The following is a 57,671-nucleotide window of genomic DNA, read 5'->3' on the forward strand; positions in this document are numbered from 1 at the left end:
CTGACTTCAAAACTAATATTCATCCGAAAGTAAACATGTAATTCTAAAGCTATTACCATTCCAACAGAATGATAATGAATTGACTGTGCCAAATAACCGAGGTTATTTGTATTGGTCACTCAGTTCATTGAAATCAATGTTGATTCCGAAGAATCTGTTTTATCTAACGATAAAACGTTTTGATATTCATCAACGAGTGCCCACACAGATTGATAGGTTTAAATTGTTAAAGAGCTTTACTTGTTGAGCGTTCCTTTTAGTAAGGAGCCTCTCGAAGTGGACGGCCATTCTAGCGAATTGGGTTCCAGTGTCAAACACTTTTTCCAGCTAATTTTTCAAAGCATCTTAAATGCTTATCACCGTCTTGTTACTCAGTTCAAACCGCTTGGTTATCCTTGGCAACGGAGGCGCATTATAGAGAGAATAATCCTTTGCACAAGGCAAAAAACGAAAAAAAACCGCCACCGGCGGCCGTTCGAACACTATTCGCACAAAGCGTTCAAAATAGGTACGATTAAACCTTAATTCTGGCCAATCGCACCTACAGTTCTTACTTCAACTATTGATGAGCAATAATGCGGTCGTTGTTTACTAATAACTGTACTTTCTTATCTGGATTAATTTTTCCTGCCAATATCGCTTTCGCTAATGGGTTCTCGACACTTTGTTGAATTGCTCTTTTCAAAGGTCGTGCACCATATACTGGGTCAAAACCAACTTGAGAAATTAACTTGAGTGCTTTATCCGAAACTTCAAGCTCATAACCATTGTCTTCCATGCGCTTCTTAAGATGCTCTAGCTGAATAGCGGCTATCGATTGAATGTGCTCTTGACCTAACGGGTGGAACACTACGCTTTCATCAACTCGATTCAAAAACTCAGGACGGAAATGCTTACCTACCACTTCCATCACCTCATTCTTTATTCCTTGGTAATCAAGCGTATTGAAGTTCTCTTGAATTCTCGAAGATCCAAGGTTAGATGTCATGATCACAACGGTATTTCTAAAATCGACCGTGCGACCTTGTCCATCAGTTAAACGTCCATCATCAAGAACCTGTAATAGAATATTGAAGACATCAGGATGTGCTTTCTCTACCTCATCTAGCAAAATTACCGAGTAAGGCTTGCGACGAACTGCCTCTGTTAAGTAGCCACCTTCTTCATATCCAACATAACCAGGAGGAGCACCGACCAAACGAGCAACAGAGTGTTTCTCCATAAACTCAGACATATCGATACGCACCATTGCATCATCACTATCAAACATGAAGTTCGCGAGTGTTTTACACAACTCAGTTTTACCAACGCCGGTTGGACCAAGGAATAAGAAGGAGCCAATCGGCTTGTTCGGATCAGATAAACCAGCACGGCTACGACGAATCGCGTTCGATACAACTTCGACTGCTTCCGCTTGGCCAATAACGCGCTTGTGCAGAACACCTTCCATTTTAAGAAGCTTCTCTTTCTCAGCTTCTAGCATTTTAGAAACAGGGATGCCTGTTTGCTTCGATAGCACATCTGCAATTTCTGCATCCGTGACCTTATTACGCAGCAGCGTCATCTCTTGCATCTCAGCTTGAGTGGCAAGGTCTAGTTGTTTCTCTAACTCCGGGATTCGACCGTACTGCAATTCAGACATTCGGTTAAGATCACCGGCTCGTCTTGCAAAGTCCATATCCATACGAGCTTGTTCTAACTCTGACTTGATGTGTTGTGTGCCAGAAAGCGCGGCCTTCTCTGCATTCCACACTTCTTCAAGCTCAGCGAAATCGCGCTCTTTATCGGAAAGCTCTTCTTGTAATGTTCGAAGGCGTTTTTCACTGGCTTCGTCATTTTCATTTGTAAGAGCTTGCTGCTCGATCTTCAACTGAATGATCTTACGCTCGAGCTTATCTAGCGACTCTGGTTTTGAGTCGATCTGCATACGAATACTCGAAGCCGCTTCATCAATCAGATCAATCGCCTTATCTGGCAGTTGACGGTCAGAAACGTATCGATGAGATAAGGTTGCCGCCGCAACAATCGCTGGATCGGTAATTTCTACATGATGGTGAAGTTCATAACGCTCTTTCAAACCACGAAGGATTGCGACTGTGTCTTCCACGGTTGGCTCATCGACTATCACTTTTTGGAATCGACGCTCTAACGCGGGGTCTTTCTCTATATACTGGCGATATTCATCGAGTGTTGTGGCGCCTACACAGTGAAGTTCACCACGAGCCAATGCTGGTTTCAGCATATTACCCGCATCCATAGAACCTTCACCCTTGCCCGCACCTACCATGGTGTGAATTTCATCGATGAAGAGAATGATGTTGCCCTCTTCTTTCGACAATTCGTTAAGAACGGATTTCAAACGCTCTTCAAATTCACCACGATACTTAGCACCGGCAATCAAAGAGCCCATATCTAATGAAAGGACACGTCGGCCTCTTAAACCTTCGGGTACTTCATTATTGATAATACGCTGCGCTAAACCTTCGACTATCGCCGTTTTACCAACACCAGGTTCACCGATAATGACAGGGTTATTCTTGGTACGACGTTGAAGTACTTGAATAGTGCGACGGATTTCGTCGTCTCGGCCAATCACAGGATCCAGTTTGCCTTGCTCTGCTCTTTCCGTCAGATCAATAGTGAACTTCTCTAATGCTTGGCGTCGATCTTCGGCATTTGGGTCATCAACTTTTTGACCACCACGAACTTGTTCAATAGCTTGAGATAATTTTTGCTCAGTAAGACCTAGCTCTTTAAGTAGATTTCCTAAAGGACCTTTGTCTTCAATCGCAGCAAGTAGGAATACTTCTGAAGATATGTAACTGTCTTGACGTTTTTGCGCGACCTTGTCACATAGATTGAACAGCGTTCCCATCGCATTCGATAGCTGAACGTCGCCACCAATACCACTGACTTTAGGGACTCGGTCTAATATTTCGCTCAATTTAGAACGCAATTGAACCACGTCAATATTCAGCATGGTTAGCAATGGACGAATTGCACTACCATCTTGATTAAGCAAAGACACCATTAGGTGTACAGGTTCTATATATTGGTGATCACGACCTAATGCGAGCGACTGAGCATCAGATATCGCAATTTGGAATTTACTAGTGAATCGATCGAGACGCATGCCAACCTTCCTACTCTTAGATATGTTTATCTTATGGTTAGAAGATGGATACGGTAACGCGGAATTTCAAGGGATAATAATGAAGAATAGAGTTTATATAAAAATATAATTGAGCTGGATAAAAGCGGATACTTACTAGACGTTACTCTAGCCAAACAAAGGTAGCCTGGCGGCCAGTAATACCATCACGACGATAAGAATAGAACGCATCGGCATCAGCGAAAGTACATAGATTAGAGTCTGTCACTTCCGACACACCCACTTTCGCAAGTCGTTGCGTTGCAAGCTGAGACATATTCGCTAGCCATTTACCCGGTTCAGCTTTCGCTTTGAATGCGAGTTTAGCTTGAGGGTCAAAACTAACGAAAGCTTCCAACACATCATAGCCAACTTCAAAGGCTTGTTTACCAATAGTAGGACCAAGCCAAGCGATGATCTTATTCTCTGAATCTAGGTTTGAAAACTTTGCAACTGCATTTTCAAGAATGCCACCCGCAAGACCACGCCAACCAGCATGAACTGCAGCAACTTGAGTACCTTTAGTATCAGTAAAGATTACAGGTAAGCAATCGGCTGTCATCGCAGAACAAACAACACCGTTAGTAGTGGTAAATGCACCATCAGCATCAAGAATATCTGCCGTAGGTTGTAAAACCGTGACGACATCTGTTGAGTGAGTTTGATTTAGCCATACCGGAGCTGCAGGCATATTAGCGTGTTGCTTGAGCCAAGCTCTATTGTTTTCAACAAGCGAAGCATCATCCCCAACATGCGTACCTAGGTTTAATCCTTGATACACACCAGTAGAACAACCATTAAAACGTGTCGAAGAAAATGCTTTCACGTTGTTTGGTGCGTTCCAATTAGGGATGATCATCGACATATTAAATGTCTTCTTCTTTATTCTCGCGAGCATCAACACGTAATGCTTCAGCCATCACAACCATGTCATTTGGCACAGGGGCGTGGAACTCAACTTCTTCACCTGTAATTGGGTGAACAAATTTAAGCATAACTGCGTGCAGTGCTTGGCGATCAAAAGAACGAATCATTGTCGTTAATTCTTCCGATGCACCTTTTGGAATACGAGCGCGACCACCGTATGCAACGTCACCTAGCAGCGGGTGCTGAAGGTATGACATATGAACACGGATTTGGTGAGTACGACCCGTTTCTAGGCGCAGACGAATACGAGTATGCTCGCGGAAATGCTCAGCAACACGATAGTGAGTTACCGCTGGCTTTCCTAATTCATTTACGTCCATTAAGGTACGCTTAGTTGCATGACGACTAATGCCTTTCTCTACCACACCACCAGCGGTCATTTTGCCGATTGCAATTGCTTCATACTCACGAGTAATACGACGCTTAGCAAGAGCACGCACAAGACGAGTTTGAGCTGGAACCGTTTTAGCCACAACCATAAGACCAGTTGTGTCTTTATCAAGACGGTGCACAATACCTGCACGAGGCACTTCTGCAATCTGTGGGTAATGGAAAAGCAATGCGTTTAGTATGGTTCCATCCGGCGTACCTGCTCCTGGGTGTACAACCAGGTCGCGAGGCTTATTGATAACCAATAAGTCATCATCTTCGTAGACAATATCTAGAGGAATATCTTGTGCTTCCCAGCGCTCTTCATCTGCAAGTTCAGCTTGCAAGATGATCTCTTCACCGCCCAAAACCTTAACGCGCGGCTTAGTAATGACTTCGCCATCCACTTGGATTTTGCCGTCAAGAAGCCACTCTTTAATACGAGAGCGAGAAAAATCGGTAAATAGTTCAGCGACAGCTTGGTCTAAACGTTGACCTAACTGGCTGCTTTTTACTGTGTCTGTTAATGTGATCTGCTGAGCCATATCGAACTTTTTTAAAAACCGTGAGACTAATACCCATTAGTATGGATAAAATAGAATAATTGCATCATTGTATCTGTTACTGGTTAGAAAGTAACGGAAGCTTACGAAATATTTAATTCAAGGAATCGACGCCTGACATGAAACACCTTACTTTATCGGGTCTATTAGCCGTATCACTCTTGGTTGGTTGTTCAAGTAGTGAAGAGATAGTGCCAGATGTACCACCATCGGTTCTCTACTCTGACGCTCAAGAATCACTGCAGAGCGGTAGCTGGCTTTCAGCAATCGAAAAGCTAGAAGCCCTAGACTCACGTTACCCATTCGGCGCCTATTCTGAGCAAGTGCAGCTCGATCTGATTTACGCTTACTATAAAAATGATGACTTGGCACTTGGCCTCGCTACCATTTCACGTTTCCTACGTTTGAACCCAACTCATGAGAAACAAGACTGGGTTCTTTATATGCGCGGCTTAACGCACATGGCGCAAGACAGAAACTTCATGCACGATATTTTTAATATCGACCGTAGTGACCGAGATCCTGAACCGGTGAAGCTCGCTTTTGCTGACTTTAAGCGACTACTCGAGCGTTTTCCAAGTAGCCCTTATGCTGAAGATGCACAAAAACGCATGTTCGCACTTAAAAACCGTTTGGCGGATTACGACCTAGCAACGGCAGATTTCTATCTACGCCGTGAAGCTTGGATTGCAGCAATCAATAGAACGCAAGAGCTACAAAAGACTTACCCAGATACAATTGCAGCACGCAAATCCTTAAAAATTCAGCTAGAGGCCTACAAACAACTTGGCCTTGAGGATGCGATTCAAAGAACAGAACAGTTGATTGAATTAAACCCACTCCCTTAATCAAGGTTTACACCTCAACACCAAAAGCGCGCTAATTTACTAGCGCGTTTTTTTTTGACCATATATCGCAAACTTGATGAATCGCATAATACACGGTATCTTCAAAAGATAACTTTTAACAAAACATCAACATGGAGTGTGGATGTGAGTAGGTTGTTATTATTTATCTGGATATCGCTATTTAGCCAATTATCCTACGCATTAGAACTGTCCCCATTAAGCAATAAGCCTTACATGGGCGACTTGGATGTGCTCAAAACCAAAGGAACGGTTAGAGTGCTAGTTTCTGCCGATCTTGGTTTCTATTACATCGAGGATGGTAAGCCAAAAGGCATCGTGGCAGAAATGCTCTACCACTTTGAAAAAAGTCTTCGTAAAAAACACCCCTACCTCAATGTTCAAATCATCCCCGTACAACGAGATGATCTACTTCCCTCTTTAGAATCTGGCTATGGTGATGTCGCTGTCGCGAACCTAACGATCACCGACAAACGATTACGAACCATCGATTTTTCAGATCCCATGATTAAAGATGGTAAAGAACTCATTATCACAGGGAAAAAGGCCAACCCTATCACCGAAATCAAGCAATTGAGCGGCAAAGAGGTGTGGATACGTGCAAGCTCGAGTTACTTCGAGAGTGTACAAAGAGTCAATAAAGAGCTTAACGAATTAGGTTTACCACCACTGCATGTCCACTTCATTGAAGAATCACTGCAAGACTACGAGCTGATAGAGTTGGTTAACCAAGGTTATATTCAGGGCACAATTCTGGACAGCCATAAAGCAAAGCTGTGGACTGACGTAATGGAAAACATTCAAGTTCATCATGATTTTCCCTTACGTGAAAATGGCCAAATAGCATGGGCATTGAGAAAAAACAGCCCTCAGTTAAAGAAAGAGATAAACAAATACGTCAAGACTGCACGAACAGGTACCCTACTTGGAAATGTTATCTATCAGAAATACATCGACAACACTCGCTGGTTAGGTAGAGCACTCAACCCAAATAAAATAGACCGAGTAGCTAAGCTTTCAGATGTCTTTGAAAAGTATTCAAGTAAATACGAATTCGACCCTTTGATGATGTCTGCACAAGGCTTCCAAGAGTCTGGATTAGATCAAAGCAGAGTTTCTCATCGTGGAGCTATTGGTGTGATGCAGGTGCTGCCAAGTACCGCCAGAGACAAAAACGTCAATATCAAAAACATACACAAGGTGGATAACAACATCCATGCGGGTGTGAAATACATGCGTTTCATTAAGGACAGATATTTTGACGACCCAGCCATTACACCAGACAATCAAATCTACTTCACTTTGGCTTCTTACAACGCTGGTCCAGCTAAGATCAGAAAGATGAGGCGCATTGCCAAGCAGAAAGGTTACAACCCAAACATCTGGTTCAAAAACGTAGAGATCATCACTCGTAAATACGTGAGCAAAGAACCGGTAACCTATGTCGCCAACATCAACCGTTACTTTGTAATCTATAAGCAGTTACAAGCTATCAATGCCATCCGAGAGGATGGTACAGCGAGATTACTAAAAACCAACGATTAGTTTGTCTTCAATCCCAAAACCTGGGGGAACAAAGGCACTAGGGGAAGATAAAAACACAAAAGCCGCATAAGCAAAATTATGCGGCTTTTGTTTATCTAATTCTGAGGAAGCTTACATAGCGATCTATATCACGAGAGCAACATCACAAAACACTATTGAGTAAATTTTCATCAAGCACTTTCAATAGGCTGTAGGATGCCCCTAAAAACTGGTTTAGTTTTTAGTGAAGCCTTGCCTCCAAGTTATCGTTTTCCATAAGGATAACAAGCATTTTCCACCAAAAAGATACTAAGACTTGCGTAAGATCACATTTGATTTTAATGCTTATCCTGCCCAACCAAAACAAGATCCAGATCACATTCTTTATTCCTAAAAGTCGTAATCTGAAGTTAACCCATGAGGGATACAACAGAGGAAAACTTCTATGAAAATGAACATCACTGGTAAAAACATCGACATTACCTCTGCAATCCGTGATCACATAGAAAGCAAATTTAAAAAGCTGGATAAATGGCAAGTAGACATCATTGGCTGCCAAGCGAGCTTTAGTGAAGAACCAAACAAGAAGAAGAAATTTGAAGCGGTACTCACCGTACCAAAAGGCCAACTTGTTGCTTCATCAATCCATGACGACCTCTACGTAGCTATCAACGAAGTAGAACAAAAACTAGAGCGTCAACTCAACAAGCTACGCCATAAACCAGAGGCGCGCCGCGCTGAAAAGCCTGAAATCGAAGAGCTAGAAGCTGAAGTAGAATAAGGAAAGATAACAGATTAAAAAATAGCGCCTCAGGGCGCTATTTTTTTGCTTGACGCTTGTAGCTCGCTTGCTTATTGTGTTTAAACATTCATAAAACAATCACTTTTTATGCACTCTCAATCTTTGTTTATTTTTGACTTCTTTTTTCTTCCGTAAATCGGAGGCTAAGTCGTTTTAGAAAAACAAGTCAAAAACGAACAAGAAGCCTCCCACACTAGGGAGGCTTTTTTATAAGGACACATTTATGACTGACCGCTCAATTTCACTGGATGATATCCGCCTTCGCCTTAACGATTTAGACGACGAACTCCTGAAGTTACTTTCGGAGCGTCGCAAGCTAAGTATCGAAGTTGCTAAAAGCAAGGTAGAGACATCAAAACCAGTTCGTGATGCCGTACGAGAGCAACAACTATTAGTTAAGCTGATCAACAACGGCAAAGATAAATACGAATTGGATGCGCAGTACATTACCAAGTTGTTTCACACCATCATTGAAGATTCCGTTTTACTGCAACAGTCATACCTACAAAACCTAGCGAACCCGCAAAGCCGTAAACCATTGGCTCGCGTTGCGTTCTTAGGTTCTAAGGGATCGTACTCTCATCTAGCGAGCCGCGAATACTTCAGCCGCAAGAATATGGAGTTGATTGAGCTAAACTGTAATCACTTCAAAGAAGTCGCATCAACAGTAGAATCTGGCCACGCTGATTACGGTGTGTTACCGATTGAGAACACTAGCTCAGGGTCAATTAACGAGGTCTACGACCTGCTACAGCATACGACTCTGTACATTGTTGGCGAACTTTCTCAACCGATTGAGCACTGCCTAGTGGCTAAGAGTGATATTCGTTTAGAAGACATCAAAACGCTCTATTCACACCCACAACCTCATCAACAATGCAGTGAATTCTTGAGCCGCCTTAAGGGTGTCACCCTAGAATCTTGCGCAAGCACCGCTGATGCAATGAAAAAAGTCAAAGAGTTGGGTGGTAATGATGTAGCTGCTATTGGTAACGCATCGAGCGGCAAGCTTTATGGACTTCAGCCAATCCAAGGCAACATTGCAAACCAAACAGAGAACCACACTCGTTTCATTGTTGTAGCGCGCAAGCCTGTTGAAGTATCGGCTCAAATACCAGCGAAAACGACACTCATCATGTCAACTTCTCAGGAGGCGGGTTCTTTGGTAGAGACACTACTGATTCTCCAACGTTTGGGGATCAACATGACCAAACTGGAATCTCGCCCTATCATGGGTAACCCTTGGGAAGAGATGTTCTATGTCGATTTAGAAGCACATCTGGATTCAGATAATATGCAGCAAGCGATAACAGAACTCACCGCTATTACTCGTCATCTGAAAGTACTAGGCTGCTACCCAAGTGAGAACATCAAAGCGACTCAAGTTAAATTGTCATAACTGAGAGCGAGTACCCGCTTTTAGCTAACATAAGTATTTGGCCTACAGTAGGCCAAATACTTAAATCACCCTCTAGCCGATTACTGTTCTCGCGAAGAAAACTCCCCCTAGCATGCCTGAGACACAATTAACTTACTTTCACACATTAGGTACGCCTACTCCCTCCACTGCTTCAGCCTTTCTAACTAAAAACTCATTAGTAGCTTTTTAATCAATAAAGACAAAACCTTACCCCCTTCACAGGAAATCATCGAACTAAGTGTAATAAATAGCGAGTAAGCATTAAGTAACATAAACTTATGCGCTTAATTTATAAATAGTGTTGTCATTAACTATGAAGCTAAGTACGAAAATCTTACTACTGATAACCCCCGTGATACTGATCAGTACCGTGGCTTCTAGCTATATTATTTATTCGACGCAGAAAAGCAGCTTCATCAAACGCGAAGACAACGCACTTCAGTTGAGCATGGAGAAACTAGCTGGATACTTTCGTCAATCTCGTTCGTTTCTCAATAGCTACTCTTACACCTTGACCCAAAGTGACATGGTGAAACGCTATTTTCTCACTGACCAAAATCTATCTCGCGATCTTGAACTGGTCAGTAACCTTCGAGAAGCCATACATTTCCTACAAGATGACGATGAAAGCTATACGGGTTTAGCCCTTCTTAATGGTGACCGAAAACTGCGTTATTACGTGGATAATAGTAACGATTCACGCACTCAAATTGACCGTAAAATATTGGAGTATGTTGACCAGCATTATCAAGACACCTTAGCCACATCAAGTACTAACTATATTCAAAATTCCCAAGGCGAAGGGATGCTGGTGCACTATGAAAAAGTAGACAGAAAAGCGATTTTCCCAACCATTAGCAATCAACCCGACGATGTGTTCTTTGTTGTTGTCTCTGTTTCTCTCGACAAGTTTAATGCGCTAAGAAAGCAGATAGAGTTCGACTACCAAACCAGCTTGTTCTTCACATCAATAGCGGTTTCTCTAGAAAATGGTGTCACCCACTCAGTTAAGCTTGCACCAGAACTTTACGCCACGGTCGATCCGGCACAATTCCTGTTGGAAAACAAGCTCGACTCCATTTGGAACAAGCTGAGTTTGTCGTTTGTACTGTCTGCTTTTGTGACTGTCGCTCTGCTACTCATGCTTCTGTCTCGCACTGTAATTTCTCCAATAACACGGCTCGATCGACAGCTACAACAAGTAGAAAAAAAACAGCGTAAGAATATCGAGCGCTTGGGCACTCGTGATGAACTTGGCCGCCTATCACAGCGGTTTTATGACATGTACCAAGAGCTAGATAACACTTACCAGCAAACCAAACTTTTGGCTGAGAATGATCAGTTGACCCAAATAGCCAATAGGCATCAGTTTCAAACTTTCGTTCAACAATCGTTGCCAAAACCGAGTTCGAATACCGAAACCTGGGTTCTCTATTTTGACTTAGATAACTTCAAGTTTGTGAATGACAAGTACGGACATCAAATCGGCGACTCGATTTTGGTCTCTTTTGCTCAGCGTATTTCAGATATTTGTCGTCACTATAAAACGGAATTCGACGCTCATTGTATGCCTGCACGGCTTTCTGGTGACGAGTTCGTTGTCTACATTAATGCTTCTAGTCGTCGAGGAAACATTGCGCATCGATTCTCGAATGATTTACTCACTCCACTACAAAAAGGCTTTGTGACCGAGTCAGGAAGTTTTCCGATCACGGTTAGTATTGGTATTGCGACCTACCCAAATGATGGTGATTCGATCGAGAAGCTACTGTCGAACGCCGACACCGCGATGTACCAAGCTAAGCGTGCCGGTAAAAACCAATTCGCCGACTATTCACGAGATTTAGACAAAGCCATACAGCGACAGGCAGACATTGAACGTGCGCTTAGAGACAAGAACTTTGATGATGAATTCAAACTCGTTTATATGCCCTACATGGATTCAACTGGGGCTGATGTTATTGGCGTTGAGGTGTTATTACGTTGGAATTCCAAGCAACTTGGTTTGGTTCCACCCGATGAATTCATTCCCATTGCAGAACAAACCGGGCTGTTCGAGCATGTTGACCGCTGGGTAATACAGAGTGCGTTTGCTTCATTCCACCGACTTCAGGCTCAATTTGATCACTCAATTCAATTGTCGATCAACTTATCCTCTGCTGGTATTGAAACGACTCATCTTGCCGATTTCATCAAAGAACACGCGGAGTTAAATCGAATCCCACCAAGCCTGATCGATTTTGAAATCACTGAAACCTTTTATTCAAATTCAGAAGGCTTCCCACTGCTAAACGAACTGTCATGCATGGGCTACCGTCTAGCAATTGATGATTTTGGTTCTGGTTACACCTCTATCACTCAACTGGTGCAGTATCCAACTCAGAAAATTAAATTGGATAAAGCATTTTTGGATACCTTGATTGAAACCAATAACCAGAACATCGTAAAACCGGTTATCGGGTTATGTCATGCTCAGGGGAAAAAGGTCACTGCCGAAGGGATCGAAACTCAAGGCATGCACCAGTGGTTACAGGATGCACAGTGCGATATGCTGCAAGGCTATTACTTTGGTAAACCTATGCCATTAGAAGAGCTGAGTGAATGGTACCGACAACATAAACTCAACCTAATCGACAACAAAAAGAATCCGACACATGAAATCTGTAATCATCGCATCGCTGAACCCAGCTAAAATTAACGCCGTTAAAAGTGCGTTCTTATCTGCTTTTCCTGATACTGAATTTAATTTCAAAGGCATCAGCGTCCCGAGTGGTGTTGCAGACCAACCAATGAGCAATAATGAAACCTATCAAGGTGCCGTAAATCGTGTTTACAACGCAGCTCAGGCTCAGCCCGGTGCAGACTTCTATGTTGGTCTAGAAGCGGGAATAGAAACAAACGTCACTTTTGCTTGGATGGTGATCGAAGCGAATGGTCAACGTGGAGAGTCTCGTTCTGCAAGCCTGATGCTGCCACCAGCCGTGCTTGAGAAGTTAGAGCATGCAAACGAGCTAGGCGATGTAATGGATGAGGTGTTTGGTACCGACAATATCAAACAAAAAGGTGGGGCAATTGGCCTACTGACACATAATCAACTGTCACGCAGTTCTGTCTACCATCAGGCTTTAATTTTAGCGCTGATCCCATTTGTGAATCCTGAGCACTTTCCTGTTTAATACTTGGTTAACCTTCGAAAGATTCAGAGAACAATCCTCAGAAACAAAAAACGCTAACATTCCGTTAGCGTTTTTTATCGAGTTCGTATTCGCACTATTCAGTGATAGTTTAACTTGTTATTACTTTAGCAATAGGTCGGCAATCACGGCTTTCTCTTGTTCCGATTTGGCTTTTAGCTCATTTGAGCCTCGAGTTATCGTCGCGACACCTACTCCTAGCATTTGACTCACCTGTCGTTGAGACATATCGCCTTTCATCAACTCACAGAAAATATTAATTCGAGCAACCAGAGCATCTCGCTCATCGGGTGTCATCATCATAGTCAACAACAGTTCGTGCTGATCTTTTTCGACAGCCGTCTTTACCAAGTCCATCAGTTGTTGCCAATTATCATATTCAGGTTGTGGTGCCATATCTCTACACTTACTTTTAAATTCTGACTTTAAAGAATCGCTTAACGATTGAAAGCGTTGAACACTTTATACCGAAACACTTGATGTGATCCAATGTAAAAAGGCAGTAAGTGGAAATGGTTCGCACTCACTGCCTTTCATATTACTCAGCTTAGGGCAAAATGCCGAAACTTTAGTATTTCATTTTTGCCTCATGGGGAGCTAAAAACGTTTCCTGCTCACCCAAGATATCTCGATAGTAAGTCTCAAACATCAAGATATTCTGAACGTAGCCACGAGTCTCTTTGAATGGGATCATTTCGATAAAAGCATACGCGTCTAGCTTTTCATCACTGCGTGAACGCCACTGCTTCACACGACTAGGCCCCGCATTATAAGCAGCAAATGCAAAGATACGGTTATCATCATATTGAGCGAGCAAGCCATCTAAATAGTGGCTACCAATTTCAATATTTTTACCAACTTCATAAAGGTCATCGCTGCCTTGATACTTAATCTTGTGTTTTTTAGCAGTATATTGAGCCGTCTTTGGCATGATTTGCATGATGCCTCGCGCACCAACAGGAGAGCGGGCCTCTGAGTCCATTGCACTCTCTTGCCTTGCCAAAGACATTAAGGTGATTGGATCAATATCATGCTTTTCGGCGTAGAAGTTAAACCACCACTTATGAGCAACAGGGAAACGTAAAGCTATGTTGTCCCACATCTTCGCTGAGATACTTGCCGTTACCGTAAAGTGATTCCAACGCTGTGTCGCAGCATAAGCTGCAAGCATCGCTTTTTGGTCTTTGTCTGCATTGGTTAATAACCAACGCCACTCACTCTTCGCGGCTGCAATTTTATCTCGCTCAATCAACTCACTGATTCGAACCAAAGAAGAAGAGAATGGTTTCACAATCTCAGCATTGTACTTCAGTGTCGACGTTGGATAGTGGACAGGCTTACCCAACTGTTTAGCCGCTGCCACACTGTAAAAATTACGCTGCCCCAAAATGTCTGACAGTCTCTTATTGCCTTTGGTAGTATCGCCCAACGCTATCTCAGCTCTGCCCTGCCAATATTGCCAACGCAGTGAGGACTGATGTTTATCATCTAAGCGTGCAATCCACTCTTTCAACCCCGTCCAATCGGCATGCTGAATCGCCAAACGAGCGCGTCGCTCAAGAAGCACTTGCTTTGATGAACTCGCGAGCATTTGGTCTCGCCATACCATCAACTCTTCAGAATCCGTGTTGATCAAACGAAATGTTAGATAATCGGCTAGCTCTTGAGATTTCTCTTTCGAGAATTTCTGAGCCTTGATGACACCATCAAATACCTCTTGAGCACTGCTTGCTGATTTTCTTGCTAGTTTTTTAAAGGCCAATTCAGTTTGGGTTTGGTAAAAATCATTAACCGAATTTTCTTTCGCAAATTCGAGCACGTTTTCAGGCTTGTTATACAACACCTTCATTCGGTTAGCTTTGGCAATTGGCTCATCATGATCTAATTGCTTAATCAGGTAAGCCATCAACTTGCCGTTTCGCTTCTCAAATGCCAATAGCATCCGATCAAGTATGAGTTTATCCGTTCTTAAACCTGCTTCATTCCAACTTTCAAAAAGCGGATCGCAACTATCATCAATTCCATCACCACTTAACCAAAGCTGCTTCGCACCTTTGAATGCGAGATCTTGGTTTCCTTGCTCATAGTTCGCTCGGTAATAAATACATTGGTACTTTTCACCCACAGGCTCTTTGGTCTGAAACTCAAGGATGGTCTTCCACTGTTTTTGAGAAGCTAATGAATCCAAATAAGGCGCACGCATTCGATTAGAAAATGGCAGTGCTTTATTCTCTTCAATGAAAGCATCGACCTCAGCAGGTGTTCGCTCGCCTAAGCCTAATAAGAAGGCGCGATAATCAGTATAAGGTGTTAAAGGGTATGTTTGAATTTTGTTACGTAACGCTGAATAAGCTTCTAGATCACGGTTGTCTAAAACCTCTTGCGCTCTATCATAAACATCACGCTGCATTTCAAGCTCGGAGGCATTGCTAGCCATAGCCATCGGAGCCGGTGAAAATGAAGACAAAATAGCTGATGCAGCCACAGCTATTTTCGTATTACCAATGCGGAAAAACATTCGCTCTTTCCTTAGTGCGTGTATAAATACGTGAAGTCTATTTACGCCCGACATCACAGTAAATGTAAAGGATTTGAGTGTAAATATTATTAATATTTAACACTTCGCCTCAGAAGCCTATTAAATATAGTTTTAATGACCAATGTGACAATAATAGGTAAGGATTAGTTCAAGAGTGGCTTTTCTGTCCTAGGAGTAACATCTTTGAGGATATTGGTATAAAATAGCAGACAATTTTGAACAATAATTAGGATCGATCGGCAATGGCTGAATACGTATATACCATGTCTCGGGTGAGCAAAACTGTTCCACCTAAGCGTCAAATTCTTAAAGACATTTCTCTTAGCTTTTTTCCTGGCGCTAAAATCGGTGTTTTGGGTCTAAATGGTTCAGGTAAATCTACCCTACTACGTATCATGGCTGGTATTGATACTGATATTGATGGTGAAGCACGTGCACAACAAGGTCTTAAAGTAGGTTACCTACCACAAGAACCTGTACTAGACGAATCAAAAACTGTTCGTGAAATCGTAGAAGAAGCGGTTTCTGACGTTGCTGACGCACTTAAGCGTATCGATGCGGTTTACGCCGCGTACGCTGAACCAGATGCAGACTTCGATGCACTTGCAAAAGAGCAAGGTGAACTGGAAGCACTGATTCAAGCAAAAGACGGCCACAACCTAGAAACAGCTCTAGAGCGTGCTGCTGATGCACTTCGTCTTCCTGAATGGGATGCGAAAATTGAATTCCTATCAGGTGGTGAGCGTCGTCGTGTTGCTATCTGTCGTCTACTTCTTGAAAAGCCAGACATGCTGCTTCTTGATGAACCAACCAACCACTTGGATGCAGAATCAGTAGCGTGGCTTGAGCACTTCCTAGTTGATTACAGTGGTACTGTTGTGGCGATTACCCACGACCGTTACTTCCTAGACAACGCAGCTGGCTGGATTCTAGAACTTGACCGTGGTGAAGGTATCCCATGGGAAGGTAACTACACGTCTTGGCTAGAGCAAAAAGACGAGCGTCTTAAGCAAGAAAAAGCAGGCGAAAGCGCACGTCAAAAGACTATCGAGAAAGAACTTGAATGGGTTCGTCAAAATCCTAAAGGCCGTCAAGCTAAGTCTAAAGCTCGTATGGCTCGTTTTGAAGAACTGACGACTGGTCAATACCAGAAGCGTAACGAAACTAACGAACTGTTCATCCCGCCAGGTGAGCGTCTAGGTGACAAAGTTCTTGAAGTGAACAACCTGACTAAATCGTTTGGTGATCGCGTTCTTATCGACAACCTATCGTTCAGCATGCCTAAGGGCGCTATCGTTGGTATCGTCGGTGCCAACGGTGCAGGTAAATCAACACTGTTCAAGATGCTAAGCGGTGCAGAACAGCCAGATTCAGGTTCAGTTGTACTAGGCGAGACTGTTAAGCTTGCTTCTGTTGATCAGTTCCGTGACAGCATGGACGACACTAAGACAGTATTCCAAGAGATCTCTGAAGGCGCTGATATCATTAAGATCAACAACTTCGAAATCCCTGCGCGTGCTTACTGTTCTCGCTTCAACTTTAAAGGCAACGACCAACAGAAGATCATCGGTGAGCTTTCTGGTGGTGAACGTAACCGTGTTCACTTAGCTAAACTGCTAAAAGCGGGCGGCAACGTACTGCTACTCGATGAACCTACCAACGACCTTGACGTTGAAACACTGCGTGCTCTTGAAGAAGCACTGCTTGAATTCCCAGGCTGTGCAATGGTTATCTCGCATGACCGTTGGTTCCTAGACCGCATTGCGACCCATATCTTAGACTACCGTGATGAAGGTCAAGTTAACTTCTACGAAGGTAACTATACTGAGTACACTGAGTGGCTTAAGCAGACTCTAGGCGCACAAGCGGCAGAACCGCACCGTATCAAGTACAAGCGTATCGCTAAGTAAATAAGCTTGTATTTTGAACAAAGGCCGCGATAATAGCGGCCTTTGATATATCTGGCTTACGTGTTATGCATCGATATAGAGAGATTACTTATGGTTGAAAGACGTCAATTTTCACGAGTTATTTATCAAGTCCCGACTGAGATCTCACAAGGACAAGTAAATGTATCAGGCTCAGTGCAAGACTTATCACTCCATGGTTTACTCGTTCAATGCAATGAATCAAAACAACTTAGCCATGATGCCCCTGTTCAGGTGAGCTTTAAGCTCGAAAACAGCGATATCAATATTCAGTTAGAAGCAACGATAGTCTCTACCATCAATACCTCAATGCGTTTACGCATAGAGCATTTAGATATTGATAGTATTAGCCACCTTAAGCGCCTTGTGGAGCTTAACGTTGGCGACGATGAACTGCTTTATAGAGAGATTGAACACCTTACCGATTTAGGTAGTGAGTGATGTCTCCGTTACCCTTTTTTCTATTAGAAGCATTTAGTTAATACAGAACCATGTCTAAAAAACTTTCCATTACTATTCCCTCTAGTCAGGGGGAACAGACGTTTTACTTCGGCCGTAAAGCCGTGCTCATGTGTACTACTGCTATTTTTTCAGTACCGCTACTGATTGGTGGCGCGGCATATATGCACTTCGAGAGCAAACAAGAACTCGCGCTGCAAGCGGGTGATGCCCAACAATTGATTGAAACGCTAATTGTTGAAAAAGAACAAACAGAATTTCTTTACGCTGAGCAGATTGAAACCAATCACTCGCTATCGCAAACTCTGACAGAAAAAGAAGGCACGATTCAACTGCTTGGTAAGCGTGTATTCGATGTGGAATCAGTACTGGGTCTTGCCGATGAAGAACTGCTTACCGATGATATTTCTTTAGAAGATCGCATTGATGCGGCTGCAGTCGATTCAGCAGTAAGAGCCACGATGTTCCGTTTGATTCCAAACGATAGCCCGATGGCTTACCAACGTATCTCTTCTTCTTATGGTAGCCGCACTAACCCTATTTCAGGTAAACGCCATGTACATACTGGTATCGATCTAACGTGTAAGCGTGGTGAAGATATTGTTGCACCTGCAGATGGCGTTATTGAAACAGTACGCCCAAGTAAAAAAGGCTTCGGTAACTTCATTACTATGCGTCACTCGTTTGGTTTCATGAGTTCTTATGCGCACCTACAGAAGTTTAAAGTACGTAGCGGTCAGTTTGTGAGTAAAGGCGATGTCATTGCGAGCTGTGGTAACTCAGGTAACTCAACCGGTCCACACTTGCATTACGAAGTACGTTTCCTTGGTCGTTCACTGAACCCTCAATACTTGATGGATTGGACGCCTGAAAACTTCAACTACGTGTTCGAGAAAGAGAAAAAGGTTAAGTGGGGTCCACTGGTTCAACTGATTGATAACGTGGTTCGCTTGCAGATCAATCTGACTAACGTACCTTACATTAGCTCGACCATCGACACGGTATCGAGTGAAGAGAGCAAAAAGCCCATCACGACTAACTAGTTATTAATCATTAGTTATTCGGACCAATTGGTTTGGCCTATGATGGTCTCATTGCTTTTAGCCTACTGTAGGCCAAATGCTTTCGTAGCGTTCAGCACAAACAAAAAGAGCGACCAAATGGTCGCTCGTTTTTATGATTTCAAATCGGTATTAACCACGATGAATCGAATCATGTGCTTGTTTTAATAGGCTTTGGCTCTCTTGCAAGAATTGTTGTGAGTAGTCACCAAACCAATCGCTCACTTGATTAAAGCTCTCAACAAACTTAGCTTTATCTTTGCCATCTAGGATTTCTAATGCTTCTCCGAAACAGCTGTGGAAGCGTCGAATCATCTCAATATTCTCATCCGAAGAAAGAATAATATCACCGTACAAGTTCGGGTCTTGAGCAAACAAACGACCAACCATCGCAATCTCAAGTCGGTAGATTGGCGAGCTTAGCTTCAGAAGTTGATCAATATTCGGGTTCTCTTTACTCAGGTGCAAACCGTAAGCAAAAGAGGTGAAGTGGCGCAGTGCTTGAATCAATGTCATACCGTGATCGTGTTCAGCAGCATCCATTTGGCACAGGCTCGCGCCCCAAATACCAAATTGATTCAGTAGCCATTGGTAGCTTTCAGCTCCACGACCATCACTGTAAACAATCACCTGCTTAGCAAGGCTTGGAACATCAGGGCCAAACATTGGGTGTAATCCAACTACTGGGCCTTGGTGCATGCTCATCATTGCTTGTAGAGGTTTAGATTTAATCGACGTCAAATCACATAGAATACAATCACTTGGTAGGTTACCTAGCTTCGCAATCACACCTTCAGTTAGGTGAATTGGAACTGTAACAACCACAAGCCCTGCGTTATCTAAGATTTCGTCGGCCTTATCCCAATCTTGGCTGCCAAGGATTTTCACTTCGTAGCCAGAAAGCTTGAACATACGGCCAAACAGACCGCCAAGTTGACCATTACCACCAACGATAACCACTGAACGCAATTCTGGGTTAAGACACTTAAAACCAGAATCTTTTTCGCTGGCATAAGACTCACGCATGGTACGACGCAAAATATCTTCGATTAACTGTGGTGGAACCCCTATTTTCTCGGCTTCTTGACGACGAGATGCCAGCATCGCAGCTTCGCGTTCTGGCACATAAATAGGTAAACCATATTCACTTTTCACTTCGCCAACTTTCTCTACTAGAGCAAGGCGCTGAGCAAGTAAATCCAATATTTGTTTATCGACAGCATCGATTTGGTCGCGTAATTCGTTCAGTTCAACGGCCATTTTATTCCTTACTAATCTATAAGCCCGTACTAACCCAGATTTCGTTAGTAACAGATCTTAAAATGCCCCATTAGATGAGGCACTTAAATTTAAAACTCTGACTAACCTTTTAAGCGGTTCTCTAAGAACGGGACTAATTCCGTATGTGCATGTTTCAATAGTGCCTCAGTTGAATCCCAATTGATACACGCGTCGGTAATAGATACACCGTATTTCATCTCATTGAGAGGTATATCCGAAGATTGGTTTCCTTCGTTAATATGGCTTTCAATCATAAGGCCGATAATCGACTTGTTGCCTTCACGAATTTGGTGAATCACATCTTCTGCAACTAAAGGTTGGCGACGGAAATCTTTACGAGAGTTCGCATGGCTACAGTCGACCATTAGCGCAGCCTCTAAGCCTGATTTACCTAACTCTTGCTCACATTCGTGTACGGAAACTGAATCATAGTTCGTCTGCTTACCGCCACGTAAAATCACGTGACCATTTGGGTTACCTTGCGTTGTTAGTAGTGCAACTTGGCCCTCGCGGCTGATACCCATGAAACGGTGGCTAGAAGAAGCTGCCTGCATTGCATTGATTGCTGTGCCTAGGTTGCCATCAGTACCATTTTTAAAACCGATTGGCATTGAGAGCCCACTTGCCATCTCACGGTGAGTTTGTGATTCGGTCGTACGAGCACCAATCGCAGCCCAGCTAAAGGTATCTGCTAGGTATTGTGGGCTGATTGGGTCTAGTGCTTCTGTTGCCAGTGGAATTTCCATCTCAGCGAGTTCAACCAGTAGCTCACGACCAACATGCAGACCATGTTCAATATCGAACGTACCATCTAGATGAGGGTCATTGATCAAGCCTTTCCAACCCACAGTGGTACGAGGCTTCTCAAAGTAAACACGCATTACAATATACAGCTGGTCGCTCAGTTCTTCAGAAAGTGCTTTTAGGCGTTTCGCGTATTCTTTCGCTGCTTCAATGTCATGGATAGAACATGGGCCACATACAACAAGCATGCGATGATCTTTCTTGTGAATGATGTTTGCGATAGTTTGACGAGACTCTTGAATGAAACGACGAGCATTATCACTCAAAGGCAGTTTTGCTTTTAACTCCTCAGGAGTAATCAGTACCTGTTCGTCGATAATATTGACATTGCTTAATTCACTTTTCTGCATAACTCAACCTGTATATTTATTTTTACACCCAATATTTCCATTTGGGCTAACAATCTTTAAAAACACAATAACAGCTACAAAAACGATTGCAAATGTAAACAATGAAAAACATTTACTGTAAATTAAAATTTACACCATCAATTTAACTCGTTCAGACCACCAAATGAGTCTAAACCACGTTCTACACATACAAAAAAGGCGATATTTATCATATCGCCTTCTTAAAACTTAAAGAGTGTTTATTTATCACCCAGCGTTCAACATTCGCTTAATTTGCTCTGAAGCCTCTTTCCATCGGCTATCTGAGTGAAGCGTTGGTAAATCAAAGCTGTGTTTTTTAAGCAATGAGTTGGCTAAAGGCACCTCTTGGATAGCTAAGTGATCAAGAGCCTCTATTTGTGCATCTCGTTTATTACACATCAACACCATGTCACAACCCGCATTCAAGGCCGCTTTCGCTCTATCGGCTGGCCCGCCCATGATAGCAGCGCCTTCCATGGTTAAATCGTCAGAGAAAACTAAGCCTTTAAACCCAAGCTGCTGCTTCAATACTGTCTGCAGCCAATACTGTGAACCACTCGCAGGCTGATCATTGTAATGAGAGAAAACTACATGAGCTGGCATCATCGCATCCAATATTCCCGCTTCAATTTGCGCCTTGAAGATTGCCATGTCTGTTTCAAAGATGTTATCTCTAGGGTCATATGGAGTTTCTAAATGTGAATCTGCAATTACACCGCCGTGTCCGGGGAAGTGCTTTCCGGTTGTCGCCATACCAACCGACTTCATGCCTTTGATGAACGCGCTGCTATGACGAACGATGGTATCAATATCTTCACCAAACGCTCGGCTACCAATCGCTTTACAGTTGTGGCCTTTGTCTAATACTGGCGCAAAACTCAGATCAATATCATGGGCAATCAATTCTGCCGCCATCAACCAACCCGCTTGTTCTGCTAATTCTTCGCCATTACTCTTGGTCGCAAACTCCTGAGCAGCTGGGATAATTGAAAAGCCGTCACGAAAACGCTGAACTCGGCCGCCTTCTTGGTCAACGCCGATTAGAATAGGACGCTTAGCTACCTTGCGGATCTCTTTATTTAAAGCCGATAGCTGTTTGCTATCATGGTAGTTTCTAGCAAATAAGATGAGACCACCAACAGTTGGGTGCTCTAAAATTTCTCTGTCTTCAGCGGTCAGTTCGTAGCCTGCAACGTCAACCCACAACGGTCCCATATTTATCCCTTATTAAACCTAATTTCATAAACTTCCCGAGGTTATTCTCTTTAAATTTGCTTTACAATGTTTTTAAACCAATCTGTGGAAGACTTTAAGAATGCAGTACAAGAGCTTAGGAATGGATCATAAAGAACTGTATATCGGTGTGATGTCGGGGACGAGTATGGACGGTGTTGATACGGCCTTAGTTTCGATTGAAGATACGCGTATCACATTACTTGCTCATGATGAATTCCCAATGCCTGATGCTCTCAAAGCGCGCCTGCTTGAGGTTTGTATTGGTCAGAAAACCGATTTGATTGCCATTGGTGAGCTAGACCACCAGCTTGGTCATCTTTTTGCTAATGCGGTTCTGCAACTTCTCGACAAGTCAGGCACATCTGCATCTTCTGTGACTGCGATTGGTAACCATGGCCAAACAGTATTCCATCAGCCAAGTGGTGATTCTCCATTCACCATGCAGTTAGGTGATGCCAATATCATCGCCGCTAAAACACAGATTCAAACGGTTGCCGATTTCAGACGTAAAGACATGGCATTAGGCGGACAAGGCGCACCATTAGTCCCCGCATTCCACCATACGATTTTCCACCCGCAAGACAGCTCGGTTGTGGTGTTGAATATTGGTGGTATCTCAAATATTTCTGTACTGCGCCCGAATCAGCCAACACTTGGTTATGATACTGGCCCAGGCAATATGTTGATGGATGCTTGGGTAGATAAACACACGGGTGAAAAGTTTGACCGTGATGCGCAATTCGCACTTCAAGGCCAACTAAACCAAGCTTTACTCGAACAGCTGTTAAATGAATCTTATCTATCTCAAACGCCACCGAAAAGTACCGGTAGAGAATTGTTCAACCTGCCATGGCTAGAGCAACAACTTTCCGGGTTTAAAGATCTGGCAGCAGAAGATGTTCAGCGCACACTTTGTGAATACACCGCGTTAACAATAGCCAATGAAGTGGAAACTTATCGCTTGGGAAGCCAACCTGCACTGTATGTATGTGGCGGCGGAACACGAAACCCATTGTTGATGAAGAGACTATCGGCACTGCTTCCAAATTGGGAAGTTGACTCAACCACCAGCAAAGGCGTTGATGCCGATTATATGGAAGCTATGGCTTTTGCTTGGCTTGCTCAACGTCATGTTCATCAACTGCCTAGCAATTTACCAAAAGTGACTGGCGCAAGTAGAGCAGCCTCTCTAGGCGTTCTATATCGTGCTGACTAAACCATTTTAGAACTATCATTTTGGAATCACCATTTAAGGATCATTATGAGTAACGACGCTCTCATATCAGCGCTCTCGCACCTCGTTTCGGAGGGGAGAAACCCTGACACTATGGATATTGATCTGCTCACCTCTCTCGAAGTGGTTGAAAAGATTAACCAACAAGACAAACAAGTGCCTTTAGCCATCGAAGCAGAGCTGCCACAGATCGCTAAAGCGGTGGATAAAATTGCTCATGCCTTTCAAAACGGTGGTCGACTGATCTATATGGGTGCAGGCACCAGTGGCCGATTAGGAGTATTAGACGCATCAGAATGCCCACCAACTTTCGGTGTTTCAGACAAAATGGTTATCGGCCTAATTGCTGGCGGGCCAGAAGCGATTTTAAAAGCTAAAGAAGGTGCGGAAGATTCACTGACTCTCGGTATTGAAGATCTAAAAGCAATTCAGTTTTCAGAAAATGATGTCGTGGTTGGTATTGCAGCGAGTGGTCGCACACCTTACGTGATTGGTGCGCTCAATTATGCTAATCAGATTGGTGCGGTGACCGTTGCATTGTCTTGTAACCCTGATTCTCCAATTGCTGAAATCGCTCAGATCGCAATTAGCCCAGTGGTTGGCCCAGAAGCATTAACGGGGTCTACACGACTCAAATCAGGTACAGCGCAAAAGCTGGTGCTTAATATGCTGACGACTGCCAGTATGATTCGTATCGGTAAGAGCTACCAGAACCTAATGGTCGACGTAAAAGCGACCAATGAAAAGTTGGTTGCCCGCGCTGCTCGTATCGTTATCCAAGCAACCGAGTGTGATAAAGCACTGGCAGTGTCGACACTTAAAACGACTGATTACGATGTGAAGTTATCTATTTTGATGATTCTAACAGGGCTAGATTTAGAATTGGCCAAGGCTCAGCTTGATAAGCAAAATGGCTTCTTGAGAAAAGCCGTCGAGAACAATCAGTAATCTGCTTCTGTTACTCTCACTACAAACAAAAAGACCAGTACAAATGCGGTACTGGTCTTTTTCAGTTTTAATTTTTTATCGCTAGCTTGAGCTTAGTAGTCGTTTGAGAACTCATCCCAGCCACGTTGCCATTCCATACGGAAACGTTGAGCTTCTTCCGTTCCAGAACACACACCTTCATACACTTGGCCAGATAAACCAATTTGATAAGCATGATTCGGATTACAATATTCCTTCACACCTAGGTGGTAACCTTCTGTGTAACTCGCTTGATCGACTGCGCCAAGTTCAGTCATCTCTGAATACGAACGCTGAGTGTGACCTTTAATACCATCACGATAGCCAATCTCTTGCCAATTGCCTTCAGCTGCTAAATCTTGAACATTAACGCTGCATCCTGCAAGGCTAAATGCCACGGCGAATAGTGCGATTATTTTTTTCATTTCAGTCCTTTATATTTACCTAGTCACTTCCTGACGAAGCGTTGTCTTTGTGGTGATTCTCCGCCGAACACTGGCTGATGTCCACTTATGTCTGTAATCTACCGTTGATCTTTATTACGCGCCGTTTAATGCTCACCATCGACCACTTGCCAGAAACAAGACTCTTCTCAACATGAATAACCAACCACTCTACAAACGTAGCAAACCACTCAATCAGTTATAACACCACTTAATTGACTATTCGACCACTCACTCTCATAGCGGAAGTTTCTTTTCATACTCTTCTTTAATATACACCCTGACTTAATTAATACATTCAGGGATAACAAATTATGATGTGGTTTCTTACCTGTGTTGCAGCACTCATTGGTGGCTACTTTATTTACGGTGCCTTTATCGAGAAGATTTTCGGTATCAATGAAAAGCGTCAAACACCCGCTCACACTAAGCAAGATGGCGTGGACTACGTTCCAATGTCGACACCAAAGGTTTACCTAGTTCAACTGCTTAACATTGCAGGTGTAGGTCCAATCTTCGGACCTATCATGGGTGCCCTTTACGGCCCGGCAGCGATGCTTTGGATCGTACTAGGTTGTATCTTCGCAGGTGCAGTACACGACTACTTCTCAGGTATGTTATCTATCCGTAATGGCGGTGCTTCAGTTCCTACCATCACAGGACGTTACCTAGGCAATGGCGCAAAACACTTTATGAACATCTTTGCCATTGTTCTACTACTTCTAGTTGGTGTGGTATTTGTTTCTGCTCCTGCAGGCATGATCACTAACCTAGTGAACGACCAAACTGATTTCGCGATGTCTGCAACAACCATGGTTGTTATCATCTTTGCTTACTACATCATCGCAACGATTGTCCCTGTCGATAAAATCATTGGTCGCTTCTACCCACTGTTCGGCGCACTGCTTATCTTCATGTCTGTTGGCCTAATCACTGCGATTGGTCTATCTGACGAGCACCAAATCATGGGTGGCTTCGAGATGAAAGACATGTTCACCAACATGAACCCGAATGACCTACCACTTTGGCCAGCTCTATTCATCACTATCGCTTGTGGTGCAATCTCTGGCTTCCACGCAACTCAGTCACCACTGATGGCGCGTTGTATGGAAAACGAGAAGAACGGTCGCTTCGTATTCTATGGTGCAATGATTGGTGAAGGCATCATCGCTCTAATCTGGTGTGCACTTGCTCTTTCATTCTTCGGTTCAGTTGAGTCTCTATCAGACGCAATTGCAAACGGCGGCCCAGGTAACGTGGTATACAGCGCTTCATTTGGTCTACTGGGTGTATTCGGCGGTATCCTTGCTTTCCTTGGCGTGGTTATCCTACCAATCACTTCTGGTGACACAGCATTCCGTTCAAGCCGTCTTATCCTTGCTGAATACTTCAACATGGAACAGAAAACACTGCGTAACCGCCTACTAATGGCACTACCACTATTCGTTATCGGTGGCATCCTAACTCAAGTAGACTTCGGCATCATCTGGCGCTACTTCGGTTTTGCTAACCAATCAACAGCAGTAATGATGCTGTGGACAGCTTCAGCTTACCTACTTCGTCACAACAAACTGCACTGGGTAACTACAGTTCCAGCTGTGTTCATGACGTCTGTGTGTATCACATTCATCCTGAACAACAGCCAACTAGGCTTCGGTCTACCAATGCAAATCTCGACTATCGTTGGTGTGATTAGTGCGCTAGGCGTTGCAGCTTACGTGATTAAGATTTCTAAAGGCAAAGGCGAAACTGACCTTGCAGACGAAGAAAAAGAAGCGAAAGGCGTAACCAAAACTGCTTAGTTCTTAACAAACAACAGTCTTCATAGAAAGACAAGAACGCCAAACACAACTTCGCTTGCTCCCGAAATCACCCAGTGATTCGTGGAAATTAAGACTAAAGCCCGTCCACCGTGATGGGCTTTACTGTATCTCGGCATTAAGAAGCAATCACCGCTCGATATAACCAACGAAAACACAAGCAAAGCTACCGTTACCAAGCAATGAGCTTTACACTTAACAAGCGTCTCAATAGGTGAAAATATGGAACTCATTCTCTCTCTGCTACAACAAACCTGTGTCTACTTAGTGATCGCTTACATGCTAAGTAAAACCCCGTTGATTCTCCCTTTGTTGAGCATCTCTTCACGCTTAAGTCATAAAGTCAGCTGTTATGTTCTGTTTTCCCTCTTCTGCATTATGGGCACCTATTTCGGACTCCAGATTAATGACGCGATAGCCAACACTCGTGCAATGGGTGCGGTAATGGGTGGTCTGTTTGGCGGCCCTGTCGTTGGCTTTGCGGTGGGCTTTACTGGCGGGATTCATCGTTACTCATTAGGTGGTTTCACAGATTTGGCTTGTGCTATTTCCACCACAGCAGAAGGCTTGATTGGCGGCCTATTGCACGTTTACTTAGTCAGAAAGAACAAAGCCAGCCAACTGTTTAATCCCTTAGTGGTGTTCTCTGTGACCCTATTTGCAGAGATCATTCAAATGCTGATTCTACTTGCGGTCGCCAAACCGTTTGAACAGTCTTATGCGCTAGTTTCTGATATTGCAGCCCCGATGATCATTGCCAATTCAGTCGGCGCTGCGCTGTTCATGAGTATTATCCAAGATAGAAAAACCATCTTCGAAAAGTACTCGGCTACCTTCTCACGCCGCGCACTCACCATCGCCGAGCGTTCGGTGGGTATTTTGCATGGTGGGTTCAATTCTGATAACGCACAAAAAATTGTACGTATTGTTTACGAAGAGACCAACGTAGGTGCGGTAGCGATTACCGACCGAGAAAAAATTCTCGCGTTCGTCGGCATTGGCGATGAGCACCATATCCCAAACACCCCTATCTCATCGCAAAGCACACTCACTGCAATGGAACAGAACGACATCATTTACCTCGATGGTAAAGAGAACCCATACCAATGCTCCCTGTCGCAGGATTGTAAATTAGGATCTGCTCTGATTATTCCACTCCGCGCAGGTAACGAAGTGGTCGGAACCATCAAACTGTATGAGCCAAAGCTCAAACTATTCTCGACCATCAACATGTCGATGGGTGAAGGTATCGCTCAGCTATTATCGAGCCAGATTCTGTTCAGCAACTATCAACAACAGCAAACACTACTGACCCAAGCGGAAATCAAACTGCTGCACGCTCAAGTGAACCCACACTTCTTGTTCAATGCGCTTAACACTATCAGTGCAGTAACACGTCGTGACCCAGATAAAGCTCGAGAGTTGATTCAGCATCTATCTCATTTCTTTAGAAGCAACCTAAAGCAGAACATCAACACCGTAAAGCTCAAAGACGAGCTAGCACACGTCAACGCTTACCTGACTATAGAGAAAGCACGCTTTACCGACCGATTGGAAATTGAATGGGATATTGACCCGCAGTTGTATGAATCTCAATTACCTAGCTTTACCCTGCAACCGCTGGTAGAAAACGCCATCAAACATGGGATATCCAATATGCTGGAAGGTGGCAAAGTGAAGATCTATAGCGAGGCTTTCGAGGGTGGATTCAAATTAACCGTTGAAGACAATGCAGGCAATTACCAGAAACCATCTCAAGATCATGTGGGATTGGGCATGGAGATTGTTGATAAACGACTCACTAATTTCTTTGGACAAGACTCAGCACTAAAAATAGAATCTCAACCACAGCAATTTACTCGAATGAGCTTTATCATACCTATACTCAAATAAAGGTATTTTTGGAGACGAATCGCTCCGAATTGGAACATTTAGAAGCAGACACCTAAAAGATAAGTGTGAATCAAGCAGGGATAGAACCAAGATGAAGATTGTAGGATGTTAAAGGCATTAGTTGTCGATGATGAGCTTTTTGCTCGCGAAGAACTGATTGAACTACTGACCGAAACCGGAGAAGTGGAAATCATCGGCCAAGCGAGTAACGCGATCGAAGGACTGAAACAGATCAATCTACTCAAGCCTGATGTGGTGTATTTGGATATCCAAATGCCGCAGGTTACCGGGATTGAACTGTTAAGCATGCTTGATCCTGATACCATGCCTTACGTGGTATTTGTCACCGCCTACGACCAATATGCGATTCAAGCCTTCGAAGATAACGCTTTTGATTACCTACTTAAGCCAGTCGAACCTTGTCGATTAAACAAGAGCGTTTGTCGTCTAAACAAAGTCATCAAACAAAATCAGAAAGCGCCAGAACAAGACATCTCAGCGATTGCTCCGTGCCATCTAGAGCAGATCCCATGTATTGGTCATAACCGCATTGTGATCATGGCAAGCCAAACGGTTGAATGCGCGTATTCCGATATCAGTGGTGTGCATGTTCGTAGCTCATCACAAACCGCCACCTCACAGTTAACGCTAAAGATCTTGGAAGAGAAAACCGATTTGATCCGCTGTCATCGCCAATACTTGATCAACATAAAATCGATCCAAGAGATCAAACTGTTAGAGAATGGATTAGCAGAGATCATCACACTAACGGGCTTTGAAGTGCCTGTTAGCCGTCGTTACTTAAAGAGTTTAAAAGAGCAACTCGGTCTCCAGTAACGAGTTAGAAGTTCGACGCCTTGTTCCAGAGCACGATCAAAAAAGCCAACGCATCAACGTTGGCTTCCTACTGTTTACAAATCGATAGTATTTGCGAATCGCTAGTGTCACGAATCAATAGAGATTAGTCGACTTGCTTAATCTGCAGCTCTTTTGGTACTTCAAAGAACATGTTCTCTTCGCGACCTTGAATCTCTTCAACGTCAGTCGCACCCAATTCACGGATACGATCTAGAATTTGGTTTACCAGCTCTTCAGGAGCAGAAGCACCGGCTGTTACACCTATTTTCTTTTTCCCTTCAACCCACTCTGTTTGAATGTCTTCAGGGCAATCGGTTAGGTAGCCTGGCGTGCCTAGCTTCTCAGCCAGCTCTTTTAAGCGTGTTGAGTTCGATGAGTTCTTAGAACCAACAACAATCACGACATCAACATCATTCGCCATTTCGCGCACTGCGTCTTGACGGTTTTGAGTTGCGTAACAAATGTCATCTTTACGAGGGCCTTGGATCTCAGGGAATACTCGGCGTAGCTCTTCAATCACATCTGCTGTTTCATCAACGGATAGCGTTGTTTGGCTAACATAGTGCAGGTTACTCGGGTCGTTCACGACTAGTTTCTGTACATCCTCAGGTCGTTCAACCAAGTACATACCACCGGTTTGGCTCGCGTATTGACCCATAGTGCCTTCAACCTCAGGGTGACCCGCATGACCGATCAGTACCACTTCCATATGTTTACGGCTTGCGCGAGCAACCTCCATATGAACTTTAGTCACCAAAGGACACGTTGCATCGAATACCGTTAACTCACGCTCTTTCGCTTCTTTACGAACCGCTTGAGATACACCGTGAGCAGAGAAAATCACAATATTGTCGTCCGGCACTTCACTCAGTTCTTCGACAAAAATAGCACCGCGTTGCTTGAGCCCCTCAACAACAAAGCGGTTGTGTACCACTTCATGACGAACGTAGATCGGTGGCTGGTACATTTCGAGTGCACGCTCGACAATGCTGATCGCACGGTCAACACCGGCACAAAAGCCACGAGGGTTAGCTAACATTATTTTCATTTCATTGCTCATCATTTACCGCGGTACTAAGGTTGTTTCTATTGAGTTCGCCGTTAGCGAGGCTCGCATTCTACAGTGAAGCGCCTAGACAGTGAAGCTCTGGCTTACATCATAGTTTTAAGGCTATCTTATTCTAACGTTAAGACAGCTACTGTAACGTTAAGAGAGCTTCTCTAAGTTAAGAAAGTTATTCGACCGCTAAGATGTTAACGTCAAACGTAACGTCTTGACCAGCGAGTGGGTGATTAAAATCAACCGTCACTGAATCACCTGCTATCTCAGTAATAATACCTGGAATTTCCATACCGTCAGGACCAGAGAATGCCATGATAGTGCCCACCTCAACTTCAGAGTCACCAACAAACTTAGCACGATCCATATAGTGAATATGATCAGGGTTTGGCATACCGAATGCATCTTCCGCTTTCAGTTCAATCGACTTTTCAGTCCCAGTTTCAAGTCCAAGTAAGCACGCTTCGAAATTCTCGCTTAGGCTACCATCACCCATAACGAACTTCGCTGGTTTACCCATATTTTCCGTACTATCGGCAACTGAACCATCCTTCATTTTAATCGTAAAATGTAGGGTTACTGCTGAATCATTTTTAATTGCTGCCACGTTACTTTCCTTAGATTTCTTTATTATTTGAGAACGCAATTTACTTTGCTCTCATATTACTTGCAGCATAAAAAAAAGCGCCGTCGGAATCAACCGACAGCGCTTAGGGCTATTCTATTCTGTGAGTCATAGACTGACTTTAAGGCAATCTATTTCAAGGCTCTTTTACTTAAGGTCTATTTGCCTATTTGCTTTCATCTTTCTTGCGGAAACCATCTAGGATGATCATCGCAGCACCGATACAGATTCCCATATCCGCTAAGTTAAACGCTGGCCAGTGGTAAGTACCCCAGTAGAAGTCTAGGTAATCGACAACAAAACCATGTACGACACGGTCAAACACATTACCAACCGCACCACCAATGATGATTGCGTAAGCGATGTTATTCCACTTCTCTGTCGCAGGTAGCTTGCTCATCCAGTACGTCAACATACCCGTTACCGCAAAGGCAATACCCGTAAACAGCCAACGCTGCCAACCACTTTGATCACTCAAGAAGCTGAATGCGGCGCCATAGTTGTGAACGTACAAAAAGTTAAAGAATGGCAGAACCTCAATACGGTTTGCCCAGCCATAACCCATGTTATCCATGACAAAGAGTTTAATGCCGATATCGGCAAGGAAAACCACTAGGGCCAACCATAGCCAACGCACACCAGATTGTTTTAACGAAACTTCACTCATTTCTATTCCTAGTATTTACGAAGTTGGTATTCACTGTAACTCAATTTAAGTGACCTGATTACCGTACTTGTATAAACACATTTCCTATAATTAAAAATAACCCCAGTTGATACTGGGGCTATGATTTTTACAAAAAGTTCAGTCTTTCTCTGAGCTGTTATGCGAACTTACGCACTTCGCCTTCACCGTCGATGTTCGACACACAACGACCACAAACTTTCTCGTGACCTTCGATAGTGCCTACATCTGGAGTGTGGTGCCAGCAACGGTCACACTTCTCAGCTTCAGTAGCTGCGACTTCAACGAATAGACCAGCAACGTCTGTCGCTTGAGCTGCATCAGACTTCTCGCTCAGTGGCTTAACAACAGCTGCAGAAGTGATAAGTACGAAACGTAGCTCATCTTCTAGCTTGTTGATTTTAGCTGCTAGTGCGTCGTCAGCGTATAGAGTTACTTCAGCTTGCAGTGCACCACCGATCGTTTTCTCTTTACGAGCATCTTCAAGAAGCTTGTTCACTGCGCCACGAACAGACTGGATTTCAGTCCAGAACTCGTTGTTTAACTCTTCGCCTTCAACAAGACCGAATAGGCCTTCGAACCACTCACCTGTAAACACGAACTTATCGCGCTGACCAGGCATTTCGTTCCAGATTTCATCTGCAGTGAACGACATGATAGGTGCCATCCAACGAACTAGAGCTTCTACGATGTAGTAAAGCGCAGTCTGACAGCTACGTTGAGCATGGCTGCCCTGTTTCGCTGTGTATTGACGGTCTTTGATTACGTCTAGGTAGAAAGAACCCATTTCGATAGAACAGAACTGCATTAGACGTTGAGTCACACCGTGAGTGTTGTACTCGCCGTATGCTTTAACAATCTCTTCTTGTGCAGCTTGAGCACGGCCAACAGCCCAGCGATCAAGTGCAACCATCTCTTCAGCTGGCACTAGGTCAGTTTCAGGGTTGAAACCATTCAAGTTAGCTAGGAAGAAACGTGCTGTGTTACGAATACGACGGTAAGCATCAGCTGAACGCTTCAGGATTTCATCAGAAACCGCAACTTCACCTGTGTAGTCTGTAGAAGCAACCCATAGACGCAGGATATCTGCACCTAGTTTGTTTGTTACGTCTTTAGGAGCAACAACGTTACCGATAGATTTAGACATCTTACGGCCGTTACCATCCACAACGAAACCGTGTGTTAGTACTTGCTTGTATGGTGCTTCGTCTTTCATCGCAATAGATGAAATTAGAGAAGACTGGAACCAGCCTCGGTGTTGGTCTGAACCTTCAAGGTAAAGATCAGCACTGTGCGTGCGCTCTTCGTTCGGGAAGTTGTACTCTTCGCGAGAATCAACAACTGAGAAGTGCGTAACGCCTGAGTCGAACCATACGTCTAGCGTATCCATTACTTTTTCGTACTTATCAGCGTCTTCTGCGCCCATAAGTTCAGCAGCGTCTACATCCCACCAAGCTTGAATGCCTTTCTCTTCAACGAGCTTCGCTACTTTTTCAATAAGTGCTGGGCTTTCTGGGTGAAGTTCTGCTGTTTCTTTATGAACGAACAGAGCAATTGGCACACCCCAAGTACGTTGACGAGAGATACACCACTCAGGGCGACCTTCAACCATACCTTCGATACGGCTTTGACCCCACTCAGGCAACCACTCAACACTCTTAATTGACTCTAGTGCTTTAGCACGTAGGCCAGCTTGATCCATAGAGATGAACCATTGTGGTGTTGCACGGAAGATGATTGGAGTTTTGTGTCTCCAACAGTGTGGGTAGCTGTGCTCGTAAGCGTGGTGATGCAGAAGTGCACCTTTCTCTTTTAGAACTTCTAAAACAGAGTCGTTCGCTTTAAATACGTGCTGACCGGCAAATAGCTCAGTATCAGGCAGGTAAACGCCGTTTGAACCTACTGGGTTAGCGATTTCTAGGTTGTACATCTTACCAACCACGAAATCCTCTTGACCATGACCAGGCGCAGTGTGAACCACACCAGTACCAGAATCAGTCGTAACGTGATCACCAAGGATCGCAGGAACTGTAAAGTCGTAGAACGGGTGGTTGAACTGAGAAAGCTCAAGATCAGCACCAGTTGCAAAACCTAGGTTATGGAAGTGCTCGATACCTGCACGATCCATTACGTCTTTTGCTAGTTCAGAAGCAACAACGATACGTTGAGCTGGCTGGTCGCCGTTCGCTTCAACTTGGATAAGCACGTATTCAAGATCATCACGTAGACATACTGCGCGGTTAGCAGGCAGAGTCCATGGTGTTGTTGTCCAGATAACGATAGAGATTTCGCCCTGACCAGCGTGGCCTTCAGCTAGAGTAAATTTCTCTAGAAGCGCCGCTTCGTCAGCTGCTGTAAATTTCACATCGATAGATGGAGAAACTTTATCTTTGTATTCAACTTCAGCTTCAGCCAGAGCAGAACCACAGTCAGTACACCAGTGAACAGGTTTGAAACCTTTAAGTAGGTGACCTTTGTCTGCGATCTTGCCTAGAGAACGAATGATGTTCGCTTCTGTGCCGAAATCCATAGTGCGGTAAGGTTTGTCCCACTCGCCCATGATACCAAGACGTTTAAAGCTCTCTTTCTGACCTTCAACTTGGCCCGCTGCGTACTTACGACACTCTTCGCGGAATTCAGCAGCCGAAATCTTCTGACCAGGCTTACCTTTCTTCTTCTCAACCATCAACTCGATTGGAAGACCGTGACAGTCCCAACCTGGGATGTACGGTGCATCAAAACCAGAAAGGGTCTTAGATTTAATAATAATGTCTTTAAGAATCTTGTTCAGCGCGTGGCCAATGTGAATGTCGCCGTTCGCGTATGGAGGGCCGTCATGCAGCACGAAAGATTTTTTGCCTTTCTTTGCCTTACGGATTTCACCGTAAAGGTCTTCTTTGTACCAACGCTTAAGCATTTCTGGTTCACGATTTGCCAGATTGCCGCGCATTGGGAACCCTGTTTCAGGTAAGTTCAGGGTATCTTTATAATCACTCATCGATTCTTAATTCCGTTATATTGGGCGAAGTTAGACATTATGTTAATCGGTGGAATCATCCGACTAATTCTTTAGCTGAAGCAGCCACACCCTTGCGGCTTCAGCATCCAATTCTATTTGATTTTTTAATGCGTCGAACGACTCAAACTTTATCTCGTCGCGCAGTTTGTGCAAAAGTCGTACTTCTAACTGTTTACCATATAAATTGGCTTTAAAGTCAAAAAAGTGCACTTCTAATTGCTGCCTTACGCCATTAACTGTTGGTCGTTGTCCAATATTAGCAACGCCACCGACAGGCACACCGTCGATATCCAATGCTTCAACAACATACACTCCCGATACAGGAGAAACACAACGCTTTAATGGAATATTAGCGGTAGGGAAACCGATAGTTCTCCCTAGTTTTCGACCATGGGACACTCGACCACTAATACTGTAATCACGTCCTAACATGGTAGCACTTGCAGCCAAGTCATCGACCGCTAATGCATTTCGTATCTCAGTACTGCTTACTCGTAATTGGTTTAAGCAATAGCTTTGGGTGCTTACCACCTCAAAACCGTACTTCTCGCCCGCCGCTTTGAGCATAGCGAAATTACCAGTGCGACCTTTACCAAAGCAAAAATCGTCACCAACCACCAAGAACTTCACACCAAGCTTATCAACCAAAAGATCCTTGATGAATGCTTCCGCAGATAAACTTGCAAAATACTGATTAAAATTAACACACAATAAGCGACTGATATCTAGCTTGCTCAGTTGCACGTATTTATCTCGTAAGCGAGTTAAACGTGCTGGCGCTCTATCTCGGGCAAACAGCTCCATAGGCTGTGGTTCAAACGTCATAACAACAGAAGGTAGTCCTAATGCTGCAGCTTGTTTAGAAACCTGACTCAGAACCTCTTGATGTCCTAAATGAACACCATCGAAGTTACCTATGGTTAATACACAGCCATGATGCTGCGCTTTAATATTGTGTATACCTCGGATCAGTTCCATTATGATCAGCTAAAACCTGTTATTTGCATCATTTATTGTGTGAAACCGACGGATTATATACTAATCAGTATTAATCTGTCGCTGCTTTTAAATGTTTTACTCGGATACCTAAAATCAGTACCGAAACAATATAAACAAAGCCACCAAGTCCAATCAAGCCTGTTAATGTCAGTGCTCTCTGACTAAAGCTCCATTCAAGCCAATGTTGCATATTATCCAGTTGCCATAAAATAGCGGCGACCATCACACCACCTGAGATAATCAATTTCCCACTAAACAACAAGGTTGTCTTCGTTAATTGATATACGCCCGCTAGGTGCAATCCACGATATAACAACGCCATATTCACAAAGGCAGACAAAGCCGTCGCAATCGCCAAACCAACATAACCATAGAAATAAGCAAAGATCGCGTTAAACACCATATTGGTCACCATCGCGATAATGCCGTACTTAACGGGTGTCTTGGTATCTTGGCGAGAGTAATAACCCGGAGCCAATACTTTGATCAGCATGAAGTTAAGCAAGCCAGACGCGTAAGCAACCAAAGACATCGACGCCTGCTGTACATCGTGTGGAGAGAACTCACCACGCATAAATAGCACCATCAGCATTGGTTTGGCTAAAACGATCAGACCTAGCATCGCAGGAATACCCAGCAGCAAAACCATGCGCACGCCCCAGTCCATAGTATGCGCAAATCCTTCTCCTTGAGCATCTACGTGTTTACGAGATAAAGCAGGAAGAATTACGGTCGCAATCGCAATACCGAATAAACCGAGAGGGAATTCAAGCAATCGATCTGAGTAGTACAACCAACTGATAGAGCCTGTTGTTAGGAAGCTGGCAATAAAGGTATCAAACAGTAAGTTAATTTGACTGACCGATACACCGAACAAAGCAGGGATCATCAGAGTGCGGATCTTAACAACGCCCGGATCTCTCCAGCCCCACTTCGGCTTAACCAATACACCCGCTTTGATCAAGAAAGGCATTTGGAAAAGAAATTGGACTAAACCACCCAGAAACACACCGATAGCCAAGCCGATTTCTGGCTGTTCTAAATTTGGAGAGATAAACCACGCAGCACCGATGATCATCACGTTCAAGAACACAGGAGTAAAAGAAGAGACAGCAAACTTACCTAATGTATTAAGAATTGCCCCAGATAAAGCAACAAAGGTGATAAACCATAAATAAGGAAAGGTAATCTTGAGCATAAAACTCGCTAGCTCAAATTTTGGTGCTGATGGACCATCATTTAACCAGTCGATAAACCACCCGGCACCAAACATCGCGGTGATCACGCCAGAGCCCAACACCCCGATAACGGTGACGATTGACACTAAAACCCCGAGCGTACCCGACACCTTAGCAATTAAATCGCGAGTCTTATCTTTATCACCTGCCGCGTGATATTCCGTTAATACAGGAACAAACGCTTGAGAAAACGCACCTTCTGCAAAAAGTCGACGTAAGAAATTAGGAATTTTATTAGCGAAGAAAAATACGTCGGCACTCGCTCCTGCTCCCATCAAATTTGCTACTACTACATCACGTACTAGCCCCAACACACGGGAAACAAAAGTCATTGCACTGACAATCAGGCCTGACTTTAATAGTCGTTTACTCACAGAAACCTCTGACACTGGTTGATTACTTTCAAGCGAGGATAAATACTATCCTATCCTAAGAAGCATATTTATTAGCATTGGTCTAAAAATGCTGTTAGAATCCCCGCCATCTTAACCGCGATGACCTTTCCATACCAAAGTTTGTTTGGCTACGATTGGTTTTTGCACAAATCATTTGACAATTAAGCGCTAATGAGGGATAGTCCTCGCCCTTAAATTGTCACCGAACTAAGTTTTTGGGAGTTAGACCCTTGGCAAACAGTAAATCTGCTAAGAAGCGCGCTATCCAAGCTGAGAAACGTCGCCAGCACAATGCTAGCCGTCGTTCTATGATGCGCACTTACATGAAAAAAACTATCGCAGCTATCGCAGCTGGCGATAAAGAAGCTGCAACTGCTGCTCTTGTAGAAGTTACACCTCTTCTAGACCGTATGGCGACTAAAGGCCTTATTCATAAGAATAAAGCTGCACGTCATAAGTCTCGTTTCGCTGCTGCAATCAAAGCTCTTTAATAGAAATTTGATTACAACGCAAAACGAAAAAAACCGGCTTAGGCCGGTTTTTTTATATCTAAATTTTGAGGAACACTTTTATTTACCGGTGGTTAATTAACTTAACAACCGCTAATTAGCTTACCGATAGACAACTAAGCAGCTAAAAAAACGAGAAAAGAAACAGAAAAGCAGATAGATAGATCGGTAAATAGATAGTCACTCACGTTCGACGTCAAATCCTAACACTTCCTTGTGTCGATCTTATTGCTGATAAGAAATCCCCCTCCCGCCAGCAACAAGCTACTTGCAGTAAATACCATGCAGTAGATTAATCATCGCTTTTACTTCTTCACTACTCAATGTGTAATACACAGTTTGAGCTTCTTTGCGAGTTTCGACCAAACCATCTCTTCTCAACCAAGCAAGGTGTTGAGATAAAGCAGACTGACTCAGTTCCAACTTGCCACACAACTCCCCAACCGACAGCTCAGTACCATGTAATAGGCACAAAATCTGTAAGCGACGTTCGTTAGCCATGGCTTTGAGTAGAATCACAGCTTGTGCTGAGTTCTTCTCCATCTCTTTTAAGTTCATAGTTTGGCTCCCTACAACCTTTACGCCAACTACGGGCTATCAGTATTTCCGGCATATGGTGGAGCTATGATAATCGATATAAATTCATTAACAAACTAACTCATTCGAACAATTTGCTAAAATCTGCGTCACATACGTTTTTTACTGCTGGATGTTGGATCATCCTCTCAGCAAATATGACGTAGTACTCCTCTTTTAACTCTTCAATACCACCTAATAATTGCAATGATGTGTCATCTTCAACTTCAGACATATAAAGCGTTGGTGCTAAAAATATGGCGTCATCATGATAACGAGCAAAAGCCTTCATCAATGCGGCATCATCAAATTCACCTAAAATATCTGGCTTAAGCCCTTGTCTATCAAACCACTGCAGCACTTTACGTCCCATTGAGGTTCGGCTACCAGGGATCAAAAGCTTTCTTTGCTCCAATACAGCAGGGAAACTAACACCTTCAACCTTGCCTGAACTGAAAAAGCTCATTCCACTCTCACCCAACTTTTTGCTGAATAGGCCAGGGCTTTGACTCGAATCCACCGGACAGTCAGACAAAATCATATCCAGCTTATGCTGAGAGAGTTGCTCAAGTAGCATTTCATGAGTCGATTCAAAACAGCGCAAATGGATGCTGTTATCAGGAGGAATGGTCGACATCAATATCTTACTGACGAGTCTTTTAGACAGCGCATCCGCAACACCAACATCAAACAAAATATTGGAGTGCTGACTGTAATTCACGATATCCAGCATCTCATAACTCAATCCAAACATACGATCGGCATATTTAAAGACCAATTGACCAAGCTCTGTAGGCTCAACACTTCGACCATTACGCTTGGTCAACTTGCCGTCCATGCGCTCTTCTAAGGCTTTTATCTGACCCGTTACTGTTTGTGGTGTTAGAAATAAGGCTTCTGCAGCTTTAGTAACAGAGCCTTGCTTGCAAACCATCCAGAAGTAATACAGATGGTTGTAGTTGAGATGCGACATAGATGTGCCGTAATAAAAGAGTAGATACCCTTTTATATCAAATATGACACCTCCACTCAACAAACTCGGAAAAACCTAACTAAACATGAATTTACCATTTATTTTTTCGAAGTGTCTGATTTCATAATGTAATATTTGGACGATTATTTTCAATTTTTTTCTAACTTTTAAGATCTATATCACCTATGCAAATCGATATTAAAACCAATAAAAACAACAACTTAAACAAACACCATTTCAAGCGTTAATATTTAAAGAGCAAATCATCACAAAAAAGTCTTACCTCAACCAAAATGTAATATTACTGAAATATTTGTTCTCTAACATCACGCTCAGATTAAACAAACAGACCAAACACAGACTTAAACGGTCCAATGGAGAAAACATTATGAACCAAGCTACTACTGCAGCAGCGCCTATCTCGAGCACTACTCGTTGGCTACGCTGGGCTAACTTGGCATTCATGCTTTACCTACTATTACTTTCAGTTTCAATGGTTGGTACAGGCTTCAAATGGGCAACAGGCGAGCAAGCAAAGGTTCTTTTCGAATTTGCTTCACACCCAGTTGCAGGCTTAATGATTGGTTTAGTAGCAACAGCACTTATTCAATCATCAAGTACAGTTACTTCAATTATCGTTGGCCTTGTGGCAGGTGGTTTACCTGTTGAGCTAGCAATTCCTATGATCATGGGTGCTAACATTGGTACTACGGTAACCAATACACTAGTCAGCCTTGGTCACGTTCGTTGTAAAGAAGAGTTCAAACGTGCATTCGCAAGTGCGACAATCCACGACTTCTTTAACCTATTAGCCGTTGCTATCTTCCTACCACTAGAGATGGCGTTTGGTATTCTAGAGAAGATTTCTCACTGGTTGGTATCTCCGATGCTAGCAACAGGTGACATGAGCATGGGTGGTCTTAACTTCATCAAGCCAATCACTAAACCAGTAGTAAGCGCGATTAAAGAGCCTCTATCAACATTTGGCGACACGGTTGGCGGCATCATGCTTATCGTTCTGGGTATCGCAACTATCTTCGTAGCTATCACAGTAATGGGTAAGCTGATGAAGAGCCTAATGGTTGGTCGTGCTCGTGAGATTCTAAAGAACGCAATCGGTCGTGGTCCAATCCACGGTATCGCTTCTGGCTCTATCGTTACTATCCTTGTTCAGTCTTCTTCTACGACAACAAGCTTGATGGTTCCACTAGTAGGTTCAGGTGTTCTTAAAGTACGTGACGTTTACCCATTCACTCTGGGTGCAAACATCGGTACATGTATTACCGCTCTACTTGCAGCGACAGCAGTATCTGGTGAGTTCGCAGTATTCGCACTACAAATTGCTCTAGTACACTTGGTGTTCAATATCATGGCAACGGTATTCATCTTCGGTATCCCGTTCCTACGTGAACTTCCAGTGAAAGCGGCAGACATGATTTCAGACATGGCTGTGAAGAACAAATCAGTAGTCGCTGGTTACCTTGTTGCAGTATTCCTTGTACTGCCAGGTACCGTGTTAGCTCTGACTGCTTAATAGCAAAACAAACATCGCTTATAGCAAAGCCCGCAACCTCATAGGTTGCGGGCTTTTTCTTTGAAGGAACAGATACGGGATGCGAGTGAACGAGTGACGAAAAGCGACTCTCTCTAATTATCTGCATTTTGATATTTCGTATCTAACTGACTCAAATCTAAACACGCTCTTCGCATCTCGTTTACTCGTATCTAGCTACCCTACTTACCTTGCTCATTACGCAGGTACATAATGGCAACCATACCAAAACCGATAAACTGCCATAAGTATTGCCCATCACTCGCACCTGTGATGGTTTGAGTGAAAGCCATACAAGCAGTCACAAATAGAGAAGCGAATGCGGCATAGAGCAACCACGGACGCTCTTTCCCCACCATGAACTCACCAGCAAGTACCGAGCGAATAACCAGTAAAAACGGAACACATTGCAAAGCAATTAGAATCGGGAACATAAAGTCGAACGTTGGGCTAAGTAAAGCGTGACCAACTTGGCTCTTATCCCAAGTACCGACAATATAGCCTTTCCAGCCAGCCCAAGTGTCTCCCGAATAAGCGGTATCGGGCGTAGCAAAGCCAAGTAACACGCCCATCACTTTGTCGATAAAGCCATTTTTGAACCAAAAAACGAATAAGAAGATCTGAATTGGAATGATCTGAAAAGCAAACTTCTTCAACATGTGTATACCCCAAATAATAAATGATTTGGTGACCAGTATGTGGAAGTCGGTATTTCTACGCTTGATGCAAGGCAATCGAGTCTGAGTCCAAACAATAATCAAACATGTTGAGAAGCCTGTTAGCACAAGGAAACCTTACGGAAATACCGGTGCCATTAGCTTTCACGAAACACCTTCACGTAAGATGTATTTCGTGGTTTAGGAAAGGTTTATTTTTTATAAAGACTCAATAAGATCAAACAGTTGACCGTTATGTTCTCTATTCACTTCGGTATAGCGCTGATAGTTGTATTGCGAACCTTTTGGATTGTCCGACAACTTGTCAGCCACGCTGAGCAGATAAAAGCTGATTGGGCTCGGCGTACTTTCGGCCGCATAAGAAAGGTAAGGGAAAGCTTGATTGGCATGTTGGTTGATTAATAGTGCAAGACCCAAGGTAAGATTAGCGATATCACAACGTGGATTCATCTCGAAGGCTTGCTTTGCTAATTGCAGTGCATGTTCGCGACCTTCTTGCTCATGATTTTGCAAATAAGCTAAGGATTCCGAATACGACAGTAAGGCATTGACCAGATAATTATCTCGCCCTTGCTGTTGAATCGTATCCAACTGAAGTGCAATTTCGTCAAATGGCTGACCACCTTTACCTTGGTAGAACAAAGATATTCCCTCAGAGATAACACTCCAATCATCGTAGTTATCAATAGAGGTCACTCGATGGCTTGCCACGCCGTATTCTGAGCTCATTGGAGCAATAATGGCTTTGATCTCGAGAATCACATCCCCAATGGCATCGAAGAAATTGTCTTGGCTAAAGCGCTTTTCCACTTTCTGACTTTGATTGGGTTGGCGGTTGTTTTGTACAAGCACGCTCAACACATAGTCACCGCCCTTTTGCTTGAGCCAACCTTTGAGCTCGACACCATTATTGGCCAGTGATTGCTTGCCTTGTTTCGATAGCTGAGAAAAGTGGTAACCCGATAGGTTTTTTGCCGAGTTCAGCCCGTAGAAAAGGTAGTTATAGACGCTTTCTGACATCTCATAATCGTTCGTAGAATCGAGTGTCATATCATGGATATAAACTGGAATCACATCACTTTGATGAGCAGAAATAACAGCAGTGTCATTGGTTGGGACATCGGTTTGCCACGCCCAAGTTGCTATTATGCCAACCGCTAATACTGCAGTAGCAGTAAGAGTGATGATCTTCTTTTTATAATAAGGAATTAGGGTTTTAGTTGCAGGTTGTGAGGCATCTTCTACAGAAGTAGCTTCAACATTCGGCTGAGTCACCTCAACATCGAACAGATAACCTTGTTTGGGAATGGTCTGAATAATACGATACGGACGTGATTTATCCTGAAGCTGACTGCGCAGTAAGCTGATAACCTGCCTGACCAAGTTGTCAGACACTTGAGTTCTTTGCCACACATCCGCGGCTATCTGCTGCGTACTCACCACTCGCCCACGATTTTCAATGAAATAGCTCAGCAACTTGGCTTGCAATGGCTCTAAATGAATTGCCTCATCATCAATCACCAACTGATTCTTCTCAGGATAAAATGAAATAGGAAAGTCATGTTGCAATACAAAGCAATGCGAGCGAGTCATAGCAGTTCTGTAGTTAGAAAAGACCCCACAAGATTATTGGTTTTACAAATAGTAAGCAAGCCAAGCATCAGAAATAAAAAAGGCTGCACAGTGGCAGCCTTCCTATCAAACAAAGCGGATTCGATTAAACCGAGAACGGGTACTTAATCGCTTCGTGGCATTCATAACCTTCAACCCAAAAGTCATCCATCGTTACCCAAGTTTCTAGATCTTCTAGAGACTTAATTTCTGGGTTGATATGGAATGTTGGGCCCGCTAGAGGCTCACGCTTCAACTGAATATCACGCATCGGCGCCAGCTGGTCTTCGTAGATATGAGCGTTAACGAGCTTGTGGTAAGCCACACCCGCTTTCTTGCCAGTGATTTGCGCCATGATAGCAAGGAAAACATACACTTGAACCATGTTAAAGTTCAGGCCTAGTGGGACATCACAAGAGCGTTGAGTGCTGTTTAAGTACAGAGTGTCACCAAGCAAAGAGAAGTGATGACTGTACATACACGGACGTAAACAACCCATGTGGAACTCACCAGGGTTGTAGAAGTTTAGAATTTCACCACGGTCATCAATACCGTTCGTAAGATCATCAACAATCTTCTTCAGTTGGTCGATATGACCACCGTCAGGTTTAGCCCATGCTCGCCCTTGAACGCCATAAACACGGCCCATGTCGTCTTCACCCTTACGGTGAGGATTATTCAGCCATGCTTCGTTCAGGTTCGAGTTCGCATCCCAAGTTTTAGTCCCTAGCTTACGAAAATCTTCAGCATTGTCGTAACCGCGGATGTAACCAAGCAGTTCAGCAACTGCCGCTTTCCAAAAGCTTTTACGCGTTGTTACCAGTGGGAATTGGTTATTACCAACATCATATTCAAGGTCAGCATTGATCACGGTTAGGCAGCGCTTGCCCGTGCGTTCATTTTCAATCCAAGTACCGTCATCAACGATACGCTGACAGAGATCTAAATACTGTTTCACACCAATTCCTTACTTCGTTTGTTGTGGTAATTCGTCTTTGTAGTGACCACGCTTGTATGCCCACACCATCATCAACACACCGATGATAACCATTGGCAGTGACAAAATTTGTCCCATAGAGATAAATCCACCGAACAAACCTAGGTGAGCATCAGGTTCACGTACGTATTCTACTAAGAAGCGGAATGTACCATATCCTGCTAGGAATAACCCTGATACAGAACCAAGAGGACGCGGCTTTTTGATAAACCAGTTCAAGATGAAGAACAGCACAATACCTTCAAGCGCCATCTCGTAAAGTTGAGATGGGTGACGAGGAAGCGGTCCACCGTTAGGGAAGACGATTGCCCATGGCACATCAGTCACACGGCCCCAAAGCTCACTGTTCATGAAGTTACCTAAGCGTCCCATGCCCAAACCAAATGGTACTAATGGTGCGATCATGTCTGCGACGCCAAAGAAGGTGCGACCGTTCTTTTTCGCATACCAGAACATCGCCGTAATCACGCCAAGCAAACCACCGTGGAAAGACATACCGCCAGTCCATACCTTAAATAGGTACAGTGGGTCAGCTAGGAAAAGATCAAAGTTGTAGAAAAGTACGTAGCCAATACGACCGCCTAGTACCACACCTAGAAAGCCAGCAAACAGTAAGTCTGATACTTGCTCACGAGTCCAACCGCTACCCGGTTGATCAGCTCGGCGATTTGCTAACCAAAGAGCAAACATAAAACCGACAAGGTACATTAAGCCATACCAACGAACTGAGATTGGTCCTAGTTCAATAAGAACAGGATCGATATTTGGGAATTCGATAAAACCCTGAGACATACTTGGCTCTCTATCTAAATTGATTAACGGTTAGCTCAATGGCCAACAAAAAAAGACACTACAGCAGCATTGTGGCTGCTATAAACATTAAAAACACCGCAAAGAATTTCTTCAAAACAGGAGTTGGTAATTGCGTGGCCAGTTTCGCCCCCACTCGGGTAGTCAAAACTGAGGTACAAGATATCGCGATCAAAGCCGGTAGATAAACGTAACCTAAGCTATATGCGGGAAGATCATCGACGGAAGAACCATGCCAAATGAAGCCTAGCATTCCCGAAATAGCGATAACACAACCGCACACAGAGGATGAACCCACAGCTTTACGCATTTCCACACCGTGATGGTTAAGGAAAGGCACCGATAAAGACCCACCGCCAATACCCGCCAAGCTTGATACCAAACCAATACCGCCACCGCACAACACGGTTTTAGCTGGAGTCGGCATCGACTTTTGGCTCTTAGAGCGAATCGACAACAGCATCTGCAGCGCCAGTACCAACACGATCACACCAAATACTTTTGGTAGGTATTGAGCTGGAATCACGTCGGCCACGAAAGAACCGAGGAAGCCACCTATCACGACACCTGGCATCAACCACTTCACGACAAATATCTCTACGTTACCCAACTTTAAATGGTTAATCGCAGACGATCCCGACGTAACAATGATGGTTGATAGCGAAGTAGCCAATGCCATTTGCATTGCAAACTCTTGAGGAATACCCGCTTTAGGAAGCAAAAACAGTAAGGCTGGAACCACCAGCAAACCACCACCAATGCCTAGCAAGCCAGCTAAAACACCAACAATAGCACCAAGGCTTGCTAACAAACCTATCAGTTCATATGACACGTTAAATCCTATTTTTTACCTGCTCGAATGAAGCCTGTAAATTCACGCTCTTCGAAATAGTTCAGCATCATACTATAGATGTCACTACCATACGGTTTTGAAAGTGCCTTATTTGCCAAATCCTGTAATTCGCTTAAGTTAGATTGGCGAATCAGGTATTTGGTTCTAGCCACATTCGAGGTGTTCATACTTAACGTCTGGTACCCCAATCCAAGCAGTAACAGTGCGCCCATAGGATCGCCGGCGAGCTCGCCACAAATACACACAGGTAATTGATATTGCTTACAAGTATCATGAATTTGTTTTAATGCCATGATCACTGCTGGGTGCATAGATTCATAGACATCAGAGACTCGGGAATTGTTCCGATCAACGGCCAATAAATATTGGGTTAAGTCATTGGTGCCGACAGAGACAAAATCGACCTTATCGGCTATCAGTGGCAACAGGTAAAGCATTGAAGGCACTTCGATCATGATACCAATACGAGGCATCCGCACTCGGTTATCAAGTTCATGCACTTCATCATAGGCTTGCTCAATCAACTGTAACGCATCATCCAACTCCTGAGCGCCCGAGATCATCGGTAGCAAAATACTCAGATTGTGGCTTTCACAACTCGCGCGCAGCATGGCACGCAGTTGAATAATAAAGATGTCAGGATGATCGAGCGTAAAACGAATACCACGCCAACCAAGAAATGGGTTGTCCTCTTCGATCGGAAAATAAGGTAAGGCCTTATCACCACCGATATCGAGCGTACGCATCACCACTTGTTTCTCTGGATAACTTGCCAACACAGATCGGTACTGCTTGAACTGTTCGTCCTCTGACGGGAACCTCTGTTGCAACAAGAAAGAGATTTCAGTTCGATACAGCCCTACTCCATCAACCCCTTGGTTGATAGCAATGTTCGTATCGGCACTCAAACCCGCATTAAGCAGAATTTCGACCAGCTTGTCGTCTTGCGTTTTTGCCGGAAGGTACAGTTCGCGATTGACCATAGAGGAGAGCTCACTCTCTTCTAAAATCAGCCCACGATACTCTTTAAGCAGATTTTTAGTCGGCTCAATGAAGATCTCACCGCTATACCCATCAACAATCGCTCGTTTACCATTGGCTTGAGCTAGGTTGAGGTTTACCCCCATGACAGAAGGAATGCCAAGAGCCCGAGATAAAATCGCTGCGTGCGAATTCGCCGCCCCTTCCAAAGAAATAACAGCCAATAGCTTTTCTTTTGGAATAGACGCTAAGACCGAAGCGGTTAATTCACGAACCACTAAAATAATCGGCTTATCTAACGTGCGGAGTTCATGTTCAGAGTTGTGGAGGAAATAGAGTAGCCTTTGCCCGAGCTCTCGAATGTCTTGTGCTCTCTCGCGAAGGTACACATCGGACATACGAGCAAAGCGATTCGAGTAGCTTTCAACCACCTGTCTTAATGCCCAGTCGGCCTTATCGCCTTTCTGGATTTGGCTTTTCAGATCCTTACGCAACATCGGATCATTGAGTAAGTGAGTAAACAGGTCAAAGATCGCCAACGCGTCTTTGTTAATTTCGCTATCTAAGCGCTTTCGCATGCGCTTAAAATCGTTGAGGGCGTTTTCAACCGCTACCGCCAACAACTCATGCTCTCTTTCAACATTAAGCGTTGAAGCGGGATAAACATCGGTTAATTCTGGTTGCGTGTTATCCCACCATAAATCACCAATCGCCACGCCCGATGAAGCGGCAATACCTTTAGTTGCAGGTAGCTTCTGTTGTTCTAATAACCAATGACCTTGAGTTTGGGCGTGCGCCACAATAACCGCAAGTTGTGCAGAGAGCGTGACAAGGAAGGATTCTTCCATCTCACTAAATAAACGAGGCGTCTTCTGTTGAATGACCAATACACCAAGCACTTGCTTGCGGTGGATGATCGGAGTACCGAGAAAAGAGTGATAGACGTTTTCTCCAAGCTCTGGAAAAAACTTATAAGCAGGGTGAGCAGACGCTTGTGCAAGGTTGATAGGTTCAGCACTTCTTTTAACTAAGCCAACCAGACCTTCGTCAAAACCAATGTGAATGCTATTGCCTTTGAAGATCAGGCCTTGAGTTGCCATCAACTCAAGGCGCTGCATATCATTATTTGCCAAATACACGGTGCAACATTCTGTCTGCATCGCACTGCATGTCTCTTTAACCAAAATATCAAGAGCCGTCGACACATCTTCAACTCTTGATACGTGTTCAACTATTTCCCTTAGTTGACTGAGCATGCTTAACCTCTACGCAATTTGCGCTTTCCTTTTATTTTTCGCTCTTTAAACGGCATTGCTAAAGATGCGAACTCTTTCATCGCTCGACGGTAAACATCTCGCTTGAAAGAAACAACTTGTCGAACCGGGTACCAGTAACTCACCCAACGCCAACCATCAAACTCAGGTGTACTTCCACGCTGCATATTGATATGCGACTCATCGCAATCTAAGCGCAAAAGGAACCACTTCTGTTTTTGTCCAATACAGACAGGTTTAGAATCCCACCGAACCAGTCGTTTGGGTAGCTTATAGCGTAACCAATGACGACTTGTCGCGACGATCTTTACATCCTTTTTAGTAAGGCCAACCTCTTCATACAACTCGCGGTACATTGCCTGTTCCGGAGTCTCACCTTCATCTATTCCCCCTTGAGGGAATTGCCATGAATGTTGCCCGTATCGTTTAGCCCAGAAGACCTGACCATGGTTGTTACAGATTACAATACCAACATTTAATCGGTAACCATCGCCATCTATCACTGGCCAACCTCTATCTAAATTTTTAATTACTCTGATTTTTCCACATATCCCCAATCGGAGCAAACTTAGTGACGTGATAAGCGCTATATTTATGAATAATAACTAGGAATATGGATAAGTTTTGCCCAAATTCTAGTTACCCACACAATAGTGAGACATAGACCACATTTATTCACCTTTTCTGTGAATAACTATGTGAAGAATTACCCGCAATCGTTTTTTTTAATCCATAGATTCATCAACACTAAAAACAACAAGTCAACAAAATCCATTTTATCTTTATATAAATCAGTATATTAAAATATAATTTTGGTTTTAAAAAACATTTGGAATGTAAAAGATCTTTCAGAAACCTGACATGGTTAAAGATCAACCACTCCGATGTTTATCCACACTGGTAAGTGAAAGATTCATTTTACCCCCCATTTGGCAAGCATTTTATCCACCATAAACCCCTGTTTATTTATCCACTAAATTAATATTTCAATTAATTACCTTTATGTCCTGTGGATAACCCTGACTTTGATCCCTTTTCTTGTAGGGAGATCATTTCTTAACCAGTCGTCATTTGGTGACAAGTTCTGATAAAATCGTTTTTTTGATCATACCTTTTATTATGAAACCAGAACCACAAACACAACAAGAGCTATTAGACAGGGCCTATGCGATTGCAGGAATGACTTTCAAAGAGCTCGCTGACGAAGCCGAGATGGTGATGCCAAACGACCTTAAGCGTGATAAAGGCTGGGTTGGGCAACTGTTGGAATGGCACTTGGGTGCACCTGCAGGCAGCAAGCCAGAACAAGATTTTGCCAAGCTCGGTATTGAGCTCAAAAGCATCCCAATTGGCTACTCTGGAAAGCCACTCGAAACCACGTTTGTTTGTGTCGCTCCACTAATGGGGGTGCAAGGCATAACTTGGGAAACTAGCCACGTTCGAAACAAGCTGTCTAAGGTGTTGTGGATCCCTGTCGAGGGAGAAAGAGAGATCCCGCTGGCAGAGAGACATGTAGGATCCCCTTTATTATGGACACCTAGCCAAGCTGAAGACGAACTCTTGAAAAGGGATTGGGAAGAACTGATGGAGTTGATCGTGTTAGGCAATGTTGAGCAGATAACAGCAAGACACGGTGAAGCACTGCATTTGCGTCCAAAAGCCGCCAACAGTCGAGTGTTAACCGAAGCTTACGGTGCAAGTGGAAAACCTATCAAAACTAAACCACGTGGTTTCTATCTACGAACTCAATTCACCCACAAATTACTGACAACACATTACGCATAGTTCGTTTAATCTATCCTCGGTAGCGAAAACTATCAATGCGTTACAAAAGAGCCTGTAATTAGAATCAATCTCTAACTATATACACGCTCTAATGAGGTTTAAGCGCCAATTCAATATCACAATAGCTTTGGCTTGGCTCGTTACCAAACTCATCATACGCGTTGTGTAAACGAAGATACGCCTTTTCAAAGCCGAGCCGGAGTAACTCCTCTTTCACTTGATCCAAGGATCCAAAGTGAAGCGGCTCACCGTCTTGCTTTACTGGTTCTAGCTTGTGTTTGTATTCCACCGCCAATAGATATTCTGAAATATCAGAACAACCAATAACGTATACTTTGGGTGTTTGATAAGAGTCTTTGTGCTCTCCATGTAACCACATATCTAATTGATGCTTCTGCATAGCCGGCCTCCCTTGCTCTCTATAGCTTAGCCGAACTATTTACCTTTACTAGATAACGACTTAAAAAAGCAAAAAAGAGAAGCAAGAGCTTCTCTTTTTTGGCCAGTTCTAGTTCAAAAGCTTGCACTTTCGACGCCATAACTATCACTGTGACTTATCTCTGGGGTTGAACGGTGCCACCAACCCCGCAGATTACGTCGGTATTCGCGAACTTAAGACACGACGAAGGTGACGGACTCGACGTTCAATAGTGACGACTTCTGGTTCAGAAAACCCAATAGGTCGACCGTCAGCTTCAAGACCAATATCTCTTAATAAGTGAGTATTGTTCCACGGCAGATCGTATGAACTACGACGAACTTTTCGTTGCCATTCACGCTCTTCACGACGAAGATCGGCACGGATAAGGACTGTTGCTAATTTTAAATATACTGAGTGACGCATAATAACTCTCCAGTTGTTGAATCAACTGAGGAAAAATAGCGTGTTAGATAGTATGAGGGTTTCTCACTTAGCTGCTATTTTTCCGCAGCCAAATAAGGGTACGGATCTATTAGTTAGGTTTATCTTGGGTGTTTCGATCGGCCATGGCTGATGTTTGTAACATATCAGTCACCATGTCAGTACACGGATCAAACGAAGCGCAAATATGCTGTATAAAATCGAAATGTTTCATTTGCGCCTCCAAGCTAACTAAAAAATCCAAAAAGAAATGGGGTAGTAAAAGCAGACAAGTCTTTGTTAAATCGTTGCTTTCACGGTTAAAGTCTAACCAAGTGAGTATATTATTCAACCGCTAATTTGTTAACATTTTTAAAACAATGCATTCGCCTGAAATATCAGTTGCATATTCATTTGCATATAACATATTCACTATGATTATATAAAATCGCAGCATATTTATCTTAAGGCTGCTCGATAAAACAACGGACTATCCTTCAGAAACATAAAAGCCACGCAGATACGTGGCTCTTAAATTGGTAACGTTCGAATAAAGTCACTGAAAAAAGACTCTAAACAACGCCCTCAGAGATTAAGCTGTGTTTATTGAGTAATCGGTACATAGTCGCTCGTGATACACCGAGCTCTTTAGCTGCCAACGAAACCTGACCACCGTATGATTCCAAAACAATTAGCAACGCATCGCGCTCTGAACGTTCACGAATACTCTTCAAGCTTCGGCGTTCCTCATTCTGTTTTGGTAAATCTAGTTGGTGATCCTCAATGATCACTGCATCAGACATCAACACAACACGCTTGATCTGGTTCATCAGCTCGCGCACATTGCCAGGCCAATGGTAGCGATTCATAGAACGGATAGCATCGTCTGAAAAGCTCTTAGCCTGAGCATTAAACTCTTTCGAGTACTCACGCAGGAAATGATTCGCCAGTACTGAAATATCACTCACACGCTCTTTCAAGCTCGGAACATGAATACGCAGAACATTGATGTAGTGATAAAGCTCTTCATTGAAGTCCCCTTCTATTAAGGCTTTTTCAATATCAGAGGAGTTCGCAGCCAGAATACGCACATCGACAGATTTAGGTCCATTCGCAGTTTCAATCTTACCCTCTTGTAGAAAGCGCAGCAGATTCAATTGTTGATTGCGTGGCATCGCTAAAACATCATTAAGCAAGATGGTACCGCCATCGGCTTCTTCCAACATACACGGCGCGGTCGCTGGCTGTGATGAAATACCAAACACTTCGGCCTCTATTCTCATTTCAGACAAGGCACGACAGTTAACCGTTAAAAATGGCTTCTGTGCTCGCGACGAGTTTTGGTGAATAGAGCGTGCAATCGTCTCTTTACCAGCCCCGCTCTCACCATAAATCAAGATACTGACATCGGTAGGCCCAATACGCTTTACTTGGTCTCTCAAGCGCTTCACAGCCACCGAATCGCCTAGAAGGCCCATGTTGTTATTGATGCCGTAATTTGGCCATACCTTCTGCTCAAGCTTAAGCATGCCCAGTTGGTGACCAATGGTACTCAACAACTGAGCATCTGGGATTGGCGCCGTGAAAAAGTCGATACAGAAGTTAACGATAAACTGGCAAATCGTATCAGAGCTTAATTGAGATTCACGGATAAAAGCGAGCCATCTCACCTGCTTGTTATTGCTCACAAGGTTAGCAATACCGTTGAGACTGAACTCATCATGACTAAGATCCACAATACCAATGCATGGGCCAATATCCGCAATCAAGGCATCGGCTTTTCGTAAATCTGCACACTGGGTACACTGCCAACCCACTTGTTCTAACACGGATAACCAGGGTTCGTACGCACCACCAACGACGATAAGAGAACCTGGTAAGGAATCCATCTTAAATTGAGTTCCCATCCTTCTTCCTTATTCTATTTTTATTTAAAATCAGGCTAATACGAGTCACTGCTTCATCGTCAGACAAAATGCCATGAGATCGTATTCAGCGCAGAGACGTATAGTAGTGAGACTATCTTAGATTTTATGTCTCAATAGTAAGACTATGTCAGAAATAACGATTTTTCGAATCAAGAGTGCGGTACAGACTAGGTTTTGAAGCCCAAAAACAGAAAAAGCCACCCGAAGGTGGCTTTTTAATTACATAGGCTGTTACGCCCTATAAGCGAGAATTACGCTTGTGGACGCATTGCCGGGAACAAGATCACGTCACGGATTGTGTGCGTGTTTGTAAATAGCATAGCTAGACGGTCGATACCGATACCTTGACCCGCTGTTGGTGGTAGGCCGTGCTCTAGTGCAGTAATGTAGTCTGCATCGTAGTACATCGCTTCGTCATCACCCGCGTCTTTCGCGTTAACTTGAGCTTTGAAACGCTCGTCTTGGTCTTGAGCATCGTTAAGCTCAGAGAAACCATTCGCTACTTCACGGCCACCGATGAAGAACTCAAAACGGTCTGTGAAGAACGGGTTGTCATCGCTACGACGTGCTAGAGGAGAGATGTCCGCTGGGTAGCCAGTGATGAACGTTGGTTGAATTAACTGAGGCTCAGCCGTTTCACCAAAGATCTCTTCAAGAAGCTGACCACATGTCCAGAACGTTTCTACGTCTACGTGTACAGATTTAGCGATAGCTACCATCTTCTCACGGTCTTGTAGGTCTGCTTCTGTTAGCGCTTGAATCTCAGCGTGCTCAGGGTTGTAGTGCTTGATAGCATCGAACATGCTCATACGCGCGTACTTACCACCAAACTCTACTGTTTCGTCACCGTAAGGCATAGAAGTAGAACCAAGAACGTCCATAGCCGCTGTGCTTAGCATCTCTTCAGTCAGGTCCATCAGGTCTTTGTAGTCAGAGTACGCTTGGTAGAATTCCATCATTGTGAATTCTGGGTTGTGACGTGGAGATAGACCTTCGTTACGGAAGTTACGGTTGATCTCGAATACACGGTCAAAACCACCAACCACTAGACGCTTAAGGTAAAGCTCAGGTGCAACACGTAGGTACATGTCGATGTCTAATGCATTGTGGTGAGTGATAAATGGACGTGCAGTTGCACCTCCCGGGATCACGTGCATCATTGGCGTTTCAACTTCTAGGTAGCCTTTAGCGCTCATGAAGTTACGGATTGAAGATACAAGCTTAGAACGCACGATGAATGCATTGCGAGAGTCTTCGTTCACGATTAGGTCAACGTAACGCTGACGGTAACGCATCTCTTGGTCAGTTAGGCCGTGGAACTTTTCTGGTAGAGGACGAAGTGCTTTAGTCAGCAGTTCAAACTCTTCCATGTTCACGTAAAGGTCGCCTTTACCTGATTTGTGAAGCGCACCTTTAACACCGATGATGTCACCGATATCTAGACCTTGGTACTTCTCTTTCAGTACTTTTTGTACGTCTTTCGCTGCGTATGCTTGGATACGACCAGAAGTTTCTTGAATCGCAAGGAATGGACCACGTTTCGCCATAACACGACCAGCGATCGCAACGATGTGGTTAAGCTCTTCTAGCTCTTCCTTAGTCTTCTCACCGAATTCCGCTTGAAGATCGCCAGCTAGGTGCTCACGACGGAAGTCATTTGGGTGACCATTTGCTTTGCAGTTTTGGCGGATGTGATCCAGCTTGCTACGGCGCTCAGCAATAAGTTTATTTTCTTCAGGTGAAGAAGCTTCTTGTACGTTTTCGTTTTGAACAGCATCAGTCATTAGAGATGTACCCTGCTTTTATAATTTGGACCGCTATATCTTTGCAAATATAGGCATTTTTACAAATATACTTGGTTAGCTTATAGACCTGATTTCAGGCTAGCTTCAATAAATTTGTCTAAGTCACCGTCAAGAACCGCTTGAGTATTACGGTTTTCGATGCCGGTGCGTAAATCTTTGATACGAGAATCATCCAGTACGTAAGAGCGGATCTGACTGCCCCAACCGATGTCTGATTTCGTTTCTTCGCTCGCCTGTTTTTCAGCATTTTGTTTTTGAATCTCAAGTTCAAAAAGCTTAGCACGTAGCTGCTTCATCGCTTGATCTTTGTTCTTATGCTGCGAACGGTCATTCTGACATTGAACCACTGTGTTGGTTGGAACGTGAGTAATACGTACCGCCGATTCAGTGGTGTTTACGTGCTGACCACCAGCGCCCGAGGCACGGTATACGTCAATACGTAAGTCAGAAGGATTAATGTCGATCGTAATGTTGTCATCAATCTCTGGATAGATAAACGCAGATGCAAATGAAGTATGACGACGACCACTTGAATCAAATGGTGACTTACGAACTAGACGGTGAACACCTGTCTCTGTGCGTAACCAACCGTAAGCGTACTCACCAGAAATACGTACTGTCGCGCCTTTAAGGCCGGCAACATCACCATCAGACACTTCGATAACTTCAGTTTTGAAGCCTTTCGAATCTGCCCAACGTAAGTACATACGCAACATCATTGAAGTCCAGTCTTGAGCTTCTGTACCGCCCGAGCCTGACTGCAGATCGATGTAGCAATCTGATGCATCGTGATCACCAGAGAACATACGACGGAATTCCAGTTTCTCTAGCTTAGCTTCAAGCTCGGCTAGTTCTGGTTCAATTTCATCGAACGTTTCTTGATCTTCTTCTTCAACCGCTAGCTCTAGCAGGCCATCAACATCCTCAACACCTTGGTCAAGTTGGTCGATCGTTTCTACTACCGCTTCCAATGCAGAACGTTCTTTACCTAGCGCTTGAGCACGCTCAGGTTCGTTCCATACATCCGGTTGTTCTAATTCTGCGTTTACTTCTTCTAGACGCTCTTGTTTAGCGTCATAGTCAAAGATACCCCCTCAGGATATTTGTGCGCTCAGACACATCCTGCAGACGGTTTTTTATAGGATTGATTTCAAACATTTTAGCTCATCATTTATGAGTAGAATTTAACCGAAGAATTGTACTCAAAAGTGTGACGGAGATACAGAATTTTTTAGAGTGCCGAACCAAGATTCAACAACTTAATGGGATATAAAATTGACAGGCAGAAAAAACACGTAAAATTTGTAAGGGCAGGAAGGAAAACAAGCCCTGTTTTTGAACAGAGCTTGTTGAATTTGGCGCTATATGATGAGCATTATTAAGCCCAAAATAACTATTTGGCTTCGATATGATCAATCATCAGCTGCAACGATTGGTTGCCGCGAAATTCGTTGATATCGAGCTTAAATGCAAGGTGAACGGTTTTCACGGAGGCATCAGGCCAGCGACGTAAATCGACATTAAAGGCAATACCGTCAATCATCACATTGGTTGGGTGGCCTTTGTACAACGGCTCGAGCATCAGTTTCAGGTGTTTTTCACCCACTAGCTTTTGGTGCAGCACTTTAAACTCACCGTCGAAGATGGGCTCAGGGAAAGCTTGCCCCCACGGGCCACCAGCACGCAGCGTTTCAGCAGTGTGCATCGAGAACTCTTCAGGTAACAGCTCACCATCAGACAAAATAATGCCCTTAAGTGCTGTTTCTCCAAGTTCATTCTTCACGACATCATTGAATAGTTTGCTGAAGCGTTCAAAGTCCTTTTCCATGATGGTTAAGCCAGCCGCCATTGCGTGGCCGCCAAACTTAAGAATCAAACCTGGATTTTGCGTATCAATTCGGTCTAAAGCATCACGCATGTGTAAACCCGGAATTGAGCGGCAAGAACCTTTGATACTGCCTTCCCCACCATCAGCAAACGCAATCACAGGGCGGTGGTATTTGTCTTTGATACGCGAAGCCAAGATGCCAATGACACCTTGGTGCCAATCACGTTGAAATAACGCTAACCCCGAAGGCAGATCGTCTTTACCAAACTCAAGGCGCTCACAAAAAGCCATCGCCTCTTGCTTCATGCCTTCTTCGATCTCTTTACGCGTTTGGTTCAAGCCATCCAGCTCACTAGCCATTCGACGCGCGGCATGGATATTGTTGCTCATTAGCAGCTCAACACCAAAAGACATGTCATCCAGTCGGCCGGCCGCATTAATACGAGGGCCAAGTGCAAAACCAAAATCAGACGCCACCAAACGCTTAGGGTCCCGCTTAGCAATTTCGATCAAGGCTTGAATACCCGGACGAGCTTTACCCGCACGAATACGTTGTAAACCTTGATGTACCAAGATGCGGTTGTTCTCATCAAGAGGAACCACGTCGGCAACCGTACCTAGCGCCACAAGGTCAATCAACTCCATCAGCTTAGGCTCGGTCATGCCACGTCCTGCAAACCAATTCAGTTTACGCATGTGAACACACAGCGCCATCATCAGGTAGAACGCGACGCCAACACCCGCTAGGGCTTTAGACGGAAAAGCACAGCTCTCAAGGTTTGGGTTCACCATCGCATCAACCATTGGCAGTTCATTGCCCGGTAAGTGATGGTCGGTAACCAGAACTTCTAGTCCTTTCTCTTTGGCAAAGCGCACACCTTCGATCGAGGAGACACCATTATCAACCGTCATGATCACTTCAGCACCAAGCTCGATTGCCT

Annotated in this window: 47 protein-coding genes and 1 other annotated feature (1 of these 48 running past the window's edge); of the genes, 17 read left to right on the forward strand and 30 right to left on the reverse strand. The window is 43.9% G+C overall.

Annotated features, from left to right (window positions below):
- Window positions 1-559: 559 nt before the first annotated feature.
- The 3 genes from clpB to rluD form a co-directional block, all read right to left on the reverse strand.
- A complete protein-coding gene (clpB, locus tag BCT34_RS06205) occupies window positions 560-3,133 on the reverse strand; it encodes an ATP-dependent chaperone ClpB (protein ID WP_048606842.1) in 2,574 nt (857 codons plus the stop codon).
- A 142-nt stretch (window positions 3,134-3,275) separates the two neighbouring features.
- The gene (gene pgeF, locus BCT34_RS06210) at window positions 3,276-4,016 is read right to left on the reverse strand and encodes a peptidoglycan editing factor PgeF (RefSeq protein WP_076657201.1); all 741 of its coding nucleotides are present in this window, start codon (window positions 4,014-4,016) and stop codon (window positions 3,276-3,278) included.
- 1 nt (window position 4,017) lies between these two features.
- Window positions 4,018-4,992, reverse strand: a complete 975-nt coding sequence (rluD, locus tag BCT34_RS06215) for a 23S rRNA pseudouridine(1911/1915/1917) synthase RluD (RefSeq protein WP_019820953.1) — start codon at window positions 4,990-4,992, stop codon at window positions 4,018-4,020.
- A gap of 137 nt (window positions 4,993-5,129) precedes the next feature.
- Between rluD and BCT34_RS06220 the strand changes: the two genes are divergently transcribed.
- The 6 genes from BCT34_RS06220 to yjjX all read left to right on the forward strand — a co-directional run bounded on the left by BCT34_RS06220 (window position 5,130) and on the right by yjjX (window position 12,798).
- Complete coding sequence (locus BCT34_RS06220; RefSeq protein ID WP_076657199.1) at window positions 5,130-5,858, forward strand: outer membrane protein assembly factor BamD; 729 nt, start codon at window positions 5,130-5,132, stop codon at window positions 5,856-5,858.
- A gap of 138 nt (window positions 5,859-5,996) precedes the next feature.
- On the forward strand, window positions 5,997-7,421 hold the full coding sequence (locus BCT34_RS06225; protein WP_347230772.1) for a lytic transglycosylase F: 1,425 nt from the start codon (window positions 5,997-5,999) through the stop codon (window positions 7,419-7,421).
- A 424-nt stretch (window positions 7,422-7,845) separates the two neighbouring features.
- Window positions 7,846-8,181 carry a ribosome-associated translation inhibitor RaiA gene (raiA, locus tag BCT34_RS06230; RefSeq protein WP_004735034.1) on the forward strand — a complete coding sequence of 112 codons (336 nt, stop codon included), beginning with the start codon at window positions 7,846-7,848 and terminating at the stop codon, window positions 8,179-8,181.
- Between the two features lie 110 nt (window positions 8,182-8,291).
- Window positions 8,292-8,413 (forward strand) — a sequence feature (Phe leader region).
- 12 nt (window positions 8,414-8,425) lie between these two features.
- A complete protein-coding gene (gene pheA, locus BCT34_RS06235; RefSeq protein WP_076657195.1) occupies window positions 8,426-9,601 on the forward strand; it encodes a prephenate dehydratase in 1,176 nt (391 codons plus the stop codon).
- Window positions 9,602-9,935: 334 nt separating this feature from the next.
- The gene (locus BCT34_RS06240) at window positions 9,936-12,314 is read left to right on the forward strand and encodes an EAL domain-containing protein (RefSeq protein ID WP_076657193.1); all 2,379 of its coding nucleotides are present in this window, start codon (window positions 9,936-9,938) and stop codon (window positions 12,312-12,314) included.
- On the forward strand, window positions 12,277-12,798 hold the full coding sequence (gene yjjX / locus BCT34_RS06245) for an inosine/xanthosine triphosphatase (RefSeq protein WP_076657192.1): 522 nt from the start codon (window positions 12,277-12,279) through the stop codon (window positions 12,796-12,798). The genes BCT34_RS06240 and yjjX overlap by 38 nt, the downstream gene beginning before the upstream one ends.
- A gap of 120 nt (window positions 12,799-12,918) precedes the next feature.
- Here yjjX and trpR read toward each other — a convergent pair whose 3' ends face one another.
- A complete protein-coding gene (gene trpR, locus BCT34_RS06250) occupies window positions 12,919-13,212 on the reverse strand; it encodes a trp operon repressor (RefSeq protein WP_076657190.1) in 294 nt (97 codons plus the stop codon).
- Window positions 13,213-13,384: 172 nt separating this feature from the next.
- Window positions 13,385-15,334, reverse strand: a complete 1,950-nt coding sequence (sltY, locus tag BCT34_RS06255) for a murein transglycosylase (RefSeq protein WP_076657188.1) — start codon at window positions 15,332-15,334, stop codon at window positions 13,385-13,387.
- Between the two features lie 263 nt (window positions 15,335-15,597).
- On the opposite strand from sltY, the gene ettA reads away from it, so the two are divergent.
- From ettA to BCT34_RS06270, 3 genes are all read left to right on the forward strand, one after another.
- Window positions 15,598-17,265 (forward strand): energy-dependent translational throttle protein EttA, encoded by a 1,668-nt coding sequence (ettA, locus tag BCT34_RS06260; protein ID WP_076657187.1) that lies wholly within the window; start codon window positions 15,598-15,600, stop codon window positions 17,263-17,265.
- Between the two features lie 90 nt (window positions 17,266-17,355).
- Entirely contained in the window at window positions 17,356-17,724 is a 369-nt protein-coding gene (locus BCT34_RS06265) for a PilZ domain-containing protein (RefSeq protein WP_076657185.1), read from the forward strand.
- A gap of 50 nt (window positions 17,725-17,774) precedes the next feature.
- The gene (locus BCT34_RS06270; protein ID WP_076657183.1) at window positions 17,775-18,785 is read left to right on the forward strand and encodes a M23 family metallopeptidase; all 1,011 of its coding nucleotides are present in this window, start codon (window positions 17,775-17,777) and stop codon (window positions 18,783-18,785) included.
- A gap of 150 nt (window positions 18,786-18,935) precedes the next feature.
- Here BCT34_RS06270 and tyrA read toward each other — a convergent pair whose 3' ends face one another.
- From tyrA to nagZ, 3 genes are all read right to left on the reverse strand, one after another.
- Window positions 18,936-20,063 carry a bifunctional chorismate mutase/prephenate dehydrogenase gene (tyrA, locus tag BCT34_RS06275; RefSeq protein ID WP_076657181.1) on the reverse strand — a complete coding sequence of 376 codons (1,128 nt, stop codon included), beginning with the start codon at window positions 20,061-20,063 and terminating at the stop codon, window positions 18,936-18,938.
- 101 nt (window positions 20,064-20,164) lie between these two features.
- Window positions 20,165-21,238 carry a 3-deoxy-7-phosphoheptulonate synthase gene (locus BCT34_RS06280; protein ID WP_017629783.1) on the reverse strand — a complete coding sequence of 358 codons (1,074 nt, stop codon included), beginning with the start codon at window positions 21,236-21,238 and terminating at the stop codon, window positions 20,165-20,167.
- 246 nt (window positions 21,239-21,484) lie between these two features.
- Window positions 21,485-22,474 carry a beta-N-acetylhexosaminidase gene (gene nagZ / locus BCT34_RS06285; protein ID WP_076657180.1) on the reverse strand — a complete coding sequence of 330 codons (990 nt, stop codon included), beginning with the start codon at window positions 22,472-22,474 and terminating at the stop codon, window positions 21,485-21,487.
- Between the two features lie 121 nt (window positions 22,475-22,595).
- Here nagZ and BCT34_RS06290 point away from each other — a divergent pair, with 121 nt between their 5' ends.
- Window positions 22,596-23,711, forward strand: coding sequence for an anhydro-N-acetylmuramic acid kinase (locus tag BCT34_RS06290; RefSeq protein WP_076657178.1), 1,116 nt, complete (start codon window positions 22,596-22,598; stop codon window positions 23,709-23,711).
- Window positions 23,712-23,756: 45 nt separating this feature from the next.
- Window positions 23,757-24,677, forward strand: a complete 921-nt coding sequence (murQ, locus tag BCT34_RS06295) for an N-acetylmuramic acid 6-phosphate etherase (RefSeq protein WP_076657176.1) — start codon at window positions 23,757-23,759, stop codon at window positions 24,675-24,677.
- A gap of 92 nt (window positions 24,678-24,769) precedes the next feature.
- Here the strand turns inward: murQ and BCT34_RS06300 are convergent, their stop codons facing one another.
- On the reverse strand, window positions 24,770-25,120 hold the full coding sequence (locus BCT34_RS06300; protein WP_076657174.1) for a DUF2799 domain-containing protein: 351 nt from the start codon (window positions 25,118-25,120) through the stop codon (window positions 24,770-24,772).
- 332 nt (window positions 25,121-25,452) lie between these two features.
- Between BCT34_RS06300 and BCT34_RS06305 the strand changes: the two genes are divergently transcribed.
- From BCT34_RS06305 to btsR, 3 genes are all read left to right on the forward strand, one after another.
- Window positions 25,453-26,940: a carbon starvation protein A gene (locus tag BCT34_RS06305; RefSeq protein ID WP_076657172.1), complete on the forward strand. Its 1,488-nt coding sequence runs from the start codon at window positions 25,453-25,455 to the stop codon at window positions 26,938-26,940.
- Between the two features lie 240 nt (window positions 26,941-27,180).
- Complete coding sequence (locus BCT34_RS06310; protein WP_076657170.1) at window positions 27,181-28,851, forward strand: sensor histidine kinase; 1,671 nt, start codon at window positions 27,181-27,183, stop codon at window positions 28,849-28,851.
- A 105-nt stretch (window positions 28,852-28,956) separates the two neighbouring features.
- A complete protein-coding gene (gene btsR, locus BCT34_RS06315) occupies window positions 28,957-29,688 on the forward strand; it encodes a two-component system response regulator BtsR (RefSeq protein WP_076657169.1) in 732 nt (243 codons plus the stop codon).
- 124 nt (window positions 29,689-29,812) lie between these two features.
- Here btsR and ispH read toward each other — a convergent pair whose 3' ends face one another.
- The 6 genes from ispH to murJ form a co-directional block, all read right to left on the reverse strand.
- Window positions 29,813-30,769 carry a 4-hydroxy-3-methylbut-2-enyl diphosphate reductase gene (gene ispH / locus BCT34_RS06320; protein ID WP_076657203.1) on the reverse strand — a complete coding sequence of 319 codons (957 nt, stop codon included), beginning with the start codon at window positions 30,767-30,769 and terminating at the stop codon, window positions 29,813-29,815.
- Window positions 30,770-30,944: 175 nt separating this feature from the next.
- Entirely contained in the window at window positions 30,945-31,376 is a 432-nt protein-coding gene (fkpB, locus tag BCT34_RS06325) for an FKBP-type peptidyl-prolyl cis-trans isomerase (protein WP_076657167.1), read from the reverse strand.
- Between the two features lie 184 nt (window positions 31,377-31,560).
- Complete coding sequence (lspA, locus tag BCT34_RS06330; protein ID WP_076657165.1) at window positions 31,561-32,061, reverse strand: signal peptidase II; 501 nt, start codon at window positions 32,059-32,061, stop codon at window positions 31,561-31,563.
- A gap of 157 nt (window positions 32,062-32,218) precedes the next feature.
- Entirely contained in the window at window positions 32,219-35,077 is a 2,859-nt protein-coding gene (ileS, locus tag BCT34_RS06335; RefSeq protein WP_076655162.1) for an isoleucine--tRNA ligase, read from the reverse strand.
- Window positions 35,078-35,140: 63 nt separating this feature from the next.
- Window positions 35,141-36,076, reverse strand: coding sequence for a bifunctional riboflavin kinase/FAD synthetase (gene ribF / locus BCT34_RS06340; RefSeq protein ID WP_048658066.1), 936 nt, complete (start codon window positions 36,074-36,076; stop codon window positions 35,141-35,143).
- 70 nt (window positions 36,077-36,146) lie between these two features.
- Window positions 36,147-37,709, reverse strand: coding sequence for a murein biosynthesis integral membrane protein MurJ (gene murJ, locus BCT34_RS06345; RefSeq protein ID WP_076655209.1), 1,563 nt, complete (start codon window positions 37,707-37,709; stop codon window positions 36,147-36,149).
- A 251-nt stretch (window positions 37,710-37,960) separates the two neighbouring features.
- On the opposite strand from murJ, the gene rpsT reads away from it, so the two are divergent.
- Window positions 37,961-38,221, forward strand: a complete 261-nt coding sequence (rpsT, locus tag BCT34_RS06350) for a 30S ribosomal protein S20 (protein ID WP_004739529.1) — start codon at window positions 37,961-37,963, stop codon at window positions 38,219-38,221.
- 282 nt (window positions 38,222-38,503) lie between these two features.
- On the opposite strand, the gene BCT34_RS06355 is transcribed toward rpsT, so the two are convergent.
- Window positions 38,504-38,797 carry a metalloregulator ArsR/SmtB family transcription factor gene (locus BCT34_RS06355; RefSeq protein ID WP_004735028.1) on the reverse strand — a complete coding sequence of 98 codons (294 nt, stop codon included), beginning with the start codon at window positions 38,795-38,797 and terminating at the stop codon, window positions 38,504-38,506.
- Between the two features lie 100 nt (window positions 38,798-38,897).
- Window positions 38,898-39,788 carry a transcriptional activator NhaR gene (nhaR, locus tag BCT34_RS06360; protein WP_076655165.1) on the reverse strand — a complete coding sequence of 297 codons (891 nt, stop codon included), beginning with the start codon at window positions 39,786-39,788 and terminating at the stop codon, window positions 38,898-38,900.
- 388 nt (window positions 39,789-40,176) lie between these two features.
- Between nhaR and BCT34_RS06365 the strand changes: the two genes are divergently transcribed.
- Entirely contained in the window at window positions 40,177-41,322 is a 1,146-nt protein-coding gene (locus BCT34_RS06365; RefSeq protein WP_048662115.1) for a Na/Pi symporter, read from the forward strand.
- Window positions 41,323-41,522: 200 nt separating this feature from the next.
- Here the strand turns inward: BCT34_RS06365 and BCT34_RS06370 are convergent, their stop codons facing one another.
- The 7 genes from BCT34_RS06370 to rppH form a co-directional block, all read right to left on the reverse strand.
- On the reverse strand, window positions 41,523-41,999 hold the full coding sequence (locus BCT34_RS06370) for a hypothetical protein (protein ID WP_076655167.1): 477 nt from the start codon (window positions 41,997-41,999) through the stop codon (window positions 41,523-41,525).
- 216 nt (window positions 42,000-42,215) lie between these two features.
- Window positions 42,216-43,610, reverse strand: coding sequence for a transcriptional regulator (locus BCT34_RS06375; RefSeq protein WP_076655170.1), 1,395 nt, complete (start codon window positions 43,608-43,610; stop codon window positions 42,216-42,218).
- A 124-nt stretch (window positions 43,611-43,734) separates the two neighbouring features.
- Window positions 43,735-44,586: a thymidylate synthase gene (locus BCT34_RS06380; protein ID WP_076655173.1), complete on the reverse strand. Its 852-nt coding sequence runs from the start codon at window positions 44,584-44,586 to the stop codon at window positions 43,735-43,737.
- A gap of 9 nt (window positions 44,587-44,595) precedes the next feature.
- Window positions 44,596-45,417: a prolipoprotein diacylglyceryl transferase gene (gene lgt / locus BCT34_RS06385; RefSeq protein ID WP_017059338.1), complete on the reverse strand. Its 822-nt coding sequence runs from the start codon at window positions 45,415-45,417 to the stop codon at window positions 44,596-44,598.
- Between the two features lie 58 nt (window positions 45,418-45,475).
- The gene (locus tag BCT34_RS06390) at window positions 45,476-46,267 is read right to left on the reverse strand and encodes a sulfite exporter TauE/SafE family protein (RefSeq protein WP_076655175.1); all 792 of its coding nucleotides are present in this window, start codon (window positions 46,265-46,267) and stop codon (window positions 45,476-45,478) included.
- Between the two features lie 8 nt (window positions 46,268-46,275).
- On the reverse strand, window positions 46,276-48,525 hold the full coding sequence (ptsP, locus tag BCT34_RS06395; RefSeq protein ID WP_076655176.1) for a phosphoenolpyruvate--protein phosphotransferase: 2,250 nt from the start codon (window positions 48,523-48,525) through the stop codon (window positions 46,276-46,278).
- 2 nt (window positions 48,526-48,527) lie between these two features.
- On the reverse strand, window positions 48,528-49,046 hold the full coding sequence (gene rppH / locus BCT34_RS06400) for an RNA pyrophosphohydrolase (protein ID WP_017059335.1): 519 nt from the start codon (window positions 49,044-49,046) through the stop codon (window positions 48,528-48,530).
- 616 nt (window positions 49,047-49,662) lie between these two features.
- Here rppH and mutH point away from each other — a divergent pair.
- The gene (gene mutH / locus BCT34_RS06405) at window positions 49,663-50,328 is read left to right on the forward strand and encodes a DNA mismatch repair endonuclease MutH (protein ID WP_076655211.1); all 666 of its coding nucleotides are present in this window, start codon (window positions 49,663-49,665) and stop codon (window positions 50,326-50,328) included.
- Window positions 50,329-50,416: 88 nt separating this feature from the next.
- Here mutH and BCT34_RS06410 read toward each other — a convergent pair whose 3' ends face one another.
- From BCT34_RS06410 to recJ, 6 genes are all read right to left on the reverse strand, one after another.
- Window positions 50,417-50,728 (reverse strand): DUF6482 family protein, encoded by a 312-nt coding sequence (locus tag BCT34_RS06410; RefSeq protein WP_004735016.1) that lies wholly within the window; start codon window positions 50,726-50,728, stop codon window positions 50,417-50,419.
- Between the two features lie 192 nt (window positions 50,729-50,920).
- Complete coding sequence (locus BCT34_RS06415; protein ID WP_017630218.1) at window positions 50,921-51,172, reverse strand: hypothetical protein; 252 nt, start codon at window positions 51,170-51,172, stop codon at window positions 50,921-50,923.
- A 569-nt stretch (window positions 51,173-51,741) separates the two neighbouring features.
- Window positions 51,742-53,076, reverse strand: coding sequence for a cyclic-di-GMP-binding transcriptional regulator VpsR (gene vpsR, locus BCT34_RS06425; protein WP_076655177.1), 1,335 nt, complete (start codon window positions 53,074-53,076; stop codon window positions 51,742-51,744).
- A 272-nt stretch (window positions 53,077-53,348) separates the two neighbouring features.
- A complete protein-coding gene (gene lysS / locus BCT34_RS06430) occupies window positions 53,349-54,881 on the reverse strand; it encodes a lysine--tRNA ligase (protein ID WP_076655180.1) in 1,533 nt (510 codons plus the stop codon).
- Between the two features lie 80 nt (window positions 54,882-54,961).
- A protein-coding gene (gene prfB, locus BCT34_RS06435) for a peptide chain release factor 2 (RefSeq protein ID WP_102300662.1) occupies window positions 54,962-56,060 on the reverse strand; the annotation gives its coding sequence in 2 pieces (ribosomal slippage) (window positions 54,962-55,984 and window positions 55,986-56,060; 1,098 coding nt in all).
- A gap of 235 nt (window positions 56,061-56,295) precedes the next feature.
- Window positions 56,296-57,671, reverse strand: the 3' portion of a protein-coding gene (recJ, locus tag BCT34_RS06440; protein ID WP_076655186.1) for a single-stranded-DNA-specific exonuclease RecJ. Its footprint extends 361 nt past the window's final position; the window shows 1,376 of its 1,737 coding nt (coding positions 362-1,737); its start codon lies off the right edge, out of view; its stop codon occupies window positions 56,296-56,298.

This window comes from Vibrio sp. 10N.261.45.E2, assembly GCF_002875705.1.
Lineage (GTDB): Bacteria > Pseudomonadota > Gammaproteobacteria > Enterobacterales > Vibrionaceae > Vibrio.

Excerpts from the sequence above, each read along its gene's own strand:
- clpB (WP_048606842.1), bottom strand. The coding sequence starts at position 3,133 with ATGCGTCTCGATCGATTCACTAGTAAATTCCAAATTGCGATATCTGAT.
- pgeF (WP_076657201.1), bottom strand. The coding sequence starts at position 4,016 with ATGTCGATGATCATCCCTAATTGGAACGCACCAAACAACGTGAAAGCA.
- rluD (WP_019820953.1), bottom strand. The coding sequence starts at position 4,992 with ATGGCTCAGCAGATCACATTAACAGACACAGTAAAAAGCAGCCAGTTA.
- BCT34_RS06220 (WP_076657199.1), top strand. The coding sequence starts at position 5,130 with ATGAAACACCTTACTTTATCGGGTCTATTAGCCGTATCACTCTTGGTT.
- raiA (WP_004735034.1), top strand. The coding sequence starts at position 7,846 with ATGAAAATGAACATCACTGGTAAAAACATCGACATTACCTCTGCAATC.
- pheA (WP_076657195.1), top strand. The coding sequence starts at position 8,426 with ATGACTGACCGCTCAATTTCACTGGATGATATCCGCCTTCGCCTTAAC.
- BCT34_RS06240 (WP_076657193.1), top strand. The coding sequence starts at position 9,936 with ATGAAGCTAAGTACGAAAATCTTACTACTGATAACCCCCGTGATACTG.
- yjjX (WP_076657192.1), top strand. The coding sequence starts at position 12,277 with ATGAAATCTGTAATCATCGCATCGCTGAACCCAGCTAAAATTAACGCC.
- trpR (WP_076657190.1), bottom strand. The coding sequence starts at position 13,212 with ATGGCACCACAACCTGAATATGATAATTGGCAACAACTGATGGACTTG.
- sltY (WP_076657188.1), bottom strand. The coding sequence starts at position 15,334 with ATGTTTTTCCGCATTGGTAATACGAAAATAGCTGTGGCTGCATCAGCT.
- ettA (WP_076657187.1), top strand. The coding sequence starts at position 15,598 with ATGGCTGAATACGTATATACCATGTCTCGGGTGAGCAAAACTGTTCCA.
- BCT34_RS06265 (WP_076657185.1), top strand. The coding sequence starts at position 17,356 with ATGGTTGAAAGACGTCAATTTTCACGAGTTATTTATCAAGTCCCGACT.
- BCT34_RS06270 (WP_076657183.1), top strand. The coding sequence starts at position 17,775 with ATGTCTAAAAAACTTTCCATTACTATTCCCTCTAGTCAGGGGGAACAG.
- tyrA (WP_076657181.1), bottom strand. The coding sequence starts at position 20,063 with ATGGCCGTTGAACTGAACGAATTACGCGACCAAATCGATGCTGTCGAT.
- BCT34_RS06280 (WP_017629783.1), bottom strand. The coding sequence starts at position 21,238 with ATGCAGAAAAGTGAATTAAGCAATGTCAATATTATCGACGAACAGGTA.
- nagZ (WP_076657180.1), bottom strand. The coding sequence starts at position 22,474 with ATGGGACCGTTGTGGGTTGACGTTGCAGGCTACGAACTGACCGCTGAA.
- BCT34_RS06290 (WP_076657178.1), top strand. The coding sequence starts at position 22,596 with ATGGATCATAAAGAACTGTATATCGGTGTGATGTCGGGGACGAGTATG.
- murQ (WP_076657176.1), top strand. The coding sequence starts at position 23,757 with ATGAGTAACGACGCTCTCATATCAGCGCTCTCGCACCTCGTTTCGGAG.
- BCT34_RS06300 (WP_076657174.1), bottom strand. The coding sequence starts at position 25,120 with ATGAAAAAAATAATCGCACTATTCGCCGTGGCATTTAGCCTTGCAGGA.
- BCT34_RS06305 (WP_076657172.1), top strand. The coding sequence starts at position 25,453 with ATGATGTGGTTTCTTACCTGTGTTGCAGCACTCATTGGTGGCTACTTT.
- BCT34_RS06310 (WP_076657170.1), top strand. The coding sequence starts at position 27,181 with ATGGAACTCATTCTCTCTCTGCTACAACAAACCTGTGTCTACTTAGTG.
- btsR (WP_076657169.1), top strand. The coding sequence starts at position 28,957 with ATGTTAAAGGCATTAGTTGTCGATGATGAGCTTTTTGCTCGCGAAGAA.
- ispH (WP_076657203.1), bottom strand. The coding sequence starts at position 30,769 with ATGAGCAATGAAATGAAAATAATGTTAGCTAACCCTCGTGGCTTTTGT.
- lspA (WP_076657165.1), bottom strand. The coding sequence starts at position 32,061 with ATGAGTGAAGTTTCGTTAAAACAATCTGGTGTGCGTTGGCTATGGTTG.
- ileS (WP_076655162.1), bottom strand. The coding sequence starts at position 35,077 with ATGAGTGATTATAAAGATACCCTGAACTTACCTGAAACAGGGTTCCCA.
- ribF (WP_048658066.1), bottom strand. The coding sequence starts at position 36,076 with ATGGAACTGATCCGAGGTATACACAATATTAAAGCGCAGCATCATGGC.
- BCT34_RS06355 (WP_004735028.1), bottom strand. The coding sequence starts at position 38,797 with ATGAACTTAAAAGAGATGGAGAAGAACTCAGCACAAGCTGTGATTCTA.
- nhaR (WP_076655165.1), bottom strand. The coding sequence starts at position 39,788 with ATGTCGCATCTCAACTACAACCATCTGTATTACTTCTGGATGGTTTGC.
- BCT34_RS06365 (WP_048662115.1), top strand. The coding sequence starts at position 40,177 with ATGAACCAAGCTACTACTGCAGCAGCGCCTATCTCGAGCACTACTCGT.
- BCT34_RS06370 (WP_076655167.1), bottom strand. The coding sequence starts at position 41,999 with ATGTTGAAGAAGTTTGCTTTTCAGATCATTCCAATTCAGATCTTCTTA.
- BCT34_RS06375 (WP_076655170.1), bottom strand. The coding sequence starts at position 43,610 with ATGACTCGCTCGCATTGCTTTGTATTGCAACATGACTTTCCTATTTCA.
- lgt (WP_017059338.1), bottom strand. The coding sequence starts at position 45,417 with ATGTCTCAGGGTTTTATCGAATTCCCAAATATCGATCCTGTTCTTATT.
- ptsP (WP_076655176.1), bottom strand. The coding sequence starts at position 48,525 with ATGCTCAGTCAACTAAGGGAAATAGTTGAACACGTATCAAGAGTTGAA.
- mutH (WP_076655211.1), top strand. The coding sequence starts at position 49,663 with ATGAAACCAGAACCACAAACACAACAAGAGCTATTAGACAGGGCCTAT.
- BCT34_RS06410 (WP_004735016.1), bottom strand. The coding sequence starts at position 50,728 with ATGCAGAAGCATCAATTAGATATGTGGTTACATGGAGAGCACAAAGAC.
- BCT34_RS06415 (WP_017630218.1), bottom strand. The coding sequence starts at position 51,172 with ATGCGTCACTCAGTATATTTAAAATTAGCAACAGTCCTTATCCGTGCC.
- vpsR (WP_076655177.1), bottom strand. The coding sequence starts at position 53,076 with ATGGGAACTCAATTTAAGATGGATTCCTTACCAGGTTCTCTTATCGTC.
- lysS (WP_076655180.1), bottom strand. The coding sequence starts at position 54,881 with ATGACTGATGCTGTTCAAAACGAAAACGTACAAGAAGCTTCTTCACCT.